The organism is Pseudomonas sp. SZ40, assembly GCF_052958135.1.
Genome location: NZ_JBQWIF010000002.1, coordinates 1 through 57,671, shown reverse-complemented (window position 1 = coordinate 57,671; position 57,671 = coordinate 1). Strand labels below are relative to the sequence as shown.

Here is a 57,671-nt window from a genome sequence, read left to right as displayed (position 1 = left end):
GGTCAGGAACATCTGCCCGTGGGCGTTCCATACGCCGCCGAACAGGGCGGGAATACGGATGAAGTTGACGTCGTCCGGGAGTTTTTCGACCCATGGGTTGAGCGTCGGCTCGAACTGGTAGCAGTGCGGGCAGCCATACCAGAACAGCTCGACGACTTCGATCTTGCCGGGTTTGGAGATCGGTACCGGGTTGCTCAGCTCGACATACTGCTTGCCGGCTTCGATTTCGGCGGCATGGGCAGCGACACCGAACAGGCTTGCACCAGCCAGAACCGCGGAAAGGATCAGATTACGCATGCATGACTCCTTGCTATGAGGGTACTGCGGACAGCTTCGCTTCGACTGGAGAGCCACCCGGCAGGTTCCGTCCATTGTAGCCGCCTCGTCAGCCGAAAAGCGCGGTCAGAACCACCCTTTTTCGTCACGCCCCGATCAACGTCTCAGTGCAGGCCCTGGATGTAACTCGATATCGCCTGGATGTCCTTGTTGCTGAGCTTGGCGGCAATGTCGCGCATGACCATGCTGTCACCGTCGTTGCTGCGCTCGCCCTCACGGAAGGCGGTCAGTTGCTTGGCGACATAGTCAGCGTGCTGGCCACCCAGGTGAGGATAGCCGGCCGTGGCGATGCCGCTACCGTCCGGCGAGTGACAGCCGGTGCAGGCCGGCATGCCCTCCGCCAGCTTGCCGCCACGGAACAGCGCCTGCCCGCGTTCCACCAACGCAGGGTCTGCGGCGCCGACGGAGATTTTCTGGCTGGCGTAATAGGCCGCCACATCGACCATGTCCTGGTCACTGAGCGGCTCGAGCATGCCGGTCATCTCGACCACCGGCCGGGCGCCTGATTTGATGTCCTGCATCTGCTTGAGCAGATAGCGCTCGCCCTGGCCGGCCAGTTTCGGGAAGTTCGCCAGAGGGCTGTTGCCATCCTGCCCATGGCAGGCACCGCAGACGATGGTCTTCGCCTGCCCCGCCACCGGATCGCCTGCAGCCTGAACAGCCCCGACCAGGCCCAGAGCCACCAGCAGACTCACTATCATCTTGTTCATCAGCTAATCCAAAACGGCTAAGAGAGAAGTGTTGTGAACCGGGGCGCTTCGCCCGCCGTGTGATGCACGGCAGTGCGCGGAGACTCGAACCGTACGTTTCTGCACGAACGCTGGGGTGGCGTGCATTCACCGGGAAACGCCTCATTCAGCACGTCGCCCCTGCCCCCGACAGCTTGGTCACCCACCCGGCACCCGCCATGATTGCCCAGGGCCGCACTGCCGATAGTGACCGGCATCAATCCCCCGTGCACATTCATGACGTGGGGGCCGTCGACGCTGAGCGACGGAGCTGTCGGAGCAGTCTATACGAACGCCGCTGCGGGCCAGGGCCTTGGGTCGCCAGGTGCGCTAGCTAGAGACACCCAACATGTTCTGCCTGCCGAGATTTCTCGCCGCAACGCGGCGCGCGCTGAAACGTCCACAGCCCCTGGACGGCAGGCATAAAAAAACCGCGCCAGGCGCGGTTTTCCATACAGCCAGGTGTCAGGCCTTGCAGCTGGCCGGTGCCCAGTCACCCATATCCGGGTTGTTGCACACATCGCTCACCAGCGTGCGGCCTCGGCTGGCAACCTGCTGGCTTTCCTTCTGCTTGGCCTGGGCCTTCTGCAGCGATTGCTCGGTGTTGATGACTTCCTTGGTCACCTTGGTGGTCGCCTTAGGCTGCTTGGCGGTGGCCACCTTGGTCACTTCCTTGCGCTCGACGCCAACGGTCTGCAGGTCCTTCTCGTATGCCTGGGTGTAGGTGCTGACGTTCTCGCCGGTACGGCCGTCCACCTTGGCCAGCAGCGCATTGGTTTCGTTCAGGCCACTGACGATTTCCGCCAGGCGCGTACGACCATCGGCGTCGCTGATCTTGTTCGCCTTGCGATCGGCACGCAATTGAGTGAACGCCTGCTGGTAGCAGCTCTGGGCAGCGCTGGCGTAACGGATGTTGCGGTCGATGTTCTGGTTGTTGGTGTCGATGTCGGCGGCATAGGAAGCCAGACGCGCGTTGTCGTCGGTGATCTGCTGCTGACGCTGGTTGTAGTAGGCCACCGCACCGCCCGCCAGGGCACCACCTGCGGCGCCGATGGCGGCATTGCGACCACGTTTCTCATCGTCGACCAGAGCACCACCAAGGGCGCCCATCAGGCCGCCGGTCACGGCACCGATAGCGACACTGCGACTCATCGCGTCTTCCGAGCTGCGCAATTGCTTCACAGGCTCGTAGCATTGCGGAAAGAACTCCGCTTTGGTGGTCGCGGCAACCTGGGAGCTCGGCGAGCCGGCGCAACCGACCAGCAGTACGCTGGTGCAGGTGACGGCGGAAAGCAGCGCAGTGCGTATCGAGGAAAAAGCGGGGGCCTTGTTGGGATTTTGCATCGTCGTCGATCTCGTACTTGAGTGAGTGTTTATTCCATTCAGGCTGCGTCGCATGACAACCGCCTGCTTGATCACGGCCAAGGCCGCCAGAGTTCCTTTCAAAGCCGGCTCGGTCAACCGCCGATGCCCGGCATCCATCGTTGCAGTGCTGCTGCCGCTATCAGGGCGCCAGCAGCTGTTTCAGAATCACTTCGGCGTCGGCCTTGCGGTTCTTGCGGTATTCACCGACATGTCGCACGAACAGCGTAGCCCGATTCACCAGACTTTTACCCAGTACCGGCTTGCGCGCCAGCTCCTCCTTGGTGCGCTGGAACTGCGCCTGGATGACCGCATTGCTGTAACGCGTGCCGTTGTCCAGGTTGTCGATGTAGATCGCCAGCGCACCGTCCAGCGCACTGCGACCATTGGCCATCGCCGCCTCGAACAGTTTCGCCGAGGCTTCATCCTTGGCACTGCGAGCTTCGTCACGGCTCTTGCGTAAATTGGTCAGGCGAATGTTGTAGTTGTTGATCGTCTCGGCCACCAGCGCCGCCGACTGGATCAGGTTGCCTGCCGCATCCTCGCGCTGCTTGGCGATCAGCGACACGCTGCGCTTGAGCTCCTCGTTGACGATCGCCAGGCGATCACGCAGTTGCGGATCGTCGCTGTTGGCGATCAGGCCATCGAGTAGTTTGGTGGCGTCCTGTTCTTCGTCGATCTCGTCGGTGAGCGTACTCACTCGTCCTTCGTCCTTCCATTGCGCAAACAGTTCCTTGTAACGCGAACGCGGTGCCGACAAGGCACCGATGGAAACACGGAAGCCGGTGGTTTCGTTGCGCTGCTCGGTACCGTCGGCAGCGAATAGCGGGTACTCGCGGCGCATGCCGGTGAACAGGGTCATTTCCCCTTCCAGGTAGTTGCCGCCCTTGACCACGAAGCCGCCGTAGGTGCCATGGCGGCGCCCTGCGTGCACCAGCTGGAACGACTCCTGGACCATCTCCGCAGCGTTGCCGACCACGTCGAACAGGCCGACCGGGTTGGGCTTCTTCAGGCCAATGGGCAATAGCCGCGCGTTCTGCCCGGTACCGCCGGATACCTGATTGAACACCGCCCAGTCGCCAAGCGGCCCGTCGCTGTCGCTGCCCTCCACCGGGCGTGGAAACAGACGCGCCTCGAGTTGCTGGCGGCTGACCGCATGACCGCCTCGGGCCGCGTATTCCCACTCCACTTCGGTCGGCAGACGCACGAAGCCCTGGCCACCGTCTTCGCGATTACCGCTACGACCACTGACCGGTAGCAGGTCACGATGATGCTTGAGCAACCAGGCGCTGTAGACCGCCGCGAAACGCTCGGCGTCGAATCGCGACAGATTGACCTTGGGCAGCCGACCCGCCATTCCGGACGGCGCCTCGCAGGCCGGCGCCTCGCCCTCTCCGGCCAGCGCCGGGGCCTGGGCCATGACCAGATCGTACTGACGCTGGGTCACTTCGTACTTGCCGATGAAGTACAGCATCGGCTTGAGCGGCGTCACCCCGTCGGCCTTGGGCAGCTCACCGCGGACGTGGGCCTGCCAGTCCTTGGAGAGGTCGCCGAGGGTGAACTGACCATTGATGTAGTCGCGTCGGTAGCCCGAGATGAACGACTGCTGATAGCCCGGTTCACCTTCGCTGAAGGGGTAGCCGAGGGTCACCTCACGGTCGTCCAGCGAGCCCTTGGCAAGCACGTAGACATGCCGGAAGACCATCTGCCCCTCGCAGGGCAGCGGCAGACTGACGTCACCCTTCAACGGCTTGGGATTGTAGAGCGGGTCGGCATCCGCCTCGGCCCGGGCGACACCGGTGAAACAGCATAGAACCAGCGCGGCACTCAGCACCTTATACATGACGCAATCCTTCCGAGGCTTCCAGGTAGGCCGCCCGCCAGCCACCGGCGGCCGCCGCGAGCATGCAGCACAGCAGCGTTGCCAGTGCCGCCAGCAGGTAATGAGAGAACAACAGTCGGCAAGCATATTCGCCGGACGCCGACTGGAACAGCAGATTCAGGCCGCTCGCCGCGATGCCGTACAACAGCGCCGACAGCAGCAGGCTGGCAATCCCGGTGTACAGCGCCTGCAGGACCACGAAGGCGACCAGCGCTGCCGCCGGAAAACCCAGCAGACGCAGTACCGCCAATTCATGACGCTTGCGCTCCACTGCGCCCAGGGTACTGGCGGTGAGTGCGGCGAAGGCTCCGGCCAGGGACAGACAGGCCACCGACCAGAAAATCCACGCCAGGTTGCGGCTCAGGGTACGGACCTGAGCCACCGCTTCGGCCTGGGTCACCACGGCCTGCCGCGCCTGCTGGAAATGCAGGCGCAGGCTTTCCACACCATCGAGATCACGGGCATACAGGCGAAAGCCGGGGTAAACCCGCTCCGACCGCGCCATGGCCTGCGCTCCCGGCCAGCCGAAATCGGCGACCGCCAAGCCATCACGATAATCCTCCACCGCTTCCAGCAGCGGCAATGCGGCGAACAGGGCGTCGCGCGAGAATGCTGCCAGCGGCAGTACCGCCTGCACCTGCAGGCGGGCACGCGCGTATTGCGGCGCGCCCTGCACGGTACGCCCGAAGCCTGCCTCGAGGGTGTCCCCCGCAGTGACGCCGAGTTTCTCCGCCGCGCTCTGGCTGAGCAGCACGGCGTCCCTGCTGGCCGGCGCAGGCAAGGCGCCGAGCAGCGGATCGCCGACTGCAGTCGGCAGCATTTCCACGGTGATGGCCTGCCCCGCGCCCTGCAGCTCGGCGGTAGCGGCGATCTGCCGGGTTCGCGGAATCACGAAGGCCACGTCGTCACGCCGGGCCAGCGCCTCGATGGCCTGCAGGCTGTAGCGGGCACCGCCGAGCGGAATGACTTCGCGCACGCCGGGGTCGCGCTCCAGGCGCTCGGTGAGCGTCGTCACCAGGCCGAACTTGAGGCCGAACAGCACCAGCAAGGGTGCGATGACGGCCGCCAGGGCGAGGATCGCGCACCAGGACAGGCGCGCATCGCAGCGATAATCCTGCCAGGCCAGACGCGCGAACAGGGCCAGGCGCATCAGCCCGCCTCCCCCAGCCGTGCAGCCACCAGGCCGTCACTGCGCTGCTCCACCGTCAGGCGCATGGGTGTCAGCCCGTAGCGCACGGCCAGCGCTTCGTCGTGGGTGGAGATCACCAGACACAGGTCACGCACCGCCGCCTGCTCGACCAGCAGGTGCATCACCCGCTCGGCGTTCAGTGGGTCGAGCGATGCGGTCGGTTCGTCGGCCAATACGATGGCGGGACGATGAGCCAGGGCGCGGGCGATACTGACGCGCTGCCGTTGACCGACGGAAAGCCGTCCCGGCTGCCGGTCGAGCAGATCGGCAATGCCCAGTTGCTCGGCCAGTTGCTCGACCGCACCGTCCATTGGCAGCCCCAGCAGTTCGCGGGGTAGCTGAATATTGCCGCGTACATTCAGAAAGCCGAGCAGCCCGCCGGTCTGCAGCACGTAGCCGAAGGCGCGAGCGCGCAGTTTTGCCAGCTCGTCATGCCGACCAAGACGCCACAGCTCGGCGAGGTCGAGAGACTGCACGCTGTCGTCCCAGCGCAGACTGCCGCCCGAGTCAGGCGACAAGGCCAGCGCCAGCAGATCGAGCACCGTGCTCTTGCCACTGCCGCTGGGGCCGATCAGGGCGATCCGCTGTCCGGCGCGCAACCCCAGAGCGGGAATTTCCAGGCAATAGCGCTGCCCTTCGCTCCCACGGGTCTTGCTGATCGCGCCAAGGGTGAGCATCAGGGCAGGGTCGACAGGGGCACGCGATACAGCGCGTCTCCCGGAGCCGCATCGCCGAAACGCACCCAGTTGGCGGTGTCGTTGTGGAAGGTCTCGTAGAGCTGGATCTTCGAATCCAGCTCGTCGATGAAATCCTCCTGCTCGGCCACGCTGAGCGACAACCACAGATCCTGGCTCATGTTCAGCACCTTGCTGCGATAGGGCAAACCATCCAGGTACTCACCCAGCACGCCGCTCTGGGCCAGGTTGCCGCCCTTGACCATGGCCGACGGATCGCGACTCATATGGGCACTGGCGCTGGCGATCTCCTGGAAGAAGTCCTTCGGCGAGCTCTGCGTGCGCCGCGCCGCATCGACCACCATGCGCAGCGACTGCTGCAGGTCGTTGAGCTGCAGCTTGGTCAGCAGCACGCAGACCTGGAAGGCCGGCAAGGCAGGATCGGTGATGTCACGATCGCTGGTCCACGCAGTGACCACCTGGGGCGCCCGCGCCTCGGCCTGGTGACCGAGGAAGTCCATGTGCATGGCGTAGCCGACCGCCGCGGACTTGTCGGCGATGCTGGCACCGCCCTTGGGTTCGGGCAGGCTGTTGTCGGTGCGCACCTGATGCACCAGATCGGCGAAGGCGCTGCCGATTTCCGTCACGCTGTTGCCGAAGGCGTTCACGTCACCGCCGGCCACCGGAACGTACAGGTCGCCGATGCGCGGGTTGGGGTCGGCGGTGAGGCTGCGGTACTGCTGCTCGGCAAAGCCGTGATTGCGCTTGCCGGTGGCGGTCTTCAGGTGCAGGGCATAGATCTTGATCTGCTTGCGCAGTGCCGCCTCGCGCACTTCCGCCTCGTTCATCTTGGTCAGCCCCAGCGGATCGCTCTTGCGCAACGCCCCGGCATCGCTGACCAGCAGGATCAGGCGGCCGCCATAGCCATTCCAGTCCATGTCATCGACGGCCTGCATGACGCCGGCGAAGGCGTCCTCGTTGAAGTCATGACTGGACACGTCGGTGGCCTTGATCTGCTGCGCCAACTGCAGAAAACGCTCGGGATCACGCCCCTGCTCCAGGGATACCAGGGTCTTAGCGGTGTACTCCAGGCCCGGCGTCTTGGCGGTATTGCTGCGGAAACCGACCATGCCGAAGCTGACGCTGTCCAGATCGCCACGGCTGGCGATCTGGCCCTGTAGTTCGTGGACGACGTCGCGTACCCGGTCGATATAGGGCTGCATCGACACCGAGGTGTCGACCACCAGCACGATGGCCGTTCTGAACCCCTCCGGGCCTGCCACTGGCGCGCCTTCACCCTGGTTCTGCGGGGCGTTGCCGGGGTCGATGGAGGCGACGTTGAGCAGTTGCATCGGCTGGCCGTTGGCGTCGAAGGTTTCTTCCGAGTCGAAGATCGGCAGCAGGTAGAACTGGTCCTGCGGTACCGCACTGCCACCCGGCTCCACCGCCACCACATTGTGGCCGGTACCCTTCAGCGCTTCACGCAATGCCTCGCGAGCGCGGGCCGGCTCGGCCAGCAGTTGCTCCAGAGCCGAGGCGTCGCGCACGAACATCACCGGGGCACGACCGGAGCGCTCGGTGAACTTGAGCACCAGGCTCTGCTTCCAGTCGCTCACCGCCGTGGCGGGCAGCCAGCCATCGCGGCGGCCGTCGCTGGAGGCACCGATCTGCAGCCACGGCTGGCCGTCGATGTCCTGCCGGGCATACACATAGAACACCGAAAACGCCGGCATGTCCTTGCCGCTGCTGGCACCCGCCGTCTCGACCAGCTTGGCGCCGGGTTTGCTCAGCACGCGCTGGAACAGGGTTTTCTTGCCTGGCATGAGCAGCGGGCGATCACCACCATCGCTGTCCGCCACCGCCGAGATCGGGCCAGCCTCGCCACTTGGCGGGGCCAGGGGCTGAGCGGGCTCGCCGGCTACCGGCGGCGAGGCTGGCGGCGCGCTGTCGGAGCCGAACAGCCAGTAACCACAACCGGCCAGCAACAGCACGCCAGCCAGGGAAGCGCCGAGAATCAGCGGCGTCCTGCTGGAGCCCGCGTTGCCTTCACGTACCGACGATGCCAACGGCGAGGGCTGCGGGCGCGGTGGCGGCACGGCGGTATCCGCCGCCGGTGCATGGGTCGGTATGTCCACGGAAACCGCTGCCAGCGGCGGCACGCTGGTATCGCCCTTGACCTCGGCGACGGGTGGCAACACCAGCGGCTGGAACAGGGTGGCATCGTCGGTGGCAGCGGCTGGCACCTGCAGGCGATCGAGCGCGGCAATCAACTGCGCCGCATCGGCGAATCGCTCGTTGGGATCCTTGGCCAGCAGGCGTTCGAGAATCGGCTGGTAGCGGCCATGCACCATGGGCAGCGCGGGCAACGGCTCGGTCAGATGCGCCAGGGCCGTGGACAGCGAATCGCTGCCGATGTAAGGCAGCTTGCCGGTGAGTATTTCGTACAGCACCACGCCGAGGGCGTAGAGATCGGCACGGCCATCGATATCCAGACCACGGGCCTGTTCCGGGCTCATGTAGCTGGGCGTACCGACGGCGAAACCGGCCTGGGTGAACTGGGTACGGTCGTCCAGCGCCTTGGCGATCCCGAAGTCGCTGAGCACCGCCGTACCGTCAGCGCGAAACAGGATGTTGGCCGGTTTGACGTCACGGTGAACCATGCCCTGGGCATGAGCGTAACCAAGGGCAGAGGCGATCTGGCGAATCCACACCAGCCCCTGATCGATGCTCAGGCCCGCGCTGATGCGCTCCTTGAGGGTACCGTTGGGCAGGTATTCCATGGCCATGTAGTAGAGGCTACCGACATTGCCGATGTCGTGGATGGTCACGGTATTCGGATGCGACAGCCGCGCCAGGGTCTTGCCCTCGCGCAGGAAGCGCTCGCAGAAGGTCGGGTCCGCGGCCAGCGAGGCCGCCATGATCTTCAGCGCGACCTTGCGGTCGAGGGAACGCTGTGTAGCCAGGTAGACCACGGCCATCGCACCATCGCCCAGCTCGCGTTCGATGTCGTAACCCGGTATTTGCATGTCCATGCTATCGGTCTTCCGAGGCCACCCCGAGAGACTCGGGCGCGGCAGCTATTTGAATGTTTGGCAGATCAGTGTGCAGCGGGCGCCCATCGAGCATTTCGACGGGCTGCCTGGCCAGCCGGTGAAAACCACCTGCTTCGCCAAGGTCTTCACCAGCCCGTCAGGCGGCCTTGATCACCACGGCGGTAATATTATCCGGAGCGCCTCGGGTCAAGCCAAGGTGTACCAGGCTGCGCACCATCTGGTACGGATCCTCGTGCCCCAGCACCTCGCGCAATTCGTAATCCTCGACCGTCTTGTTCAGGCCATCGCTGCAGAGCAGAAAGGTGTCGCCCGGTCGCACGTCCAGGCGTGCGCTTTCCAACTGCAGGTCATCCTGCACGCCCAGGGCACGGGTGACGATATTGCCCATGGGGTGGCTGCGCGCCGCCTCTTCGTCGAGCAGGCCGCTGTCGACCAGTTCCTGAACGTAGCTGTGATCCCGGCTGATCGGTTGCAGGTCACCGTTGCGCAGCCGATACAGGCGGCTGTCCCCGGCCCACAGGCACAGCGCTTCGGCACCCCGCGCGGCAAGCACCACCACGGTGCTGCCCATGGTCGCCCCACCACGCTTCTCGGCCTCGATGCGCACCTGCTGATTGACGTGATCGAGGGTGTCGATCAGCGCCCCTTCATAGGTGCTCAGGACGGCGCTGGGCGGCAACGCACGCAGACTGTCGATGATCAGGCTGCTGACGTAATCACCGCTGGCGTGCCCGCCCATGCCGTCGGCGACAGCCCACAGGCCGTTGTCCGGGGCATCCAGGCAGGCATCTTCGTTGATCGTGCGCACCATGCCGACGTGGGTATGGCTGGACGAGTGGTATTGGGTAACGCTTGACGGACTCATGCCTCGCCTCCTGCGGACTCGCTGAGCAGGCGACAGAACGCCTCGGCCGGGGGCAAGCCGGCGAACCGCACCAGGCCGGGCGCGACACGCTCGGAACCGCGCCCCCACCACAGGCTGGCGCCGCTGCAGGCGTGCTGCATCAGGGCCAGGCCTCGCGCTCGCGGATTATCCACGGCCCAGATCGCCGCCCCGCTGGCATCCTGGCGCTGGGCGCTGCCGATCGCCAGCAGCGGACTGCCAAGGGTGCCTACGCCGCGCTCGAAGGCATCGGCATCGGCATCGGCTTCCAGGGTCGAGAGCAACAGCGCCTCGGCACGCTCGAACCAGTCGTCGCTGTCGCTGAGCAGGTGACCGATATCGGTCTGTGCCGGCAGCGGCAGGGCGATGGTCAGGGGAAAGTAACGACCGACGCGGTCGACGCTGGGCATCATCACCCCGCAAACGGCTTCCTGGCCAAGCAGGCCCGGCGCGATCGCGAAGCGCCAGAGCGGGCTGACCAGATAGGCATCCAGCCAGGCTTCGCCCAGGGTTTGCCGACTGGCGGTGAGGCCAGCCGTCAACCAGTTGTCCCAGGCTTCGATGAAGCCCGGCGCAAGACCGCGATGAATGAAATCGCCACGTACGGCCAGCTTGCCGTAGAAACCCGGGTTACTCACAGACGCTCCGGCAGGGTGAAACCGCTGACGACCTGGCGGCGGAATGGATTGAACGCACTGCTGGCCCGCAGCTCGCTGGAAATGCTGGCGTTGTCGACGCGCATGCGCAGGGTGAATCGATCGGGTGAATTCCCCTGGGCGAGATCCGACTGATCGAGCAGTCGGAACCAGGCCCAGGGCCCCTCCAGGGTGATCCCCGAACGCCCGGTGACCGAGGCCGGCGAAATGTTCAGACGTACCACCCCGGTGCCGTTGCTGCTCGGCCACTGCATGGCGACCGGCCTGGCCGGGCCGTGGTCGTAACTGAACTGCTGGCCATCGAGGTCAAGCTGGAACTGCTCGATGCTGGAGTCCATCGCCACCGGCCTCAGCTCGAAGCGCACCATCGGCTGGGTACCACCGGAACGGAAGAACGCCTCGCGAATGCTCGCTGCACGCTGGAAGGTCTGCAGCACGCCGCTGCCGATGCCGAGCTTCTGCGCAGCGCCGGGCTGCCAGCGCCAGGTGCTTGCCGAGGTATCCACATAAGGTTGCAGGTACTTGCGGAAGTAGCTGTCGAGCACCCCGCCCTGGCCGAAGAAATGACCGAAATCGTCCAGGGTCGCATCACGGCTGCTGCCACGGTCCAGCGGGTAACGCCCGGCCAGGGACTGGCGGTACACCGACACCACCTCGCTCATCCAGGCGGCATTCAACTGGTTGCGGATGCCGCCCATCATGGTGCCGGTGGTCGAGCCGACCACCGACTTGAGGAACCCCTGTACCAGCGGTGGCTGACGCTCGGCACTCAGGCGCACCTGATCGGCAGCGGCCGTGGTCTGGTTGCGCGACTCGCCCAGCAGTGCCTCGCCACTGGCGCCACTCATGGCGCTGACCTGCACATAGAGTGCGTTGAGGTCCTGCAGCAGGGCATCGATGGCTGGCGTCTGGCCGTCCGTGTCTTCGACCAGACCGTTGAGTTCGGCGAAGTGCGCGGTGATCGGATCCATTTCGCTGGCCAGGGCATTGACCACACCCTCCTCCGACTGGCCTACCAGGGAACCGAGCTGCTGCTTGAGGCGGTCGACGGTATCGTCACCACGCGCCTTGAGCTTCTCGGCGACCAGACGTTCCTCCTTCTGCAGATCGGTCTCCTTGGCGACCGCCTGAAGCAGCTTCTTCAGCGGCGACGCCGGCCCCGACAGCACGCGCAGCACGTCCGCCGCCTGGGCCACGCTGGTCACCGGCACGAAGTCGATATCGGCGAGCAGCGCATCCCATTGAGCCATGTAGTCCTGCACGTAAAGACGCCGGACCTCCAGCGCCAGAGCGGCGGCATCCTGTCCATCGTCCAGGCTGCGACCGAGGACCCACTGCTCCTCGGCCAGGGTACCGGCCTGGCTGACGCTGCCGACCAGAAAGGCCTCACGGTAGCCACGCTGGGTATAGAAACCGCTGAGCGGCTCGTTGAGCGGCTTGCCACTCTTGCGGGTGAACACCAGCGCGGCATCACGGCCGGCGGCATCGCTGAGACGGAAGTCCGCGATGCCCTCGGGCAGCTTCTGGCGCTTGACCCGGTCATAGGCGCGCTGCGCCACGGACAGCCGCTGCAGACGCCGACGCACGTCCTCGACCAGATTCTCGTCGAGGCGCACCACCGGTGGCTGACGGTCATACAATGCGGCCAGATGCTGATTCAGTGCCTCGCGCTGCTCCGGCAGCAGATCCCGCGGCAGGCTGCGATCCCAGTCGAGGGCGATCCAGGCCTTGATGAAGTCGGCATCGTAATGCTCGGACTCGCCGAGCATCAGGTAAGCCTTGAGGCCTTCGTAAAGGAAGTCCGAGTTGCCCCCGGTGCGCAATTGCTCTTCCAGCCGCGCCAGCACCCGCGGCGCCATGACCGCGATCAGCAGCTTGCGGTAGACGCTGGACGCTTCGCTGTCGAGCATGTCGCCCTGGTAGAGGCCAAAGCCCTCGGCCCAGCCCGGCGCATCGCCACTGACATTGCGGATGGCATTGAGCAGCGGTTGCACCGCCAGAACGTCGCGCTGTGCCGGGCTGAGCGCCTGCAGCTCGCCACGCAGCGGCTGCACGCGGGCATCCACGGCGGCGATGTAGGCCTGGTTGGCACGGAAGCTGGCGAACCATACCGCCGCAGTGCCGAGCACCAGAATCACGCTCGCTGCAATGACGCCTCGTGCCAGCCAGCGCTTCTGCCGCTCCACCTTGGGGTTGGCACCGACCAGGCCGCGTTCGCCGAACACCACGTCACGCAGCAGGCGTTCGATGAAGTAGCTGCGCCCGGTACCGGTCTGACGGGCCAGGTGCTGACGGTCGAGGCTCATGCTCTGCGCCATGGCACCGATCAGACGGTCGATCGGGCTGCCTTCCTGGGTACCGCTGGTCAGATAGACGCCGCGCAGCAGCACGCGCTCTTCATAAGGGTTGGGCTTGAACACGCCGTCGAGGAAGCCGGCCAGCGCTTCACGCAGCGCGGCGAACTGCTGCGGGAAACCATAGATCAGGTCGCGCCGCGCAGGGTCGCGCTCCTGTTGCAGGCGCTCGACCAGGCGCTCGTTGAGGCGCAGTTCCAGCGCATCGAACTCGCTGCGAAATACCTGCAGCGGGCCCTCGGCACTCTTGCCATCGTCGAGGTTGAAGGTCATGCCCCAGACCTGAGCACGCTCTTCCTTGCTCAGGCCGTCGAAGAACTCCATGAAGCCGGGCACCAGGTCCAGCTTGGTCAGCATCACGTACACCGGAAAGCGCACGCCGAGCTGGGTATACAACTCCTGCACACGGGCGCGGATGGCCACGGCGTGCGCCGCCCGCTCGCTTTCGCTGCCGAGCAGCAGATCGGACAGGCTGATGGCGACGAAGGCACCATCGATGGGCCGACGCGAACGCTGCTTTTTCAGCAGGTCGAGGAAGCCCAGCCAGGCGGCCTTGTCGACTGCGGCATGGCTGTCCTGAGTGGTGTAACGCCCGGCGGTGTCGAGCAGCACGGCCTCGTCGGCGAACCACCAGTCGCAGTTGCGCGTGCCGCCGACGCCGCGTACCGCGCCGCCGCCCATCTGCTCGGCCAGCGGGAATCGCAGCCCGGAGTTGGCCAGCGCGGTGGTCTTGCCGGAACCGGGCGGGCCGATGATCACGTACCACGGCAACTCGTACAGGTTGCGCCGCTCACCGCCGCCCAGCTTGGCGCGCTTGAGCAGGCCCAGGGCTTCGTCCATGCGCTGACGCAGGGTGGCCAGCTCTTCCGCGGTGGCCACGCTGGTCGGGTCCGGTGCAACGTCCACCAGGCCCTGCATGACCCTGGCCGCATTGCGACGCGCCTGGATAATGCGCAGCACCCGCCAGGCCGCCCACAGGGCGAACAGCAAAATGATCAGGGTCCAGCGCGCGGTGCTGCTGGCCAGCGGTTCGAAACCGCCGATGGCGATCAGCGGACCGACGAACCAGATCACCAGGCTCAACGCCAGCAAACCCAAAACCGGCATGACCCAGCGGGCCATGAAACCGAAAAACGCCTTCACTCGACGCCCTCCGCAAAGACTGTGATTTCGACCCGGCGGTTACGCGCGCGGCCCTCCGCCGTAGCGTTCGAAGCTTTGGCTTCGGTGTCGCTGCGTCCCTCGGCACGGAAGCGCTCAGGCTGGCCGGTCTTGGCCGCCAGCACGTCCATCACCTGCTGAGCGCGATCCTGAGAGAGTTTCCAGTTGGACGGATATCGCAGCGTCGCGATGGGCTGGTTGTCGCTGTGCCCGGTCACCAGCACCTGGCCGTTGACCTTGCGAACGGCTTCGGCGATGCGCAGCAGCAGCGGCTGGAAGTCATCGGCGATCGAGGCACTCCCGGAGGCGAACAGCTGATCTCCGCGGATGGTCACCACGGAACGGTCGACGGCGTCCTCCACCGCGACCTTCTGCGCGCGAATCTCTTCGGCCAGGAAGCCAGCCAGGCGTGGACGCTCGACGACGCGCGGCTGCTGGGCCGGACGGTCGATGGTCTGCACCGGCACGTCGCCAAGGGCGTGCAGATTGCGAAACACCGGCTCGGCTTCGGCAGCCAGTTTCATGCGCAAGCCGAACAGCAGCAACAGCAGGATCGCCAGGCCAATGGCGACCGCCACCCACGGCGGCAGGAACTGGCGCAGGCGGTCACGGGCGACCACCAGACCGCGCCAGTGCGGCGACAACTCGCGTTCGATCTCGCCCCGCGTGCTGCGAATGGTCGCGCTGACCCGCTCGCGCAGCGCGTCGAGCTGGCTGCGGCCATCCTGCATGACCCGGTAACGACCTTCCATGCCGAGGCTGATGCACAGGTACAGCAGCTCCATCAGGTTCAGGCGCTGGCGGGGGTTCTGCAGGCAATGGTCGAGCAGTTGGAAAACCTTCTCGCCCCCCCAGGCCTCGTTATGCAGGGTGATCAGCAGGCTCTGCTTGCTCCAGTCACTGGCGCTGCCCCAAGGCGTGCTGAGCACCGCCTCGTCCAGCGCGGTGCAGAGCACGTAGCGCGCCAGCATCACCTCATCCTGAGCGACTCCGGCGGCTCGCGCCTTGTCTTCGAACTGGCGCAGGTAGCCGAGCAGTTGCGCTCGCAGGCTGGCCGGCGCGGGATGGGAGATGGTGCTGCGCAAGCGGGTAAGCAGCGCCAGCATCGGCCCGGCGGCGGCCTCGATGGGATTCAGGCCAAGCCCCCGTGCGGCCAGTGGCGGTGCACTGGGCATGGCGGGCGGCGGCGAACCGGCGGAGGTCGGCCGCGAGGGCTCGGCGCCGCGGCCACCTGGCCGCGGCATGATCATGGTGCGGTCGTTGCCCGCCTGGTCGTGTCCTTTGCCGGGCTGGCCGGGCAAGGCGCCAAATGGATCGTCGATGGTCATCGCGCGTCAGCCTCGGATGGCCCAGAAGGCCAGGTTCAGGCCAGGGAACTGGCCAGCGATATGGAAAGCGAAACCGCCGGAATGGATCAGCTGCTTCCAGTGGTCGCTGCCCCGATCCAGTTCGAAATAATTGGAGCCGGCGTGATACGGCAACTGCCGTGGTGCGACCGGCAGGGGCAACAGGCCGATGCCCGGCAACTGCAGGTTGACCAGGTCGCGGATGTGCTCCACGGAGCCGATCTTCGCCTGCTGCGGGAAGTGCCCACGCAGGCTCTCGCCCGGAACGTCCGCACGGACCACCAGGATGAAGCTGGCGGAATCGAGCAACGACTTGTCCGCCAGCATCGCCACGTGTACGCCGTAGGATTTCTCGATGATGGGGATGGGGATCGCGCGGCTGTCGATGACCATCGACAGCGCCTGACGCAAAGCCAGCATCACCGGCGCGAACGTGGTGGTCAGGTCGTCGTGCTCATAGACCGGGTATTCGCCCGGTCGCCGTTCGCTGGCCGTGAAAGTGGCGAACTCACCGGCCAGCGCCACCAGCTCGCGGTACAGCACTTCCGGATGCAGCGGCGTGATGCGTGCCAGGTGCGCCACCAGCGGCTGTGCGCGGTTGACCAGTTGCAACAGCAGGAAATCGGCGATTTCCGACGCACCACCGGCACCAGAGGCGACCACCCGACCAGCCAGGGCCTCGCCACGCTGATGCAGCAGGCCGAGCAGTTCGTTGCGAAACGCCGAGAGTGCCCGCGAGGCGCTGACGTCGAGCAGCGGCGGGATGTAACCATCGTCCAGCAGCAGGCTGCGGTCTTCGCGCTTTTCCACCACGCGCACGACACCGATGGCCGCGTGCTCGTCGAGGCCGTCACGCTCGGTGATCAGGCGCAGGGCCAGGGAGCCGATGGCCACCGGCGCACGGCTCTCGAGGGAGGCGTTGTCGTCACGGACCTCGTGCACGCTGCTCTGATAGCGGGCCGAGCCCAGGCTCTCGCCGCTTTCCACGGTGTCGCGCACGCCGGCGCGGCGCAGCGGCAGGGCCAGGTAGATCACCCCGTCACGCAGGCTGTCATCGATATTGAGCGGAGCCGGCGCCGCATCGTTCTCGGGAATGTTGAACGGCGTGCCATCGGGCAGCAGGCCCCGCGCGGACAGAATCGCCAGCTTGCCCTGGGTCAGCAGCGCGCTGTCGATGAGCAATTGCGAAAAGCCCCAGGCACCGGGTTGCGAGGCATGGTTGCGGCCCTCGACCAGGGTTTCGATATAGCGATCCTGCTGCTGGAAGTGCTGCGGACGCAGGAACATCCCCTCCGACCAAACCACACGATTGTTCCAGGACATGAACGGGTCTCCAGTCACTCAAGAGGGGTCAGCGGCGTGGCGCTGATGGCATAGGCGTCCAGCTGCAGGCGCAGGGCGCTTGCCTGATGGGCCGGAATTTCGATGACCTGGCGCCAGATCGAACGGTCGAGGGCGCGATAGGCCACGACCACGCCAAGGTGGCGAGTGGCCTCGTCCAGGGTCAGCGACTTGCGCTGGTTTTCGCCGGGACGCACCACGAAACGATCATGCTCGATCAGCTCGCCGGCCAGGGTGGCGTCGGCACGATCGACCAGCGAGAAGAAGTCGGCACGGGAAAAGGTCGAGGCGTTGCGCAACTGGTAGACGTGCACCCATACCGGCGCGGCGGCGCCTTCGAGCGCCGGGTTGAGATCGCGGCTGGCCTGCAGCTGCAGCTCGACGGTGGTGGGTACCGGCTTTTCCGGCCCGGACGCGCAGGCGCCGAGCAACAGGAAAACCAGCAGTGTCAGAATCCTTGGCATAACGCTTCCTCAATGATTGCAGCAGGCCCGCGAGTGCGCGGGCCGAATGATCTCAACGGCCCCGCAAGCGTGCGATGTGCTCCTCGTAGGCGCGGCTGAACTCACGACCGAACAACTCCTGAAAACCATCTTCGGCCTCCTGGGAAATGGTCGCGTAGAGCTCGGTGAACAGTTCCCAGTAATGGGCACGACGGCCATTTGGCAACAGTGCCGAGAGCCCGCTCGGCTTGTTCAGACGCCCTTCCAGCTCGCGCGGTTCAAACCGTGCCAGCAAATATTTGATGGCAGCCTGAACGCCAGCCATCAGCGCCAACTGGTGGGCGCGCAGATCGTCGAAACTCTCGCCGACCGCCTGATCGGGCGCCATGAAAGCCTGATTGTCGTGACGCAGCAACATCAACAGCGCTTCATCGACGTTGGGCGCGAACTTCAGCGGGTTGTTCTGTACGGGCTGGATCATGGTCTGCGCCATGCGGAACTCGCCCTTGAGGCTGGCCCGCGCACGCAGCACGTCGATCAGCCCTTCGACCATCAACCGGTAACTGCGCCCGATGGCCTCCATCTGCGCGGCAGCCGCGGCACGATCCAGGCGCAGATGCTGCAGGCCGGCACCACGCAGGAACGCCTCCATCAACTCGCCATCATCAATGGCAGCCGGCGTGGCAGGTGCAGGTGCAGGTGCAGGTGCAGGTGCAGGTGCAGGCTGGGGCACCGCGACCGGCTCGCCAAGCGGTAACGGCTGGACCTGCTGCACCGGCGACTCATCCACGACGAAGGGAGGGATTTCCACTGCCGGCATCGGTGGCAATTCGGCGAACGGGTCCGGCACCTCCATGGCGTCGACACTGGGCGGTTCGGCGAAAGGATCGGGCATCGGCTGCGCTGCCGATGCGGCGCGAAGGTCGGCAAAAGGGTCCCAATCGTCCGGAATCACCGAAGCCGGTGCGGTGACGGGCGCAGCAGGAGCCGCGACCACGGCAGGTGGCGGCTGTGACGGTCGCGGCGGGCGAAAATCGTGCTGCTGGGCCGGCACATGGTCGGATACCGATGGCGCCACGGCTGCCGGAGGGCTGAGGAAGTCGAACAGATCCGGCTTGGTATCGAATGGCGAATCACGCCGTGGTGTCGGGCTCACGGGCGCTGCCGGGGCGTTCACCGGTGGCATCTCGAGAGGCTGAGCACTGCGGCTCAGCAACGCCTCGAAGCTGTTGAACGGATCGTCCGGGGCGTTACCGCTCGCTACCGGCGCCGCGGCCAGGGCAATGCCGCTGATCTGCACACGGATCTCGTATTCGCCGATCTTCAGCACTTCGCCATCTTCCAGAGGCTCACTGCTGCCGCGACGCAAACGCGTACCAGCGGTCTGCAGGATCACCCCGTTGGTACTGGTATCGGTGATGTAGTAGATGCCGTCGCGGTACTGGATCACGCAGTGCTGGCTGGACACCAGCCGCTCGGGATCGGGCAGCACCCAATCGTTACCGGCGCTGCGCCCTATTTTCAGCTCACCCCGATCGAGCTCGACCTCGGCCCGCTGTCCGGGCGTCAGTTTGTGATAGGTGGTGATGACCAGACGCAGCGGCATTGCGGCTCCTTGCAGTGCGGTAAAAAAACCATGTTCTTCGAGGGGTGTCGATATGCCAAACGCACTATTTTTTGCCCTTGGCCAATACTGTTCAATGCCCAAGCGGGCATATATTTCGAAGCGGTTGTGAGTCACTGCACAGAAGAAGGAAATACTGTGCCTCATGACAGTTTCTACCGCCTTGCCCTCGCTTGACAATGATCTGAGAGCACTCGGAGAATGATCCGGATTAGCATCGAACCCTGCCTGAATAGTGGCATTTTGCCGCTTTATGTGATGAATCCAGTCTGACGGGCAGCTCGCCGTCACTGCTTCATTTCGACTTCCAGGCCTGACATGGAGAGCACCTGACGTGGTGGATGTGTCGCACTTGCTCAACGCAGTATCCGACGAAAACCCATGCGGGGAAGACCTCGAATACGATGCCGATTTCCTCGAACTGGAGCGCCTGGCGCTGGGCCAGCCGGAACGCCAGATGGGCCAGTCGGTCATCGCCGCCGAACCGCCGGACTGGCGTCAGGTACGCGAACGCGCCAGCGAACTGTTCGCCCGCAGCAAGGATCTGCGCCTCGCCAACCTGTACCTGCAGAGCGCCATCGCCCTCGAGGGCCTGAGCGGCCTGGCACAGAGCCTGACGCTGGTTCGTGAGCTGCTGACCCAGTATTGGGACGGTGTCTATCCGCAGCTGGACGCCGACGACGACAACGACCCGACCATCCGTATCAACGCCCTCAACGCCCTGAGCGCCGAGCCGGTGATCGTCCTGCTGCGCGAAGCCAGCATCACCCGCTCGCGCGCCTTCGGCTCGGTGAGCATCCGTGCTGCCCTGAACGCCGCGGACCTGCAGCGTTTCTCCAGCGAGACGCTCTCCGCCGACCAGTTGCGCGGCGCCTTCCTCGACACCGATGCCGAGCTGCTCGACAGCACCCGCACCGCCCTCGACGAAGCCAGCGCGGCGCTGGCCGATATCGAGGGCCTGCTCAGCGAGCGGGTCGGCTCGGCACAAAGTGCCAACCTCGAAGTGCTCAAGCAGGTACTGCGCCACACTCGGCAGATCTTCAACGACCAGGCACCCGCCGCAGGCAACGACTCATCATTTGCCGATGACGCTTACCAGCAGGCCGACGAACAGCCTTCGCAGGGTGCAGCAGAACACACAGCGCGCCAGGCGCCGGCAGCACCGGGACGCATAGCCAGCCGCGACGACGTGCTGCGCACGCTCGATCGTCTGCTGGAATATTACGCCCAGCACGAACCTTCCAGCCCGGTGCCGGTCTTACTGACGCGCGCGCAGAAGCTGGTCACCGCAGACTTCGCGGAAATCGTGCGCAATCTGATTCCCGACGGTATGTCGCAGTTCGAAAACCTGCGTGGCCCCGAATACGACTAACGTGCGGCGGATCTTCAGGGAAGCCCCACGCACATCGCTACCGGCCTATGGCCGACGAAGCCAGTGCACATGCACAGGAGGAGCAACATGAGCAGCAATACCAGCAGCCAGAAATTCATCGCGCGCAACCGCGCCCCGCGGGTACAGATCGAATATGACGTAGAGCTGTACGGTGCCGAGAAAAAGGTGCAGCTGCCCTTCGTCATGGGCGTGATGGCCGATCTGGCCGGCAAACCCGCCGAGCCCCAAGCCGCCGTGGCCGACCGCAAGTTCCTGGAAATCGACGCCGACAACTTCGACTCGCGCCTCAAGGCCATGAAGCCGCGCGCGGCCTTCCACGTGCCCAACGCACTGACCGGTGAAGGCAACCTGAGCCTCGACATCACGTTCGAGAGCATGGACGACTTCAGCCCGGCCGCCATCGCCCGCAAGGTCGACTCGCTGAACCAGTTGCTCGAAGCCCGCACTCAACTGGCCAACCTGCTGACCTACATGGACGGCAAGACTGGCGCAGAAGAGCTGATCATCAAGGCGATCAAGGATCCGGCGCTGCTGCAGGCACTGGCTAGCGCGCCCAAGCCCCAAGACAACGAGCCGCAAGCTTAAGAGGACGTCCCGATGGCCCAGTTGATTCAGGATTCCGCGCAAGCGGCCACCACCGAACAGACCAGCGAGTTCGCTTCGCTGCTGCTGCAAGAATTCAAACCCAAGACCGAGCGCGCCCGCGAAGCGGTGGAAACCGCCGTACGCACCCTGGCCGAACACGCACTGGGCAAGACCGACCTGATCTCCGATGACGCGATCAAGTCCATCGAGTCGATCATCGCGGCGATCGATGCCAAGCTGACCGCTCAGGTCAACCTGATCATGCACCACCCGGACTTCCAGCAGCTGGAAAGCGCCTGGCGTGGCCTGCACTACCTGGTCAACAACACCGAGACCGATGAGCAGCTGAAGATTCGCGTGCTCAACATCTCCAAGCCCGAACTGCACAAGACCCTGAAGAAATTCAAGGGCACCGCCTGGGATCAGAGCCCGATCTTCAAGAAGCTCTACGAAGAGGAATACGGTCAGTTCGGCGGCGAGCCTTACGGCTGCCTGGTGGGCGACTACTATTTCGACCAGTCGCCACCCGACGTCGAACTGCTCGGCGAAATCGCCAAGATCTCCGCGGCCATGCACTCGCCGTTCATCTCCGCCGCCTCGCCGACAGTCATGGGCATGGGTTCCTGGCAGGAGCTGTCCAACCCGCGCGACCTGACCAAGATCTTCACCACCCCCGAGTACGCCGGCTGGCGCTCGCTGCGTGACTCCGAGGACTCGCGCTACATCGGCCTGACCATGCCGCGTTTCCTGGCTCGCCAGCCGTACGGTGCGAAGACCGATCCCGTCGAAGAGTTCGCCTTCGAGGAAGAAACCGACGGCGCCGACAGCAGCAAGTACACCTGGGCCAACTCGGCGTACGCCATGGCGGTCAACATCAACCGTTCGTTCAAGCTGTACGGCTGGTGCTCGCGCATCCGTGGCGTGGAGTCGGGCGGTGAAGTGCCGAACCTGCCGGCGCACACCTTCCCCACCGACGACGGTGGCGTGGACATGAAGTGCCCGACCGAAATCGCCATCTCCGACCGCCGCGAAGCGGAACTGGCGAAGAACGGTTTCATGCCGCTGCTGCACAAGAAGAACACCGACCTGGCGGCCTTCATCGGCGCCCAGTCGCTGCACAAGCCGGCCGAGTACGACGATCCGGACGCCACCGCCAACGCCAACCTGGCGGCGCGCCTGCCGTACCTGTTCGCCACCTGCCGCTTCGCTCACTACCTCAAGTGCATCGTGCGCGACAAGATCGGCTCGTTCAAGGAACGCGACGAGATGCAGCGCTGGCTGCAGGACTGGATCCTCAACTACGTCGACGGTGATCCGGCGCACTCCACCGAAACCACCAAGGCCCAGCACCCGCTGGCCGAAGCCGAGGTGGTGGTCGAGGAAATCGAGGGCAACCCCGGTTACTACAGCTCCAAGTTCTATCTGCGCCCGCACTACCAGCTCGAAGGGCTGACCGTGTCGCTGCGCCTGGTATCCAAACTGCCTTCGGCCAAGGGGGCCTGAGGTTCGTCACTGTGGCGTCCGCTCTCGCGGACGCAGTTGAAACAGAGTGGCAAAAGCCACGAAAGGAGGAATGATGGCTGTTGATATGTTCATCAAGATTGGCGACGTCAAGGGCGAGTCCAAGGACAAGACCCATGCCGACGAAGTCGATGTACTGGCCTGGAGCTGGGGCATGAGCCAATCCGGCTCGATGCATGTTGGTGGTGGCGGCGGTGCCGGCAAGGTCAACATTCAGGATCTGTCGCTGACCAAGTACGTCGACAAGTCCAGCCCCAACCTGATGATGGCCTGCTCCAGCGGCAAGCATTATCCGGAAGCCAAGCTGACCATCCGCAAGGCCGGTGGCGATTCTCAGGTCGAGTACCTGATCATCACCCTGAAGGAAGTCCTGGTGTCTTCCATCAGCACTGGCGGTAGCGGTGGCGAAGACCGCCTCACCGAAAACGTCACCCTGAACTTCGCCCAGGTTCTGGTCGACTATCAGCCGCAGAAAGCCGACGGCGCCAAAGACGGCGGCCCGGTCAAGTACGGCTGGAACATCCGCCAGAACGTCAAGGTGTAACACCCGCCCGAGCTTCGGGCGTACATCGATGCCCGGCACCACGCCGGGCATCGATGGTTTTGACCATAGCGAATTTCAATGGTCCGTAGCTCGCCTGCCCACAGGGCGAGGGCCGCGGGCCTCATGGCCATCGCCCTGCAGCGATGGCCGCGCCAGTACAGGGAACGACGATGACTGCCGAAGAACACCTGCGTAACGCAAGGCTCGACGAGGCACTGAAGGCGCTGCAGGATCAGGTGCGGGCGCAACCCGCCAAGGCGGAGCTGCGGGTCTTCCTGTTCCAGCTGCTGGCCGTGATGGGCCAGTGGAGTCGCGCCCAGAACCAGCTTAAGGTTGCCGGCGACCTCGATGCCGCCTGCCTGCCCATGGTGCAGACCTACAGCACCGCGCTGAACTGCGAAGCACTGCGTGAGAACGTGTTCGCCGGGCGTACCTCGCCGGTAGTCCTCGGCCAACCCGCCGAGTGGGTGGCACCGCTGATCCTGGCACTGGAGCAGGATGCCCAGGGCAACGCCGATGCCGCCCAGAGCCTGCGCGACCAGGCCTTCGAAGCCGCGTCAGCGGTACCGGGCCAGCTCGATGATGCCCCCTTCGCCTGGCTGGCCGATGCCGACCCGCGCCTGGGCCCGGTACTCGAGCTGATCGTCAATGGCCGCTACGTCTGGCTGCCCATGGAAAACATCGCCAGCCTGAGCCTGGAAGCGCCCAGCGACCTGCGTGACCTGGTCTGGTTGCCGGCTCAGGTGACCCTGACCAATGGCGGCAGCACCGTGGCGCTGATTCCCAGCCGTTATCCCGGTAGCCACACCAGTACCGACGGCGCGGTGCGTATGGCGCGCAAGACCGAATGGCAGGACAACGGCCTGCCACTGGGCCAGCGGCTGTTCGCCTTCGATCAGGGTGAACAGGCGCTGTTCGATGTCCGCACACTGAGTTTCGAGCACGGGAATGCAGCGGCATGGCCGACCTGAAACGTCAGGAGCGCCTGCAACCTGCGCTGCTCGATCGCCTGCTCGACGACGATCCGGGCAACCCGGTGGAAAGCGTCGACAAGCGCGTGCTGACGCTCAACCAGTTGCGCGCTTCGGTGCTGCGCGACCTTGCCTGGTTGTTCAACACCGTCGCACCGCTGACCAGCGATGACGAGGCGCTGACCCGGGCTGGCAGCTCGGTGGTCAATTTCGGCCTGCCGCCGCTGGCGGGGCACAGCGCCTCGAGTATCGATATCCAGGCGGTGGAACGCCTGCTGACCAAGGCCATCGCCGACTTCGAACCACGCATCGTGCGCGCCTCGCTGCGCGTGCGCGCCCGCCAGGAGGCCGAGGAGATGAGCCACAACTCCCTGAGTTTCGAGATCGAAGGCGACCTCTGGGCACATCCCATGCCGCTACGCCTGCTGCTGACCACCGAGCTGGACCTGGAAACCGGCCACGTTCAGGTATTACCCGCCGACGCATCACGGAGACGACGATGAACCCGCGCCTGCTCGGCTACTACAACCAGGAACTGCAACATATCCGCGAGAGCGCCGAAGAGTTCGCCGGCGAATTCCCGAAGATCGCCAGCCGCCTGACGCTGTCCGGCGTGGAGTGCGCCGATCCTTACGTGGAGCGACTGCTCGAGGGCTTCGCCTACCTGACCGCACGAGTCCAGCTCAAGCTCGATGCCGAGTACCCGACCTTCACCCACAACCTGCTGGAGATCGCCTACCCGCACTACCTGGCGCCGACCCCGTCGATGACCGTGGTGCAACTGTGCGCCGATCCCAACGAAGGCTCTCTGAGTAGCGGCTTCACCCTCGAACGCGGCGCATCGCTACGTGGCCTGCTCGGCAGCGAAGCCCAGACCGCCTGCGAATACCGCACCTGCCAGCCAGTCACGCTATGGCCGCTGGAAGTGACCCAGGCCAGCTATTTCGGCAACCCGACGACGCAGCTCGGCCGCCTCGCCGCCAGCGAGCCCGGTGCCAAGGCCGGTTTGAAACTGCGCCTGCGCACTGGCGCCGGCCTGCCCTTCAATGCCCTGGATCTGGATACCCTGACGTTCTTCCTGCACGGCGCCGACGAGCAACCCTTCCGTCTTTACGAACAATTGCTCGGCAATGCCTGTGCCCTGTTCGTGCGGGCGGTGGATGGTTCGTGGGTCGAGCGTCTGCCCCCCGACAGCCTGCGTCCACGGGGTTTCGACGACCAGGACGCGGCACTGCCGGTGGTGCCCCGAGCGTTCCAGGGCTATCGCCTGCTGCAGGAATACTTCGCCCTGCCGAACCGTTTCCTGTTCGTCGAACTGACCGGGCTCAAACGCGCCGTGCAGCGCAACGCCAGCCAGGAGCTGGAGATCGTGGTGCTGTTCAATCGCCTCGACAACAGCCTGGAAAACAGCATCGGCGCCGAGCAGTTCCGCCTGTTCTGCACTCCGGCGATCAACCTGTTCGCCCGGCGCGCCGACCGCATTCACCTCAGCGACCGTGTCCACGAACATCAGATCATCGCCGACCGCACGCGCCCACAAGACTTCGAGATCCATTCGATCACCGAAGTCAGCGGCCATGGCAGCGGCCCGGAGCAACCGTTCCAGCCGTTCTATGCCGTGCGCGACCCTTCGCGCTATGGTCGCGAACAGGCCTGGTACAGCCTGCGCCGCGAGCCTCGCGTGCTGTCGAGCAAACAGCGTCGCAACGGCCCGCGCTCCACCTACATCGGCAGTGAGACCTTCATCTCCCTGGTCGACGCCAACCAGGCACCCTATCGTCACGATCTGCGCCAACTGGGCATCGCCGCACTGTGCACCAATCGCGACCTGCCGCTGTCGATGCCGATCGGCGGGACGCGCAGCGATTTCACCCTGGAGGACAGTGCGCCGGTGGTCGCGGTGCGCTGCCTGGCCGGCCCCAGCCGACCGCGCGCCAGTCGCGCCCATGATGCCAGCGCCTGGCGCCTGATCAGCCAGCTGTCGCTCAACTACCTGTCGCTCAGCGAACAGGGCCAGGGCGCCGCCGCCCTGCGCGAGCTGATGCGCCTGTACGGCGACGCTGGCGACAACGCCCTGCAGTTGCAGATCGACGGCCTGCGTCAGGTCAGCAGCAAGGCCTGCACGCGACGCCTGCCGATGCCCGGGCCGATCGTCTTCGGCCGCGGCCTGGAGATCGGCCTGGAGTTCGACGAGAACGCCTTCCGCGGTACCGGGGTGTTCCTGCTCGGCTCGGTGCTGGAGCGCTTCCTGACACGTTACGTATCGATCAACAGCTTCACCGAAACGGTGCTGCGCACCACCGAGCGGGGCGAAGTGATGCGATGGAGGGCCAAGCCCGGATGTCGGCCGACCCTGTAAACACGCTGGCGGCGATGGCCGATGCGCCCTGGAACTATGACTTCTTCCAGGCCATGCGGCGCATCGAGTGCGAATACCCCGAACGCCCGCGCCTCGGCCATTCCGTGCGCCTGGTCGACGACCCGCTGCGTCTCGGCCAGAAGCCGGACTGCGGTTTCGCGCCCTCGACCCTGGCCAGCGTCATCCACGACAGCACCGGCACACCGCGCATCGAGCAGTTCTTCTTCGGTCTCACCGGGCCCAACGGCCCGCTGCCGCTGCACCTGACCGAACACGCCCGCGAGCGCCAGCGGCACCACGGCGACGCCACGTTCAAGCGCTTTCTCGACGTGTTCAATCATCGCCTGCTGACCCTGTTCTACCGCGCCTGGGCCGAGGCACGGCCCACCGTCAGTCAGGATCGTGCAGGCGATGACTACTGGTCACCACGTCTCGGCGCGCTGTCGGGCCGAGGCATGCACAGCCTCATGGGCCAGGGCCCGATCGACGACGCCGCACGCTATTACTTCACCGGCCACCTGGCCGCGCAGACCCGCTATCCGGACGGCCTGCAGGCGATCCTCAGCGAGTACTTCGGCGTGCCGGTGGCTCTCGAGGAATATGTCGGCCAATGGTTGCAACTCCCCGAATACAGCCGCCTGGGCGCCTCGACCTGCACCCTCGGCGTGGACCTCTGCCTGGGTACCCACGTGTGGGATCGGCAACACAAGTTTCGCTTGCGCATGGGCCCGTTGAGCCTGGCGCAGTACCGACGTTTCCTGCCGGATCAGCCCCTGCTCGCCGAGCTGGCGGCCTGGGTGGCCGAATACGTCGGTGAAGAACTGGACTGGGACACCAATCTGGTGCTCAAACAGGAGGAAGTACCGCAGGCCAACCTGGCCGGCGATTACCGACTCGGCTTCGATACCTGGCTCGGCACGCCCGACCAGGATGCAAAGGATCTGCTGCTGGCACGACAGCATGTCGTCAGCCAGCCGCTCCATACCCCGAATTAGAGGACAGAAAAATGGGTGAAATCAGTCGCGCCGCGCTATTCGGCAAGTTGAACAGCGTCGCCTACAAGGCCATCGAAGCCGCCACCGTATTTTGCAAGCTGCGTGGCAATCCCTACGTCGAGCTGACCCACTGGCTGCATCAGATCCTGCAGTTGCAGGACTCCGACCTGCACCAGATCGTGCGTCAGTTCAGCATCGAGCCGGGCCGCCTGGCCAAGGACATCACCGAAGCCCTGGATCGCTTGCCGCGCGGCTCCACATCGATCACCGACCTGTCCTCCCACGTCGAGGAAGCGGTCGAGCGCGGCTGGGTCTACGGCAGCCTGATGTTCGGTGAAAACCAGGTACGCACCGGCTATCTGGTGGTCGGCATTCTCAAGACACCGAGCCTGCGCAATGCCTTGCTGGCCATCTCTCGCGAGTTCGACAAGGTCAAGATCGAGACCCTCACCGAACGCTTCGACGAGATCGTCGGTGCCTCGCCGGAGAATGCCCTGAGCGCCACCGACGGTTTCGATGCCGGTGCGGTGCCGGGTGAAGCCAGTGGTGCCATCGCGCCAAGCGCAATGGGCAAGCAGGAGGCGCTCAAGCGCTTCACCGTCGACCTCACCGAACAGGCGCGCAGCGGCAAGCTCGACCCCATCGTCGGGCGCGACGACGAGATTCGCCAGCTGGTCGACATCCTCATGCGTCGCCGTCAGAACAACCCGATCCTCACTGGCGAGGCCGGGGTCGGCAAGACCGCGGTGGTCGAAGGTTTCGCCTTGCGTATCGTCGCCGGCGACGTACCGCCAAGCCTCAAGGACGTCGAGCTGCGTAGCCTGGACGTCGGCCTGCTGCAGGCGGGCGCAAGCATGAAGGGCGAGTTCGAACAGCGCCTGCGGCAGGTCATCGAGGACGTTCAGAGCTCACCCAAGCCGATCATCCTGTTCATCGACGAAGCCCACACCCTGGTCGGCGCCGGTGGCGCCGCCGGTACCGGCGATGCCGCCAACCTGCTCAAGCCCGCGCTGGCCCGCGGCACCCTGCGTACCGTGGCCGCCACCACCTGGGCGGAATACAAGAAACACATCGAGAAGGACCCTGCGCTGACCCGCCGCTTCCAGGTCGTGCAGGTGGACGAACCTTCCGAGCACCGTGCGATCCTGATGATGCGCGGCGTTGCCTCGACCATGGAAAAACACCATCAGGTGCAGATCCTCGACGAAGCCCTGGAGGCTGCCGTCAAGCTGTCGCACCGCTACATTCCGGCCCGTCAGTTGCCGGACAAGTCGGTCAGCCTGCTCGACACCGCCTGCGCCCGCGTAGCCATCAGCCTGCACGCCGTGCCCGCCGAAGTGGACGACAGCCGTCGGCGCATCGAGTCCCTGGAGACCGAGCGCGCGATCATCGGCCGTGAACAGGCCATTGGCGTCACCATCGGCAGCCGCCTGCTGGACGTCGACACGGCGCTGGCCGAAGAACGCCTGCGCCTGGTCACCCTGGAAACCCGTTGGGCCGACGAGAAGGCCCTGGTGGACGAATTGCTGGCCACCCGTGCCCGCTTGCGCGCCGCCGCCGAGCCGGTGGACGACACCAGCCGTGAAGCAGGCGCCGAACAACCGGCTCTGAGCGACGAGGAACGCAGCGCGCTGCGCGACACTCTCACTGACCTGCAGCAACGTCTCAGTACCCTGCAGGGTGAAACGCCGCTGATTCTGCCGACCGTGGATTACCAGGCGGTCGCCTCGGTGGTCGCCGACTGGACGGGCATTCCGGTCGGGCGCATGGCACGCAACGAGCTGGAAACCATCCTCAAGCTCGACCAGCACCTGAAGAAGCGCATCATCGGCCAGGACCACGCCCTGGAGATGATCGCCAAGCGTATCCAGACCTCCCGTGCCGGCCTGGACAACCCCAACAAGCCGATCGGCGTGTTCATGCTCGCGGGCACCTCCGGCGTGGGCAAGACCGAAACCGCCCTGGCCCTGGCCGAAGCCCTCTACGGCGGCGAGCAGAACGTCATCACCATCAACATGAGCGAGTTCCAGGAAGCGCACACGGTTTCCACCCTCAAGGGGGCGCCACCGGGCTACATCGGCTACGGCGAGGGCGGCGTGCTGACCGAAGCGGTGCGTCGCAAGCCCTATAGCGTGGTGCTGCTCGACGAGGTGGAGAAAGCTCACCCGGACGTGCACGAGATCTTCTTCCAGGTGTTCGACAAGGGCGTGATGGAAGATGGCGAAGGCCGTCAGATCGACTTCAAGAACACCCTGATCCTGCTCACCACCAACGCCGGTACCGAGATGATCGCCGGGCTGTGCAGCGACCCGGAGCTGATGCCCGACCCCGAAGGCATCGCCAAGGCACTGCGCGCCCCCCTGTTGCAGATCTTCCCGCCAGCGCTGCTCGGCCGCCTGGTGACCATCCCCTACTACCCGCTCTCCGATGACATGCTCAAGGCGATCACTCGCCTGCAACTCGAGCGCATCAAGAAGCGCATCGAAAGCACCCACAAGGTGCCGTTCGATTACGACGACAGCGTGATCGATCTGGTGGTCTCGCGCTGCACCGAGAACGAGAGTGGCGGCCGGCAGATCGACGCCATCCTGACCAACAGCATGCTGCCGGACATGAGCCGCGAGTTCCTGACCCGCCTGCTCGAGGGCAAACCGCTGAGTGGGGTGCAGGTAACGCAGCAGAACAACGAGCTGCATTACAACTTCGAACGAACGCAGTGAGCATCAGCGGCGCTCGCCGCGCTAGAGGACGCTAGATGGCAATCACTCAGGATGCACGCATGGCAATCGTCACCACCCCGTTGGGTGGTGACGTGCTGGTGCTGCGACGAATGGAGGGCCGGGACGAACTCAGCCGCCCCTTCGCCTATGAGCTGGCGCTGATCTCCGAAGATCATGCGCTGCCACTCGATGCCCTGCTGGGCAAGCCGATGGGGCTGACCCTGCAACTGGCAGACGGTAGCGACCGCTACTTCCACGGCATCGCTGCGCGCTGCAGCCAGGCGGCTGGCAGCGGTCAGTTCGCCAGCTACCGGGTCAGCCTCAAGCCCTGGTTATGGCTGCTGTCGCGAACCTCCGACTGCCGGATATTCCAGAACAAGACGGTGCCCGATATCGTCAAGCAGGTATTTCGCGACCTGGGTTTCTCCGATTTCGAAGACGCCCTCACCCGCTCCTACCGGGAGTGGGAATACTGCGTGCAATACCGCGAAACCAGCCTCGATTTCGTCAGCCGGCTGCTCGAGCAGGAAGGCATCTACTACTACTTCCGCCACGAGCAGGCCCGCCACGTGCTGGTGCTGTGCGACGCCTATGGCGCACACCGAGCCGCTCCCGGCTACGCCAGCGTGCCCTACTTCCCGCTGGAAGATCAGATGCGCGAGCGCGACCACATCTACGACTGGCACCTCAACCATGAAGTGCAGCCAGGTTCGCTGGAACTCAACGACTACGACTTTCAACGCCCCAGCGCGCGTCTGGAAGTGCGCTCGATCGTCTCGCGCCCGCACAGCAACGCCGGGCACCCGCTGTTCGACTATCCCGGTGAATACGTACAGAGCAAGGACGGCGAGCAATACGCGCGCAATCGTATCGAGGCCATCCATACCCAGTACGAGCGCGTGCAGTTGCGCAGCAACGCGCGCGGGATCGGAGCCGGTCATCTGTTCAGCATGACCGGCTACCCACGCGCCGATCAGAACCGCGAATACCTGACGGTCAGTGCCGACTACCAGATCGTTCAGGAAGCCTTCGAGAACAATACCAGCGACGAACCGCTGCAGTTCGACAGCCGCCTCGACTGCATCGATGCCAGCCAGGTTTTTCGCCCGCTGCCACTGACCGTCCAGCCGATCGTGCAGGGGCCGCAGACGGCCATGGTGGTAGGCCCACAAGGGGAGGAAATCTGGACCGATCAGTTCGGCCGGGTGAAGGTGCACTTCTACTGGGATCGTCACGACCAGTCCAACGAGAACAGCTCCTGCTGGATCCGCGTATCGCAGAACTGGGCCGGCAAGAACTGGGGTTCGATCCAGATTCCGCGTATCGGTCAGGAAGTCATCGTCAGCTTCCTCGAGGGCGACCCCGATCGGCCCATCATCACCGGCCGCGTCTACAACGCCGAACAGACCGTGCCTTACGACCTGCCTGCCAACGCCACGCAGAGCGGTGTCAAGAGCCGCTCCAGCAAGGGTGGCACGCCTGCTCAGTTCAATGAAATCCGCATGGAGGACAAGAAGGGCGAAGAGCAACTGTACATCCATGCCGAACGCAATCAGGACATCGTCGTCGAGCTGGATGAGACCCACGCCATCGGCCGCGACCGCAGCAAGTCCATCGGCCGCAACGAGACCGTCGATGTCGGCGCCAACCGCACCAAGAAGATCGCCCGCAACGAGCGCTACAGCATTGGCCACAACAAGACAGTCAACATCGGCCGCTTCAAGGTCGAGAGCATCGGCATGGCCAAGATGACCAACGTCGGTCTGGGCTACAACCGCAACATCGGCATGGCGATGTTCTCGGCAGTAGGCATGAACCGCACCGATTTCGTCGGCAAGACCTGGGCCGTCTCGGCCGGCGACAAGATCGAGTTCAAGGTCGGCAGCTCGCAACTGACCCTGACGCCGGATGCCATCTACCTCAGTGCCAAGGACATCCACTTCAAGGCGCAGGAGTATCTGCACGCCGATGCCCCCTCCGATATCCTGCTCAACTCGGGTACCGCACAGCCAGCGCCAGAACACAGCGGCAAGGCGGAGCCCGGCTCGCAGGTCGGTGCACTCGCAGCGGTCACTGGCGTTCTGCGCGACCTCGGTTCGCAGGCCGCATCGAGCGCCCTGGGTAATGACAAGCGCCCGGGCGCCGACGCACAGGGCAGCCTCTCTTTGAGGAGCAATGCACCCGCGGCGGCCGATACGCCTGCCGCCGTTACCACCGGCCTCGGCAGCGCAGTGGATCGCATTGCCGCCCAGTCACCCGGGCTGCAGGAGGATCTGCGCTCGCTGCAGGAGCAAGGCTGGGATATCGAATACGGCCCTGCAGGCGCAGGCACGTACGTGAGTCAGGAAGGTGACGTGAGCCGGATCGTCATCGACGGCGACATGCGTGGCTCGCCCGCCACGGTGACCCAACTGTTGGCTCACGAGGTGGGCCATGCCACCCACCCCTACGAGGAAAACCTTTCTTCCAAGGCTACCTACGTCAGCGGTGCCCTGCAAGACGAGGGCGCTGCGGTGCTGAACAACATCAAGGTACAGCGAGAGATCATCGCCAACGGCGGCCCGGACATCAGCATCAATGGTTCGGCAGCCAACCATGCGGCCTACAACGCAGCCTACGACCAGCTCGTCAGCAGCGGCGATAACGCTGCAGCCCGCAAGGCCGTCGGGCAGGTGTGGGGCAGCGAAACCTCATCGGTCAAGGTCGACGGCAAGTTCGTCACGTACAACGATTACTACGGCAGCTGGTATGACGATAACGTCGACGATTAAGCGGCCCTTTTTCAGGCTCTTTGCCTACCTGCTCGTGGCGAGCACGGCAGCCTGTTCAACAGCGAACGAGAACCAACGGATGAACCAAGCCTCTTTCACGCTCTGGCAAACCATCGAGCAACTGGCGCAGCAAGGGCCGCTGACCAAGGCCAAGATCGAGCAGACGCTGGGCAGCACCTTGCAGCTGGACAAGCAGGATGAGCACCGCACCCGCTGGATTGGCGGAGAGGTTGTCCTGCAAGGCAACGTGCGCATCGCGCAGACGGGGTTCACGGTGCTCAACAAGGAGCATGCGGCGCGCCAGAGCACCATCGGCCTGTTTCTGGCCGGTGCCTGCATAGGCCGCCATGACATAGAAGCGCAGTACGGTGAACTGCTTCTGGTCTCGGCTCCGCGTGGCCGCTCACCGCACGAAACGAGTGTCTGGGAAAGCGCACGCCCCTGGGGCCAACTGCGCTTCGCATTCAAGCAGAACAACCCCGAGTGCCTGCACAGCGTATCGATCATTCCATCCGTGCAATCGACACCCGGCGAATCTTGATTCATAGCGAACGGAAACAGCGTGCAGATCGATAATCGCAGTGGCTTCCCCCATGCCTGGTTCGAGAAGACCGGCCCTGGCGGCGTCGTTTACGACGTACTGGTGCTGCGCGGCACCTTCGCGCTGACCGGTAGCTATCTTCCACTGCCGCGGGCCGATGTGCAGGCACCCATCGTCTATGCCGATGAGTACGATGGTCATCCCGAAGCCAACCCTCTGCAAAGCGTGCTGCGCCGCGAAGGCGACCTGACGCTGCTCAAACCGGCCAGTGATGTCTACGTCACGGGTACCGCGTGTAGCGAGGGCGGCGTCGCCCAACCGGGCTGGCTCGCCGGTATTCGCGTCGGCACCCGGCGCAAGCTGCTGCAACTGCACGGCCCGCGGCGCTTCGAACGCCACGGGCAGGAGTGGCGTCTGAGCAGCGCTGAACCCGTCAACCAGGTGCCCCTCGACTACCGCTATGCCTTCGGCGGGTGCTACAGCGTGATGGCTGGCGAAGAGAACCAGGTGGAGCGGGTGTACAACCCGGATAATCCGGCAGGCTGCGGCTGGCTTCCCGGCGAGGCTGACCTGAGGACCGTGTCGCCCGAGGCACAGGCGCAGATACGCCAATGGCTGGAGGGCGTAAGCGAGCTGCCGGCGCCACAGATCGAGGATGTCGATGCGCCCATCACCAGCCCCCATGACGCGCTGCCGCCACAAGGCTTCGCCCCCCTCGCCCGCTGGAGCCAGGCACGCCTGCAATACGCCGGCACCTACGACGAGCACTGGCAGCGCGATCGCTATCCCCTGCTGCCCGACGACTTCGACGAACGCTTCTACCAGGCTGCGCCGCCGGGGCTGATCCAGCCCGGCTACCTGACCGGCGACGAATTCATCTCCCTGCTCGGCATGCTGCCTGAGGGCCTGACGCATTTCCGTCTGCCCGGAATCCTGGCGCTGGTGTCGCTGACCCCGTTCCACGGCCGTACCCGACAAGGGCCGCTGGTGCTCGACACCGTGGCCATCGACCTGGATGCCCGGCACGTCTCGCTGATCTGGCGCGGCACCTTCGAGCGCGGCGAGCCCTGGCGGCGGCTGGCGATCGGCACGCTGGACGTCTCATCAGGACGAGATGACCGGACATGAGCGACTTTACCGTCCTGGATCCGATAGTCGTCAACTCCACCGACCTGTTCCGGTCGGACTATGGCATCGACAGCCTGGCTCAAGCGAACCAGGTAATAGACAACGCGGACGCGTTGTTCGCCCGGGACAGCCACGAGTGGGACGGTAACCGCCAGGCCTTCGACGAGACCGCGCAACGCGTCAAGCAGCGTTTCGAGGATGGTACCTACAAGGAAGGGGAACTGGCGCAGTCGCGAGCGGCCGAGGAAGGCGATGACCTGTGGGGCAACGCCCGCCACGCCGCCAACGACAGCCATGAATGGAAAGCCGTCTGCTCGGTACCGGACTTCTGCAAGGTCGGCAATGCCGTGGTGCCCTTCGACAGCTTCGCCACCATCGGCAACCAGACCCAGTCCTCACCGGACGTGAAAGCCCAGGGCGTGCCGGTGTATCGCGTCGGCGACCTGCACAAGGGTGTTCAGGGCGATGCCGGTTCCCACGTGGTCGCCGGTACTTCGCTCGGCGGCGGCTACGTCAAGTTTCTCAGCGGCCAGAACGACGTCAAGGTCAACGGTATCCCGCTGGTGCGCCAGGACAGCACCTGCCTGGTCAATTGCAATGGCGCAGGTATCGGCGGTGCGCTGGGCAAGGTCGTCACTACACAGCGCGGCGCAGATACCCAGGCCGAAAAAACCGCTGAGGAGGCCAATCCGGAACTGCAAGCACTGCTCAAAGCAGAAGCCGACGAGCGCTCGCTGTGGGAGAAAACCAAAGACTTCGGTTCCGGCGCCTGGAGCAGCACCAAACGTATCGCCGGGGCGAGCGTTGATGACCCGCTGGATACCGGCGTTGGTGTACTCAAGGGCATTGGTAACCTGCCTACCGATCTCTGGAACCTCGGCGTTATGGCCAGCAAATACAGCTCGGCGGCGGGCATCCCCCCTATCGCACTGCGCGCACATGCTATGGAAAAAGCCGCCCTTGCCGCCCACCAGGCCGGCGACCTGACCAAGGCCAACGAACTGGCCAGCCAGGCCAGCAAGATGATGAACGCGGGCTACGCCGGGGATTTGTTCGAGCTGACCAGCGATGCCCAAAAAGGCGGCTCTGTACTGTCGATGTTCATACCCGGCAGCGTGGTGGTGAAGGGGGCGAGTAGAGCGGGCAAGGCAGCACGTGTACTGGATACTGCAGCGGATGCAACAAGGGGGGCCGACGTAGCATCGGATGCGGGTGGTTTGGGGCGGCGCCTGCCGGAGTCCGCCAAGGAAGCAGAAAAAGCCGCGGATGCAGCCGTGACCGGTGTGCATGTAGCCAAATTGTCAAACGCTCAACAATACGCAAAGCTAGTGAACTCAAACAAACGCTGGTCATGGGAAAAAGATTTCCCTGGTGGTGAGAACCTCACCCGAGGACAAAAGGAAGCGATAAAGCGGCAAGCAATAGCGGAGGGTTTGATACCAGATGTGCCTTTCAAACCTGGCACCAAGTTTCCAGATTTCGAGAAAGCAGGATTGGTCAGCCGGGTCGAACACCTCCCTGAGCATTTGTGGAAAACGGGCGACAAAGCGCAGTTCAAATGGCTGGATAGCCAGATACCCGGAGGTCGCCCTAGCGGGTTCACATGGCACCACTCAGAGCTGCCGGGTAGAATGGAACTTGTTCCGTTTGGGCCGCATAACATCATTACTCACTCTGGCGGTCGGTCTACAGGCATGTGGGCGGCAGGCAAGAGATGAACCAGGAGTTTGTTATGGAATTAAAAATAGTAGGCCAGATTTCAGCGCCCCCTATTGAAGCGACCACTTCACTCGAGCGTTACTGCAGAGTAAAACTGCCTCAGGATTTTATTGAGTTCCTCCAATACGGCAATGGTGGAATCCCCGAAAAAAATCTATTTATGCATGAGGGTACGGACAGACTGATTGAACGCTTTCTACCCGTTATGCTAGACCCTAACTCAGAGGATATAGGTGAGTACGACATATCGGTAGTGATGACAGCGTTGGACTCCCGACTCGGCGATGATCCTGACGAGATCGGCTGCAAGCTCATTCCTTTCGCAGCGCTTTTTTCTGGTGACTTTCTCTGCTTAGATTTTCGGAAAAACGCTGAATGCCCTGAGGTAGTACTTTGGGATCACAACCAATCCGATGATTTCGCTCCGCATACGGAGCCAGTTGCACCCTCCTTCGCCGACTTTAAGACCCAGCTATTCACTTGAAAACCGAAAAAGACTCGGGCATATACAACTACTATCAGTAGACTAAATAGCGTCTACAAGAACTCAAACCCGCCCCCCGAATACCTCATCACTGAGGCGAAGTACAACTCATCGCAGCTCAGCAAGAGATTGGCCGATGGCACCAATCAGATGGATGATGCCTGGGTCATGAAGCGCCTCGATAGGCCAAGACTTATCGACAGTTCTGGCAATGTGGTCAGGGGTAACGCCGAAAAGGTTCCGGGATTTTGAGACAGAGGGGCAGATCAATGCCGCGCGATACGCTAAAGAGCAAAGAGTTCTTCGACAAATGGATTTCGTATGACCTGGAGAGAATGCAACAGAAGCAGAACCGTCTCGACTCTGGAGGCATACCGCTGCCCTACGGCAAGGTGACCGCCGCTGCGGATCTCTGCAATAAGGCGCTTGAAGTCATCGTCATGAGCTATTCGCGTGGCGACCGGGTTGCCGATTTTAGCGGCCATGTAGTCAGACTGCTCGCTGAGCGTGAGCAACTCAAAGCGCTGTGCGACGCCCTGCCTAAGGACGAGCAAAAAAAACGCATCCAATATGAGCGACTGAGTTTCGACAACTACCTGGATTTCTTCTGGTGGCTCTCTCTGGCCGTCTGTCTCGGTATGGACGAAGCACACCTTGAGCGCGTAATCGCGCTGATCAACAACGCAGGCCAGGACGCGCTACTGGATCGTATCGCCGTGAAACTCGGCGCTCATCAGCGTGCCGTATCCAACGAATTGGTGTTCCCCAAGCAATATGCGCTGTTGCTGCAAGCACTGGATGCGCCTTCGCAAGAGCAATCCAATCTGGTCAAGAAATTCCTCGACGGCTGGTACAAAGGCAACAAGAACCTTGCCGCGTGGTACGACAACCATAAGGGTGAAGACACCGGCTACGTTGGTTATTGGTGCTTTGAAGCCGCACTGGTAGTGAAGCTATTTGGAATAGACGATTCGTCTTTCAGAACGCATGCGCACTATCCGGCTGACTTAGTTCACAACACCTGATTTCTATAGCATCGCTTCACCCGCAATCGCCTGCACCGATATGGGATGTGAATCAGTGATTCGTATCGGTCAGGCTCCTAATCAGGCACAGGTCTGCTTCGCCACCATCGGCAATCAGACCTAGTCTTCGCTCGACGTCAAACGTCGGCTACCTGCACAAGGGCGTCTAGGGCGATGCCGGTTCCCACGGGGTCGCCGGTACTTCGCTCGGCGGCGGTTACGTCAAGCACCACAGCGGCCACAACGACGTCAAGGTCAACGGTATCCCGCTGGTGCGCCAGGACAGCACCTGCCTGGTCAACTGCAATGGCGCAGGTGTCGGTGGTGCGCTGGGCAAAGTCGTCACCACCCAGCGCGGCGCAGATACCCAGGCCGAAAAAACCGCCGAGGAGACCAACCCGGAACTGCAGGCGCTGCTCGACGCAGAAGCCGACGAACGCTCGCTGTGGGAGAAGACCAAGGACTTCGGTTCCGGCGCCTGGAGCAGCACCAAGCGAATCGCAGGAGCGAGTGCAGACGACCCGCTGGATACTGGCGTCGGCGTGCTTAAGGGCATCGGCAACCTGCCCACCGACCTATGGAACCTGGGCGTGATGGCCAGCAAGTACACAGCGGTGGCTGGTATCCCCCCCGTAGCCGTACGCGCCAACGCCATGGAAAAGGCAGCCGTTGCCGCCCATCAGGCCGGCGATCTGGCCAAGGCCAATGAGCTCGCCCGTCAGGCAAGCCAGCTAATGAGCGCAGGTACCACAGGTGATCTGTTCGAGCTGACCAGCGATGCCCAAAAAGGCGGCTCTGTACTGTCGATGTTCATACCCGGCAGCGTGGTGGTGAAGGGGGCGAGTAGAGCCGGCAAGGCGGTGCGTGGGGTACATGCGCTGGATTCAGCGGTCGATGCGGGAGCCGCAGGAAAAAAAGCCCAACAAGGTGTGCATATTGCGCCTCGAAGCACAGCCTGGACGGAGCTTGCGAAAAAAATCAGAGCCTACATGAAAGATGTCGAAGCTCGCACCGGTCGGAAGATCCCTGAAAACCAAAGAAAATTGCTTGAGCAAGACCTACGAGCCAATAAGTACCAGCGCTTAGATGCGGAGGCCGCAGCGGCGCACCGGACTGACTTCAATCGAGTGAAAAACGATTTGATTTCAGAGTGGGAAAAAAATACAAATCAGAAATGGCCAAGGTATAGCGAGAATGTACTCTCGAAAAACGGTTCCGTTATTCGACGTGTCGGACAACCCTACGATGCACATCACTTGATTGAATCCAGCTACGGCGGACCCAATAAATGGTGGAATATGCATCCAGCCAGATTTCCAGATCAACATCAGGGCGGAATACATAGATCGGGCAGCCCGGCCCGAGACCTATTCGAAAAGTGAGAGCAGATCATGAGCATGTACCTGGATTATCAAAATGCGAAGGGCAAAGGTTCCTTAATCGACAGGATGATTCCAATTTCGCCAAATGATGAGGCCGCTATCCGTGCCATTTACCCAGCCATTCCCAATGACTACATTGACTTCCTGCTGGCTGTTGGAGCAGGAGAGATTGGTGATGCCGCATTCGAGCTCTACAGCGGGCCAGTTGAACCTGAAGAAATCTATGGGGATAGCGATGGCGTCGAAAACGTTCTGCTCATAGGCGATGACCTTCAGGGCTACAACGTGGGTTACGACATAGATACATGGAATGTGGTCGAGATCGACCCGACGAATCGCAGCACTCGGAAAGTGGCATCAAATTTTGAGAGTTTCATACGAACACTTGTCATTACTTACTCATAATCTTGATAATTTGCATCGAGAAAAAACAATAGATACAAAGTTTTGCTTAGACTAGAAACAGGCAGTGTCATCTTGGTTAAGTAGCCAGGTGATTACCACTGCGGAATGGATTGATTTCGTCATATACCGGCACTAAGACAGGACGAGCTACAACGATGATCACTTGAAAGCTGTTCAGCAATACGCACTCTCATTAGCATGTAAGAGCTCCCGACATGTCGTCATGCGTTTGATTCGGCTCACCGCACCTATGTCGCAACGTTAATCACAGTACGGGGCTGTTCTAGAATCGCCGCCATGAACAAACCACGCTCCAGCCTCCTGACTGTTCTCTCCATCTTCGCCATCACGGCCTATGTCGGCATGTTCCTCGATGCCCGTGGTAACCCGGCCTAAAACAAACCGCTGGAGTAGCTGCTCGCCCCGACGAGCGCTCGCTGTGGGAGAAGACCAAGGACTTCGGTTCCGGCGCCTGGAGCAGCACCAAGCGTATCGCCGGGGCCAGCGTTGACGACCCGCTGGATAGCGGCGGCGTACTCAAAGGCATCGGCAACCTGCCCCCCATGCACAAGGACATCAACAACTATCACGCAGGTGAGTGGGGGCAGATGGAGAAGCGCTGGGCCAGCGATCTGGCGGCCGGCAAAGATGTGCATGTTAAAATCAAGCCCATATATACCGACGGAAGTTTGCGGGCCAGTGAATTCAGAATTACCGAGACCATCGGCGGCACTACGTCCAAGCACACGATCATAAACCCTACAGGTCAATGAAATGACACCCGAAATTCAACAGCTGCAGCAAACCATCGCACAAGGTGTGTACGAAGTGCTGCCAGAGGACGGTTGGACAAATGCTACCTATTCGTTCCAGGCCATTACCCGTTTTTTTTCGGAGACCGGGCACTATCTGCTCAATGGCGTAAAAACAGTGTCGTTCGTTGCGGAAGATGAAGTAAGCGATGCGTTTCGCGAGCTACGTACCAAAATGGCAGCCCTCCATGAAAACGGGCATGCCTGGTACACCGCTACGTTCACACTTACCCCTGACGGCAACTTCAAATTCGATTTCGTCTACGATGAACTACCTGCGTTCGAGATAATTCCATCTCCGGACAAATGGGCTGACGAATTCCGCACCTACCCACGGGCGGAGCTGCAGGATCTTGTTCCACAGCAGCCGAAGCTCTAGGGTTGCAACGACCGAAAATGGTCACAAACCAAAACGGACTTCATGACGTGACTCGCTTCCAGCGTATCCAGGCCAGCGCTCCCGCAGGCGTCGTGCTCCCCGATGCGCTGCGCCGGCTCTGCGACTATCTGGATGAAACCGATTACCCCATCAGCGGCTGCATGCGCCTCAGGCCCGACGACTACGGTGGCCTGCTCGCCTGGTTCGATGGCGACGCGACCATGGCGGCCCAGTTCGCCTGCTTCGGCGCCGGCCCGGACGGTTCACTGATCGCCTTCTGGCTGCTCGGCGACACCGACGCGCGGCAGGCACCGGTGGTTCATCTGGATTCGGAAGCGAGTAACAACCGGGTGCTGGCGAAGAACTTCGAGGACTTTCTGCTCCTGTTCGGCATCGGCTACGACGAGCTGGGCTTCGCCGACCTGAACCAGCCACCCGATGATCCAGGCTCGGCAGAAAATCTGCGCGCCTGGCTGCACGTCGAATTCGGCCTGACCTGTCCGGCAACGGGTGCCAGCATCGTCGAAGAGGCCAACCGGGCATGCCCCGACATTCAGCATGCCATCGATGCGTGGCTCAGGAATCGCTACGGCGAAGAGACTTGAGCGTTCATCGGCCAATACCGCTTGGGAAACGAGGGTCCATGCCGTCTATGAATCTGTACGCCCATTTACAAGCGGTCCATGACCAGGCCAGTTTTCTGGTGTTTGTCAGGGCTCTGCTGGCAGACCGACGCGCCGCCATTGAACTGGAGCAAGCAGGCCGAGAAAGTGACTGGGCCAACAGCAGTCTTGCAGACTTTCTAGAGAGCGCACTGGCATGGGCCGAAGATAGCGAGTTCGGTGATCGCCAGGACTTGGCTGGAGCGAACCCGTGGAAGCGTTTTGCCGTCTTTCTGTATTGCGGCAAGATTTACGAATGATGGACCGGGCGTAGCCGTGCTCTTGCTGCAGCCACCAGAAGCTTCGCGCTCGCAATCATCGAACACGGCGACCAGCTCGGCGAACGAGGCCTGCTCCAGCAACTGTGCGAAATCCCTCGGCAGTGTCTTGCCTTTACGCTTACCCAAGGTGGCGATCACCAGATCGAAATGTCCCTCATTGCCCACCATCGTGGCTTGGCGCAGCCCCTGACGATTCGGCTGGCTCCTCACGCCAGCCGCCGCCCAGCGCCCGTGCCAGATTGACGCTCGCCTGCAGCTGCAGCATGCGCAGTCGCGCCGCTTCGTCTTGCGCGCTGTAGAGGCTGCGTTGCGTATCGAGCAGTGTAAGCAGGGTTTCAGCGCCTGCACGGTAGCGGGACTCGGCGAGGCGGAAGGCACGCTCGGCCTGCCGCAGCACTTCATCCTGAGCCTGCTGCTGCGCAGCGCTGCCGCTCAGGCCATTGAGGGCCACCTCGACCTCGGCGAAGGCGTTGATCAGCGCACCGCGATAGGCGGCCAGCAGCTCCTCACGTTGCGCCATGGCCAGATCACGGTCGGCGCGCAGGCTGCCCGCGTCGAAGATCGGTGCGCTCAGTGCTGCGCCGAGGGAGTACAGCGGATTGGCGAACAGCCTCGATGCGCTGTCGGCACTGCCACCAAGCGTGGCCCTCAGGCTGAGGCGCGGCAGGAGTGCGGCACGCGCGGCCTGCAGATTGGCATCGGCAGCCGCCAGGTTGGCTTCGGCACGAGCCAGATCCGGACGGGCCAGCAGCAGTTCGCTGGGAATGCCGGCGCCGATATCGGGCGCGGGCAGTTCGAACAGGCGTGCCTGGCTGGCCGGAAGCTGATCCACTCGCCCGCCAAGCAGGACGGCCAAGGTTGCCAGGCCGTCTTCACGTTGCTGGGTGACGGCTGCCAGCTCGCGCCGCTGCAGCGCCACCACGCCACGCTGCTGAGCCAGCTCCAGCGACGTCGCCGCACCGGCGCTCTGCCGCGCCTCGACGGTACCCAGCACGCGCTCGGCGTTCTCCAGGTTGAGGCGAGCGATACGCTGGCGCTCCTGCAGGCCAACCGTGTCCAGCCAGGCCGAGGCCACTGCGGCGCTCAGGGAGACCTGCAGGGCATCGCGGTCGAACTGGCTGGCATCGCGGGCAAAAGCAGCACGGTCGCGGCTGGCGCGCAGGCGCCCCCAGAGGTCGACTTCATAACTGGCGGCAAGATTGCCGCTGTAGGCATTGCCATCGACATGCGCATTGCCGCCGAGCCGCGCCTGGCGGTCGGCGGCAAGATTGCCGTCGAGGCGCGGCGACAGTTCGGCACCTGCACGCCGCGCGCTTGCAGCGGCCTGGCGCAGACGCGCCATGGCGGCGGCCAGATTCTGGTTGTCGCGCAGGGCCCGCACCATCAAGTCGTCGAGCTCGCTGCTGGCGAAAGCTCGCCACCATTGGTTACTGGGCGCCGGCGTACTTCCGGCAGCGGCGTTGCGCCAATGTTCGGGGGCTGCGGGCAGGTCTGCCGGCGCATCGGCTGTCTGGGTGCAACCGCCCAGCAGCAGCGCGGCCAGCAGGCCGGAGATCAGATAAGGCGTCATCGATAATCCTGTCATTGCACGGCCAACGCGACGACCGGGTCGAGCTGCGCCGCGGTCTTCGCCGGCAGGTAGCCGAACACCAGGCCGGTGCCTACCGAGCAGGCGAATGCCAGCAGCATGGCCGACAGCGAGAACACCAGCGGCACGTTCCAGGCGATCAGCAGCGCACCGAACAGCAACCCGGTGACCACCCCGACGCTGCCACCGACCAGCGTCACCAGCACCGATTCGGTGAGAAACTGGCGCAGGATGTCGCGCTGCCGGGCGCCGGTGGCCATGCGAATGCCGATCTCGCGGGTGCGCTCGCGTACCGTCATGAGCATCACGTTCATCACGCCGATACCGCCGACCAGCAGCGACACCGCGGCGATCAGGCCGAGCATCAGGGTCATGCTCTGCCGCGTCTTGGCCTCGGCCTGCAACTTGGCGGCCGAGTTGTAGATGCGAAAATCCTGACGACCATGGCGCTGCAGCATCAGTGCTTCGAGCGCGGCCTGAGCCTGGGCAACCAGGTCGCTGCGCTTCACTTCGATGGCCGCGTAGCTCTCGTCACGCAGCTTGGGGAACACCCGCACCACACCGGTGCTGTGCGGCACCAGCACCTGCTCGTCGGGGTAGTTGCCACCCGCTTCGCTGCCCTTCTCGCTCATCACCCCGATGACCTCGAACGGTGAGCTGTTGATCAGGATGATCGTGCCGAGCGGATCGCTGCCATCCGCAAACACGCTGGTGTAGACCTCGTGCCCGAGCACGGCCACGGGGGCGATCTCGCGGTTCTCCGCGGCGCTGAAGAAGCGCCCGCGCGCCACCGGCCAGCGGTGAATGTGCGGCAGGTTCTCGCCAACGCCGAGCACTTCGGTCTGCAGCGCCTGCTGGCCGTGACGGATCAGAGCCGGATCACGCAGCACCGGCATTACCCGGGCGACCTCGCGCAGTTTGCCAATGGCCTCGAAATCACCCTCGGTGAGCACCCCGATGGGGCCGCCGGTACGTGGCACGTCGCTGGACACGTACATCATGTTGGCGCCCATCACGCCCATTTCGGCGACCACTTTCTGCCGGGCCCCTTCACCGACTGCGAGCATGACGATCACCGAGGCCACGCCAATGACGATGCCCAGCAGGGTCAGCGCGGTACGGAACCGGTGGATCAGCAGCACGCGCCAGGCACCGCGCATCATCTCCCCCAGTTCGCTGAAGAAGGAGGCGCCGCTGTCACGCCCGGCCTGACGCATGTCCGGTGCCGGCAGCGCGTTGCTCGGTAGGGTGGCACCGCTATCGCTGATGATTGCTCCATCACGGATCTCGATCACCCGCCGCGCCTGAGCAGCGACGTCGCGGTCGTGGGTGATCAGGATGATGGTGTGCCCGGCGTCTGCCAGCTCGTGCAGCAGCGCCATCACCTCCTCGCCGCTGCGGCTGTCCAGCGCGCCAGTGGGTTCGTCGGCGAGGATGATGCGTCCACCATTCATCAGTGCCCGGGCAATCGATACGCGTTGCTGCTGGCCACCGGACAACTGCCCCGGTCGATGTTCCAGGCGCTCGTCCAGCCCCAGCCTGCGCAATAATGCAGACGCCCGCTCGCGGCGCTGCTCGGCCGGCATGCCGGCGTAGATGGCCGGCACCTCGACGTTCTCCCGCGCGGACTCGGTGGCGATCAGGTGATAGCCCTGGAACACGAAACCGAACGCCTCGCGCCGCAGCCAGGCCAGCTGATCGCCATCGAAAGCCGCCACATCCTCACCGGCGAAGCGGTAACTACCGGCACTGGGGCGGTCCAGGCAGCCGAGCATGTTCATTAGCGTCGACTTGCCGGAGCCGGACGTGCCAACGATGGCGACGAACTCACCCGCCTGGATCGACAGGCTGATACCGCGCAGCACATCGACGGCTGGCGCACCGTTCTCCCCGCCGTAGGTGCGTCTGATGCCTTGCAGCTCGATCAGTGGAACTACCACTGGAACCTCGACATACCCGACTCGGCCGGGGCATCGCCCGTGACCAGGCGCTCGCCCTCCTGCAGACCCTCGAGGATTTCCGCTACCTGACGATCCCGTGCGCCGACCTTCACCGTGCGCAGCTCGGCCTGGCCCTTGGCAAGAATGCGCACCTGATAATGACCCGGCTTGCCCTGCAAGGCGTCCAGCGGAGCGGTGAGCACACCCTTGGCCGAGGCCGTGACGAATACCACCTGCGCGGTCATCTGTGGCATCAGCTCGCCGTCGTTGTTATCGATCTCGAACAGCACGGTGTACTGCACCACCTTTTCCGGTTCGGCGGCGGCACTGCTCGCCTCGCCCTGCCCGGTAGGGGTGACCGGGGGCGCGGGCAGTACCTGGCGCACCGTGCTGTGCCAGCGCCGCTCGTCACCGCCGAGGGTGGTGAAGTACAGCGGCAGGCCCGCCTTGACCCGACGGATATCGGCCTCGGAGACACGTGTCCAGCCGGTCATGCTGCGCAGGTCGGCGATGCGCATCACCGTCGGCGTCTGGTAGGTGGCGTTGAGGGTCTGCCCCGCCTTCACATCGACGCCCAGCACCGAGCCGGCAATGGGCGCGTAGATGCGTGTGTAGCTCAGTTGCGCCTCGTTGCGCTTGAGCAGTGCCTGGCTTTCGGCGATCTTCGCACGCAGGTTGTCGAGGCGCGCCCTGGCCGATTTGTAGCCTGCAGCGGCGGCCTGCACATCCTCTTCGCGGGTGGCGTCGAGCCTGGCCAGCTGGGTTTGCCGCTCATGCTGCTGACGAGCCAGCAGCAACTGCGCCTGCTGTTCCTCCAGCTGCGCGCGCAATCCCTGCAGAGCCGCGCGGTCGGCTTCGACCGTGGCCTCGTGCAGGCTGGCATCGATCTCGGCGAGCAACTGGCCCTTTTCCACCTGATCACCCGGTTCCACATGCAAACGCATGATCTGCCCGGACACCTGGGCGCCGACATCCACCGAGTGGCGCGGCTGCAGGGTGCCGATGGCGACCACCGTGGCTTCCACGTCGCCTCGGCCAACCACAGCGGTTTCATAGGCAGGCGTCGGCTCGCCGTTGAACCAGGCCACAGCGATGACCGGCACGAGCGCGACCGCGCCGAGCAGCCAACGCCGGCGAATGGAAAAAGGGAAAAACGTCATGACGGGCCCGACCTCTGCCTGAGCATCCAATAACCATCCCCGCCGTCGACCGGACCTGCGCTCGCACTCAGGCGAACGAAGGCAGCGCGACGCGCCACGGTGAGGTGCAAGGTGAAAGACGCAATGCGCCCGTGCAGGCGCCGTGCAACTCGTGGAGAGCGAGAAATATCCGGCTCTTACCACCCAAGACGGATGAGCCCGGGAAAACCCGGCGCCCCCAAGCGAAACAAATGAAACAAAATGTTTCACAACTGAAAATCCAGCTGCAGTAACAGGTTTCGCATCGGGAAAATGCAGCCCACGCCCCGTGCGACTACCTCATGGCCGCTCTTGTCTGGCGAACGGTAGAACCATCACAGCAACGCACGCTGCGCCGGTATATCCTGCCCGCATTGAAAGATCTGCCCGGAAAGGAATCGCCCCATGCACAGCAACCCTTACGCCATCGCTCAGGTCGACCCCAGCCCCGCGAGCGAGGCTCGACAGCCATCCGGGCTGCCCATACGCCTGTTGATCACGGCGATGCTCTGCTGTGCAGCGGGCCAGGTGATTTCCTGGGTCATCATGTGGCTGACTCTGGAGCCCGAATACCTGCAAGCCTATCTGGACGATCTGTGGCAGCTGGCGACCTACTGGCTCGGCGCGCTGGCAATCGACGGCTGCAGTGCGCTGCTGCTGACCCGCTATTACCTGCAGCGCCACGACCTGGTCAACGTCACCCGCCCGGGTCGTCTCATCGCGCTCTTCGCTGGCTTCTACTTCGTGGCCTTCGTCCTGGTCGGCCTGTTCTTCAGGCTGCTGGTGACTCCGTGGATTGCATGGATCTACGAAGGCGACCACGGGGTATCCCCCACTCTGCTGCTGCAACCGTTGAACCTCGTTTCCTTCGTACTGGCGACGTTGTTGCCACTCTGGCTGAGCCTGCACCTGATGCGCCGTACGGGCCAGGTCGAAAGCGGGCTCGGCCTGGTCAGCCGCGGCGAGACTGCGCTGGCCTTCGGCCTGCTGTTCTGCGTGATCTACATGAAACTGCTCGCGCTGCTGCCGATCGGCGTCATCAACCCCTACGGCATGGAGTGGCTGCAGGCGGTCAGCAGTGCTTCCGGACTCTTGTACGGGCTGATCGCCCTGCTCGCCGCCCGCGGCGCGCTACCGCCACAGTTGCCGCGCCTGGCCGTCGGTCGTCTGCTGGCAAGCGTGCTGCTGTGCATGGGGATCTGGTTGGTCGTGGCGACCGTGCTGTGCGTCGTGCTGCTGGTGGCTCTGTATGCCGGCTCGGAGTTCGTGGCCGTGGCGCTGGTGCTGCTGTTCGGGCTTGTGCTGCTGGCGCTGCTCTGGCCACTGACGCGCCTGAGCCTGCGCTGGGTCTATCGGCCGACGTCGGCCTGAGTTGCTTGAGCGGCTTGCGGTGCGGGACAATCCGCGCCGATTCAGGCCAGCGGATATCCATACCATGCAGCAGCGCACCGTTCTCTTCGACCTCGACGGCACCCTCACCGACCCGCGTGAAGGCATCACCCGCTCGGTACAATATGCGCTGTCGAAACTGGACATCCATGAGCCCGATCTGGTCGCGCTGGAACACTTCATCGGCCCACCGCTGCTGCAATGTTTCATGCACACCTACAGCCTCAGCGAGGCCCGCGCCAGGGAGGCGGTGAACCATTACCGGGTGCGCTTTCGCGAAGTCGGGCTCTACGAGAACGAGCTGTTCGAGGGTGTCATCGAGCTACTGCAGCTGCTGCGCGAGCAGGGGCGCACGCTGTACATCGCCACCAGCAAACCCACGGTGTTCGCCACGGAGATCGCCCGCCACTTCGATTTCGCCCGCTACTTCAAGACCATCTATGGCAGCGAGCTGGATGGCACGCGCACCCACAAGGTGGAACTGATCGCCTACCTGCTCGAGCAGGAAGGCCTCGACCCAGCCGATACGCTGATGATTGGCGACCGCAAGCATGACCTGATCGGTGCCCACAGCAACGGCTTGAACGCCGTGGCGGTCGGTTACGGCTTCGGCAGCCTGGAAGAGTTGAGCGGCGAACGGCCTGCCCATCACTTCCAGACGCTGGCGCAGTTGCACCAGGCCTTCGCCGACTGAGCGCTACATCATTCTCGAACCGCTCAGGTCATTGCGCTGGTAGATCACCTTGCGAGTACCGTTGTCGCACGTGCCGATCACCATGCTGTCGTCCTCGACTTCCTCGTTCGAGACGATCTCCAGCGTGTAGCTGGCCACGCCCGCAGCCTGGATCTTCACTTCGATCTCCTGCCTGAGCTCCTCGCACGACTTGGGCGCGGCCCAGGCATTGCTGCCCACCAGGCCAAGCACCAGCATCACTGCCGTCCATCCTTTCATCACGACCTTCCTCTGCGTGTAATCGATTAGGGGGTGTCTATCCGTGGCGTAGAGGGCACGGGAATGCCGCGAACCCTCCGGCGAGCGCAGCCATGCCTCGTGACGAAGCAGGCTGCGCTGAAACGTCAACAGACCCTAGTCTCGGACAGCGTCCAGCGCTTGCAGTTGTATAAGCCGTTGCGCATCGGGCAAAGCACCCAGTTCGGCCACCCGACGATAGAAAGTTGGCCAGTCGCCCTGCGCCTCGCGGAACAGTCTGTCGAAGGCCGTCACCCAGCGGTCGTAGAGCCCGAAGGGCAGCAGCTTGGCATTGTTCAGCGGCCCGTTGATCCAGCCATCGTAATAGCCGACCCCCTTCCATTGCGTGGCCCGCAACTGCCGATACTCGCCGCGCAGACGGTCGAACTCGGCCTGCTTGCCGGCACGCATCGCCTCGCTATCGAGGTCGCTGGCGTAGAGGGTTTCCAGGCGCGCGCGGCTGGCCAGTACCAGCTCGCTGAACTGCTCGCGCGGCCGGATCGGCAACGCCTTCAGCGCCGGCAGCCCCCTTGCGGCACGCCATTGGCGCAAGCCTTCCTGCTCGACGAAGGTGGCGTAGGACTCATTGAAGGCGGTGTCGCCAGCCAGGTAGTACTGCTGGTGCGCCAGCTCGTGGAAGATCACCGCGACCAGACGCTCATCGCTCCAGCGCAACATGGTGTTGAGGATCGGATCGTCGAACCAGCCCAGGGTCGAGTAGGCCTCCACCCCGCCCAGGTAGGTGTCCAATCCCTGCCCATCGAGCAGCGCAGCCGCACCGCGAGCACGGCTTTGCTCATAAAAGCCGCGGTAGGCCACGCAGCCCGCGATCGGAAAACAGTGCAGTTGCGGCTGCAGGGAAAACTCTGGGGTGGCGAACAGGTTCCACACCACGAACGGTCGCTGCAGGTCGGCATACAGGCGATAGCTGCGATTGTCCGGCAGCCCCAGGTGCCCGCTGGCGAAGCTGCGCGCCTCCTGGGACAAGGCCAGGCGCTGGCGCAGTTGCGGCTCGGTCGAGGGATCGTCGATCAGCGCCTGCACCGGTTGCCGTGCATGCAGCAACTGCAGTTGCCCACGGGCCAGCTGGCCGTAGTAGTCGACCGTACTGCAGCCCGTGAGCAGCAGCGCGAACAGGGGAACCGCCATACGGCGCGGCAGGTCGACAAGGAAGGAGGTGCAGTGCTCGAGCATGGCCGTCGTCATGTGAAGGTAAGCGCTTCATCCTACCGCGAAGTCGCGGCGGCTTTTGCGCGATACTGCAGCATACTCAGTCCGCGCCCCATCGGAGACACCACCATGCGCCAGCCTCTCTTGCTCGCCAGCCTGCTGTTGCTGGGTGCCTGCGCCTCGCCGTTGCCTGCCGCCGATCCGAACATGGCCTGGGTCGATCTGGAGGGTGAAGGTATCGACCTGCTGATGGCCGAGCGCCTGGATCGCCAACGCGTCGATGACGGACGCTATTTTCAGGTCACGCCGGGTGCTCACGAGCTGGAGATGCGCTTTCGCTTCGAAGTCAGTGGTGGGGGCGGCACGAACATGATGTCTGAGCCCCAGCAACTGACCTGCGATATCCGCATTCGCTATGACGACTTCAAAGCCGGTCAGCGCTACCGTGTCGAAGCGCGCTCGATAGTCATGCGTGGCCAGGCGATTCTCTATGATGCCGAGCGCAACGTGCTGGCACGCGGCAAGAATCTGCGTTGCGGGAGTTTCTGATCGCAAGCGGCTTCAGCCGCGACGGGCGTCGCAGCTGAAGTGCAGAGGAGCGTGGAAGCCGATCAGGCCTCCAGCACCACTTCCAGGGTGATTTCCGCGTTGAGCACCTTGGAGACCGGGCAGCCGGTCTTGGCGGTTTCGACCGCTTTCTCGAATGCCGCACGGTCGGCACCCGGCACCTTGGCCTTCAGCGACAGGTGCACAGCGGTGATGGCGAAGCCGCCATCCTGCTTGTCGAGGGTCACTTCGGCCTTGGTATCGATGCTCTCGGCAGTCATGCCCGCTTCACCCAGCTCCTTGGACAGCGCCATGGAGAAGCAGCCGGCATGTGCAGCGCCGATCAGCTCTTCCGGGTTGGTGCCGGGCTTGTCTTCGAAACGGGTATTGAAACCGTAGGGCTGCTCGGAAAGCACACCGCTCTGGGTGGAAATGGTGCCCTTGCCGTCTTTGATGCCGCCCTGCCAATGGGCCGATGCTGTCTTCTTCATCTCTATGCTCCTGTTGATGAGGGGTACAGAGTTCAGAGAGGCGGCAGCCTGGCAAGTTCGAGTTTTTTGCCCCCGCGATCGATCAAGCGATCAGCGCAGCCCGGCGAGAATATCGAAGGCGTGCAGACGATCGGCGAAGTCGTAGTGGTCGCAGGTGAAGATCAGCTCGTCGGCCTGGGTCTGCTCCAGCAACACCTCCAGCCGCGCACGGATCTTCTGCGGGCCGCCAATTACCGCCATGCCCAGGAAGCTGCCGACCGCATCGCGCTCGTGGGGCAGCCACAGACCCTCCATCGATTCCACCGGCGGCCGCTGCACCAGGCTCTGCCCGCGAATCAACGAGAGAATGCGCTGATAGGCGGACGTGGCCAGGTGCTGAGCCTGTTCGTCGGTATCGGCCGCCATCAACGGCACGCCGAGCATCACGTAGGGTTTATCGAGGGTTTCGGATGGTTTGAAGGCATTGCGGTAAACGCGAATGGCCTCGTGCACGTAACGGGGCGCGAAGTGCGAGGCGAAGGCGTAAGGCAAACCGCGCTCACCGGCCAGCTGCGCACTGAACAGGCTGGAGCCGAGCAGCCAGATCGGTACGTTGGTGCCGGTACCCGGTACGGCGAGGACGCGTTGATCCGGCGTACGTGGGCCCAGGTAACGCTGCAGCTCGGCAACGTCCTGAGGAAAATCGTCGGCACTTCCGGAGCGCTCGCGGCGCAGGGCCTGAGCGGTGAACTGGTCGGCGCCCGGCGCACGCCCAAGGCCCAGTTCGATGCGCCCCGGATACAGGGTCGCCAGAGTACCGAACTGTTCGGCGATCACCAGCGGCGCGTGGTTGGGCAGCATCACCCCACCGGAGCCCAGGCGGATACGCGAGGTTCCGGCAGCCAGATAGCCGAGCAGTACAGCAGTCGCGGAGCTGGCGATACCGTCCATGTTGTGGTGTTCAGCGACCCAGAAACGCTTGAAATCCAGCGATTCGACGTGCCTGGCCAGCCCCAGAGAGTTGTGCAGCGCCTGCTCTGGGCTGCCGGTATCGCGGATCGGCGCCAGGTCGAGAACGGAGAAGGGAAGTTTCGCGAGTGCAGTCATGAGAAAAAACCTTGGCTGTGGATAAAGCCAGGGCTTTATCCGAGTAAAAAAGTAGGTCTTATCCTACGCCTACAGCTGGGCGGAGACCACCTCATGGCAAATTGCAGGCAGTAAAAAGCCGGCGTCGCAGAGGCTGCGAGCCGGCTTTCGACCATCGCCATCAGTTGCGCTGGTAGACGATATCCTTGGTGCCGCCACCGCAGCTGCCGACCACTTGACGGTCAGTCACGCTGCCTTTGTCGACGACTTCCAGCGTGTAGGACGCTACACCGTTGGCCTGGATCTTCGCATCGATCTCGCCCTTCAGCTCTTCGCAATCCTTGGCCGCGAAAGCCGAACCGGCAAGGGCCATCAAACCTGCTGCAAACAACACTTTTCTCATCACAAACGCTCCCTCGTTACCAATGAACTAGTCCGGGCGCCCAAAAGTGGCCCGCTTCAATAAAGCCGCAAATTTACCGTCATGACAAGTAAACGCAGCTACGGATGCCCGTGGTCAGCTGTTGGCGACGCGGAAGCCGACCTTCAGGGTGACCTGATAATGGGCCACCGCGCCATCGGCGATGTGACCACGGGTTTCAGTGATTTCGAACCACTCCAGGTGACGAATGCTCTTGCTGGCTTCGGCCAGTGCATTGCTGATCGCATCTTCGATGCTGGTCGAGGACGAGCCAACCAGCTCGACCTTCTTGTAGGTGTGATGATCCGACATATCCGCCTCCAGGGCTGGTAGATGAAAGTGGGCTGAGTGCCCTTAATCAATCAGTCCTCGGAGTACGCAGCTAAGTTCAGGTTTTCGATTGTCATGCCGCGAGCGATCGGCTTCCTGCTTGGTTTCTGTCAAACACAATGAAAAAGATGGTCGCGCCCAAGCCGCAGTAGAATTCATGGTCAGCCATTTATGTTCAACCCTGTTCCCAAAGACGAGAAGCCCTCCTACAATCGCGATCAATTCTTATCCGCACTGGCGCACGCCAAGGGAGTTTCGGTGTCCAGCGCTCCGCCCCCATCAACGCTGCAAAGCGTCGATACGCTCTACCGCGATCATCACGGCTGGCTGCATGGCTGGCTGCGCAAGCGCCTGGGCGACCGCGAACAGGCGGCGGATATCGCTCAGGACACCTTCCTGCGCCTGCTGCTCAGCGGCCGTTTGCCGAGCATCGACGAAGGCCGCAGCTACCTGACCCAGATCGCACGCAATCTGATCATCGACCAGTGGCGCCGGCAGCGAATCGAGCGGGCCTACCTCGAGAGCATCGCTCACCTTGCAGAACCCGAGTCGCCGTCACTGGAGACCCGCGCCATGGTCATCGAAACCCTGCTGCAGATCGATGCGATGCTCGACGCCATGCCCACCAAGGTACGCGAAGCCTTCCTGCTGTCGCAGTTCGAAGGCCTGACTTATCCACAGATCGCGGAACGCCTGCAGGTCAGCGTCAGCTCGGTGCAGAAGTACATGCTGCGCGCCATCTCGGCCTGCTATCAGGTACTGTACGCAGAATGAAGCGCGCCAGCGATGAACCCATCCCGCCGGCCATCGTCGAACAGGCCAGCCACTGGCTGATGCTGCACTGGGGCGGCGCACTGGATGCCGAGCAACGCCAGCGTTTCGCAGACTGGCAGGCCCGCGACCCCGAACACCAGCGCGCCTGGCAACGCCTGGAGCGCTTGCAGGGTACCCTGGCTGGCGTTCCCGCCCACACCGCCAGCGCCGTGCTGCGCGAGCAGCCTGACGCACGTCGTCGGCAGACCCTCAAGATGCTCGGCCTGGCGCTGCTGGCGGGCGGCAGCGGATACCTGGCCCAGTCGCAGCTACCTTGGCGCGAAGCCATGGCAGACCTGCGCAGCGGCACCGGCGAACGCTTGCAGCGCACCCTCGCCGATGGCAGCCGGCTGGCGCTGAACAGCGACAGCGCGGTGAATGTTCGCTTTAGCGAAACGGAACGACGCATCCGGCTGCTCAAGGGCGAACTGCTGCTGGAGAGTGGCCATGATGCCGCTCGCCGCCCGCTGATCGTCGAGACCGCCGCCGGTGAAATCCAGGCCCTCGGCACGCGCTTCTCGGTGTATGAGATCGACGGCGGCAGCCGCGTCGAACTCTACGAAGGCGAGCTGGAGCTGCGGCCGCGCAATGCCCCGCCCTCACGCCTGCGGGCTGGCCAGCAACGCTGGTTCAGCGCCGAGCGGACCACGGCCATCGGCCAGGCAGACCGCAATGCCATCGCCTGGAACGAGGGCCGGCTGATCGCCGAACGCATGCCGCTGGGCCAGTTCCTCAATGAACTGGCACGTCACCGCCCCGGCGTACTGCGCTGCGACCCGGCCATCGCCGAGCTGCCGCTGACCGGCGTATTTCCGCTGGCCGACACTGACCGCGTACTCGCCGCCTTGCAGCAATCGCTGCCGGTGGACGTGCAACGCGTCACCCGCTACTGGGTCACCGTGCGGCCGAGAGGCTGACCGCTGATCGTTCCTCACGCTCCGCGTGGGAATGCCACGTGTGGCGCTCCGCGCCTCGAACTATTGGCGACTGCTGAACCTGACGGACGCGGAGCGTCCTGACATGCGTTCCCACGCAGAGCGTGGGAACGATCAAACTGACTGACGTGCATTTCAGAGCAATCAGCAAATAATTTGCAAAACCCATTGTCGGTTTCACACGCTCGCTCGGGATACCTCTTGAACCCAATGAAGACGCATTCTCAGAGGATATCCAGAATGCCGTACCTGCCTGCATCCCACCGCTCGACACTGAGCCTGTCGATCACCCGAGTCCTGCTCACCGGCCTGCTGGCCACCAGCCCCTTGCTGATCGCGACCAGCGCACAGGCGCAATCGGCCGCCACCGAACAGACCCGCGCCTATGCCATCCCCGCGGGGGATCTAGACCAGGCGCTGAATCGCTTCGCCAGCGAAGCCGACATTCTGCTTTCGGTGGATTCGCGGCTTACCACGGGCAAACGCAGTCCCGGGCTCGACGGCAGCTATTCGGTGGACGCAGGCCTGGCCCGCTTGCTGGCCGGTACCGGTTTGCGGCCGCTCAAGGCCGGAGACGACTATGCACTGGAAGCGTCGCAGGAAGGCGATGGTTCACTGCAGTTGGGCGCAACCAGCATCAACGCCAGCGGTCTGGGCGAAACAACCGAGGGCAGCGGCTCCTACACCACGGGTGCGGTAACCATCGGCAAGGGGCAGCACTCGCTGCGGGAAACGCCGCAATCGGTCACGGTGATAACCCGCAAGATGCTCGACGACCAGAACCTCAACACCATCGAACAGGTCATGGAAAAGACTCCGGGCATCACCGTGTACGACTCGCCCATGGGCGGCAAGTACTTCTACTCCCGCGGCTTCCGCATGACCGGACAGTACCAGTACGACGGCGTGCCGCTGGATATTGGCAGCAGCTACGCACAGGCCGACAGTTTTGCCAGCGACATGGCCATTTATGACCGGGTCGAAGTACTTCGCGGTGCGGCAGGCATGATGAAAGGCGCTGGCGGTACAGCGGGAGGCGTCAATTTCGTGCGCAAGCGCGGCCAGTACACGCCACATACCCAACTGTCTCTCGCTGCGGGCACCTGGGACAACTACCGCGCCCAGGTCGACACCGGAGGCCCGCTCAATGAAACCGGCACCATCCGCGGGCGGGCCGTGGCAACCCAGCAAAGCCGCCATTACTTCTATGACGTTGCCGAGCGCCGGGATCAGATCTACTACGGTGCCGTGGATTTCGACCTGAGTGCCGATACCACGTTCGGCCTGGGCCTCGCCTATGAAGACCTCGATGCGACACCCTGCTGGGCCGGCGTGCCGCGCTACGCCGATGGCAAAGACCTGAAGCTAAGCCGCTCCACCTGCCAGAATCCTTCCTGGAACAACCAGCGCAGCAAACGCACCACGCTGTTCGGTGATCTGAAGCACCCGCTCAATGACAACTGGGCGCTGAAGGTGGCGGGCGTCTGGTCGCGAAACACCCAGGAGATGGAGTACGCCTTTCCTAGCGGCTCGGTTCCGGTTGGCGCCAGCAGTTCCAGCACCTTGGTACTTGGCAGCATCTATGACTACGACCAGGTGGACTACGGCCTCGACGCCTACGTGGATGGCAAGTTCGACGCCTTTGGCCAGCAGCACGAGCTGATCGTTGGCGCCAACACCAGTCGCTCCCACAAGGACGACTTCTTCGCAGTGGCGGCACTGCCGCAGCGTCAGAACGTGCTCGATCCTGACCATCATCTACCGCAACCGGACGAGAGCTACTACCTGGCCAATGCCTCGCGCGGCGGCCCGCTGGACATCCGCATCAAGCAGTACGGCGTCTACTCCACCGCGCGCCTGAAACTGGCCGAGCCGCTGACATTCGTAGTCGGCAGCCGCGTCAGCTGGTACAAATCCGAAACCGACTCCGTCGCCTACTTTCGCGGCGTCGGCACCCCGCGCAATTCCGAGACCACCGAAACCGGACAGGTCACGCCCTTCGCCGGCCTGCTGCTCGACCTCAACGACAACCTGACGGCCTACGCCAGCTATACCGACATCTTCACGCCCCAGGGCAACCTCAGGACCATCGATGGCAGTACCCTGAAACCACTGATCGGCACTAGCTATGAGCTGGGCATCAAGGGCGAGTGGTTCGAGGGCCGTTTGAACAGCTCCTTCAACCTGTTCCGCACCCTTCAGGAGGATGCGGCCCAGACCGATCCGAACTGCGCCGACGGCAGCTGTTCGCAGAACTCCGGCAAGGTGCGCGCCCAGGGCTTCGAGGCGGAGCTGAGCGGTGAAGTCATCGACCGCCTGCAACTGCTGGCCGGTTATACCTACACCCAGACCAAGGTGCTGGAGGATGCCAACCCCAACCAGAACGGTGTGTCGTACAACTCGTACGTGCCGCGGCACCTGCTGCGCGTCTGGGGTGATTACAGCCTCAGCGGCCCTCTGGAGCGCTTCACGGTCGGCGCCGGTTTCAACGCCCAGAGCGACAACTACCGCACCTCGCCGATCAGCGGCAACAACATCTCCCAGGCGGGCTACACCGTGTGGAACGGCCGCATCGGCTACCGCGTCGATGACACCTGGTCACTGGCCCTCAACGGCAACAACCTTTTCGACAAGCGCTACTACGCCACCGTGGGCACCGAAGGTTTCGGCAACTTCTACGGCGAACCGCGCAACTTCATGCTGTCGGTAAAAGCGGACTTCTAGGTCGGTTGATTGATCGTTGCCACGCTCCGCGTGGGGAACGCATCTCCGGGCGCTCTGCGGCCATTCGGCTCGGCCAAGTGCATAACGCAGAGCGTGGGTATCATCAGGTGTCGGCCAAGTACAGCTTCTAAGCAGGGTCGCCCCTGCACCCTTATCTGTGGGAGTGCGCCATGCGCACGAATCGCGGGCATGGCCCGCTCCCACGACGCGAGCTGCCGCTCAGTTTCGGCCACAGTACGATTTATAAACCTGGGTCGCCCCTGCACCGATACCTGTGGGAGTGCGCCATGCGCACGAATCGCGGGCATGGCCCGCTCCTACGGTTCGAGCTGCCGCTCAGTTTCGGCCACAGTACGATTTATAAACCTGGGTCGCCCCTGCACCGATACCTGTGGGAGTGCG

Annotated in this window: 49 protein-coding genes and 1 pseudogene (1 of these 50 running past the window's edge); 27 read left to right on the top strand and 23 right to left on the bottom strand. The window is 63.6% G+C overall.

Going from position 1 to position 57,671, the window contains the following annotated elements; all coding sequences use genetic code 11:
• From ACT9T4_RS02200 to tagH, 14 genes are all read right to left on the bottom strand, one after another.
• A protein-coding gene (locus tag ACT9T4_RS02200; RefSeq protein WP_465911425.1) for a thiol:disulfide interchange protein DsbA/DsbL crosses the window boundary here: on the bottom strand, window positions 1-297 show its start. Its footprint begins 333 nt before the window's first position; the window shows 297 of its 630 coding nt (coding positions 1-297); the start codon lies at window positions 295-297; its stop codon lies beyond the left edge, outside the window.
• Window positions 298-440: 143 nt separating this feature from the next.
• Window positions 441-1,046 (bottom strand): c-type cytochrome, encoded by a 606-nt coding sequence (locus tag ACT9T4_RS02195; protein WP_499115309.1) that lies wholly within the window; start codon window positions 1,044-1,046, stop codon window positions 441-443.
• Between the two features lie 483 nt (window positions 1,047-1,529).
• The gene (gene tagQ / locus ACT9T4_RS02190) at window positions 1,530-2,408 is read right to left on the bottom strand and encodes a type VI secretion system-associated lipoprotein TagQ (RefSeq protein WP_179539627.1); all 879 of its coding nucleotides are present in this window, start codon (window positions 2,406-2,408) and stop codon (window positions 1,530-1,532) included.
• A 160-nt stretch (window positions 2,409-2,568) separates the two neighbouring features.
• The gene (locus tag ACT9T4_RS02185; protein WP_499115307.1) at window positions 2,569-4,269 is read right to left on the bottom strand and encodes a formylglycine-generating enzyme family protein; all 1,701 of its coding nucleotides are present in this window, start codon (window positions 4,267-4,269) and stop codon (window positions 2,569-2,571) included.
• Complete coding sequence (locus ACT9T4_RS02180) at window positions 4,262-5,458, bottom strand: ABC transporter permease (protein WP_499115305.1); 1,197 nt, start codon at window positions 5,456-5,458, stop codon at window positions 4,262-4,264. The genes ACT9T4_RS02185 and ACT9T4_RS02180 overlap by 8 nt, the downstream gene beginning before the upstream one ends.
• Window positions 5,458-6,174, bottom strand: a complete 717-nt coding sequence (locus ACT9T4_RS02175) for an ABC transporter ATP-binding protein (protein WP_179539624.1) — start codon at window positions 6,172-6,174, stop codon at window positions 5,458-5,460. Before ACT9T4_RS02175 ends, ACT9T4_RS02180 begins: the two co-directional genes overlap by 1 nt.
• Window positions 6,174-9,203 (bottom strand): serine/threonine-protein kinase, encoded by a 3,030-nt coding sequence (locus ACT9T4_RS02170; RefSeq protein ID WP_499115303.1) that lies wholly within the window; start codon window positions 9,201-9,203, stop codon window positions 6,174-6,176. Before ACT9T4_RS02170 ends, ACT9T4_RS02175 begins: the two co-directional genes overlap by 1 nt.
• A gap of 157 nt (window positions 9,204-9,360) precedes the next feature.
• Window positions 9,361-10,089: a PP2C family protein-serine/threonine phosphatase gene (locus ACT9T4_RS02165; RefSeq protein WP_179539622.1), complete on the bottom strand. Its 729-nt coding sequence runs from the start codon at window positions 10,087-10,089 to the stop codon at window positions 9,361-9,363.
• Window positions 10,086-10,745, bottom strand: coding sequence for a type VI secretion system-associated protein TagF (tagF, locus tag ACT9T4_RS02160; protein WP_042552516.1), 660 nt, complete (start codon window positions 10,743-10,745; stop codon window positions 10,086-10,088). The genes ACT9T4_RS02165 and tagF overlap by 4 nt, the downstream gene beginning before the upstream one ends.
• Complete coding sequence (gene tssM, locus ACT9T4_RS02155; protein WP_179539621.1) at window positions 10,742-14,260, bottom strand: type VI secretion system membrane subunit TssM; 3,519 nt, start codon at window positions 14,258-14,260, stop codon at window positions 10,742-10,744. The genes tagF and tssM overlap by 4 nt, the downstream gene beginning before the upstream one ends.
• Window positions 14,257-15,606, bottom strand: coding sequence for a DotU family type VI secretion system protein (locus tag ACT9T4_RS02150; protein ID WP_042553507.1), 1,350 nt, complete (start codon window positions 15,604-15,606; stop codon window positions 14,257-14,259). The genes tssM and ACT9T4_RS02150 overlap by 4 nt, the downstream gene beginning before the upstream one ends.
• 6 nt (window positions 15,607-15,612) lie before the next feature.
• Window positions 15,613-16,947 (bottom strand): type VI secretion system baseplate subunit TssK, encoded by a 1,335-nt coding sequence (gene tssK, locus ACT9T4_RS02145; RefSeq protein ID WP_179539620.1) that lies wholly within the window; start codon window positions 16,945-16,947, stop codon window positions 15,613-15,615.
• A gap of 14 nt (window positions 16,948-16,961) precedes the next feature.
• A complete protein-coding gene (gene tssJ / locus ACT9T4_RS02140) occupies window positions 16,962-17,429 on the bottom strand; it encodes a type VI secretion system lipoprotein TssJ (RefSeq protein ID WP_042553509.1) in 468 nt (155 codons plus the stop codon).
• Between the two features lie 52 nt (window positions 17,430-17,481).
• Window positions 17,482-19,014, bottom strand: coding sequence for a type VI secretion system-associated FHA domain protein TagH (gene tagH, locus ACT9T4_RS02135; RefSeq protein WP_499115299.1), 1,533 nt, complete (start codon window positions 19,012-19,014; stop codon window positions 17,482-17,484).
• 352 nt (window positions 19,015-19,366) lie between these two features.
• Here tagH and tssA point away from each other — a divergent pair, with 352 nt between their 5' ends.
• The 21 genes and pseudogenes from tssA (at window position 19,367) to ACT9T4_RS02030 (ending at window position 41,688) form a co-directional block, all read left to right on the top strand.
• On the top strand, window positions 19,367-20,404 hold the full coding sequence (tssA, locus tag ACT9T4_RS02130) for a type VI secretion system protein TssA (RefSeq protein WP_042553511.1): 1,038 nt from the start codon (window positions 19,367-19,369) through the stop codon (window positions 20,402-20,404).
• Between the two features lie 87 nt (window positions 20,405-20,491).
• Window positions 20,492-21,010 (top strand): type VI secretion system contractile sheath small subunit, encoded by a 519-nt coding sequence (tssB, locus tag ACT9T4_RS02125; RefSeq protein ID WP_042553512.1) that lies wholly within the window; start codon window positions 20,492-20,494, stop codon window positions 21,008-21,010.
• A gap of 12 nt (window positions 21,011-21,022) precedes the next feature.
• The gene (gene tssC / locus ACT9T4_RS02120) at window positions 21,023-22,513 is read left to right on the top strand and encodes a type VI secretion system contractile sheath large subunit (protein WP_499115297.1); all 1,491 of its coding nucleotides are present in this window, start codon (window positions 21,023-21,025) and stop codon (window positions 22,511-22,513) included.
• A gap of 73 nt (window positions 22,514-22,586) precedes the next feature.
• On the top strand, window positions 22,587-23,075 hold the full coding sequence (locus ACT9T4_RS02115) for an Hcp family type VI secretion system effector (protein ID WP_042553514.1): 489 nt from the start codon (window positions 22,587-22,589) through the stop codon (window positions 23,073-23,075).
• Between the two features lie 170 nt (window positions 23,076-23,245).
• Window positions 23,246-24,046: a type VI secretion system accessory protein TagJ gene (locus ACT9T4_RS02110; protein ID WP_042553515.1), complete on the top strand. Its 801-nt coding sequence runs from the start codon at window positions 23,246-23,248 to the stop codon at window positions 24,044-24,046.
• A complete protein-coding gene (gene tssE / locus ACT9T4_RS02105) occupies window positions 24,034-24,549 on the top strand; it encodes a type VI secretion system baseplate subunit TssE (RefSeq protein WP_042553516.1) in 516 nt (171 codons plus the stop codon). The genes ACT9T4_RS02110 and tssE overlap by 13 nt, the downstream gene beginning before the upstream one ends.
• Entirely contained in the window at window positions 24,546-26,405 is a 1,860-nt protein-coding gene (gene tssF / locus ACT9T4_RS02100) for a type VI secretion system baseplate subunit TssF (protein ID WP_042553517.1), read from the top strand. The genes tssE and tssF overlap by 4 nt, the downstream gene beginning before the upstream one ends.
• Window positions 26,369-27,400: a type VI secretion system baseplate subunit TssG gene (gene tssG, locus ACT9T4_RS02095; protein WP_499115294.1), complete on the top strand. Its 1,032-nt coding sequence runs from the start codon at window positions 26,369-26,371 to the stop codon at window positions 27,398-27,400. The genes tssF and tssG overlap by 37 nt, the downstream gene beginning before the upstream one ends.
• Window positions 27,401-27,411: 11 nt before the next feature.
• A complete protein-coding gene (gene tssH, locus ACT9T4_RS02090) occupies window positions 27,412-30,120 on the top strand; it encodes a type VI secretion system ATPase TssH (protein WP_499115292.1) in 2,709 nt (902 codons plus the stop codon).
• 35 nt (window positions 30,121-30,155) lie between these two features.
• Window positions 30,156-31,835: pseudogene (locus ACT9T4_RS02085) on the top strand (type VI secretion system Vgr family protein); the annotation flags it as partial.
• A 1,135-nt stretch (window positions 31,836-32,970) separates the two neighbouring features.
• Window positions 32,971-33,432, top strand: a complete 462-nt coding sequence (locus ACT9T4_RS02080) for a hypothetical protein (protein WP_179539614.1) — start codon at window positions 32,971-32,973, stop codon at window positions 33,430-33,432.
• Window positions 33,433-33,453: 21 nt separating this feature from the next.
• Window positions 33,454-34,560, top strand: a complete 1,107-nt coding sequence (locus ACT9T4_RS02075) for a DUF2169 family type VI secretion system accessory protein (protein WP_499115291.1) — start codon at window positions 33,454-33,456, stop codon at window positions 34,558-34,560.
• A complete protein-coding gene (locus ACT9T4_RS02070; RefSeq protein ID WP_499115289.1) occupies window positions 34,557-36,278 on the top strand; it encodes an HNH endonuclease in 1,722 nt (573 codons plus the stop codon). Before ACT9T4_RS02075 ends, ACT9T4_RS02070 begins: the two co-directional genes overlap by 4 nt.
• 14 nt (window positions 36,279-36,292) lie before the next feature.
• Window positions 36,293-36,763 carry an SMI1/KNR4 family protein gene (locus tag ACT9T4_RS02065; protein WP_179539611.1) on the top strand — a complete coding sequence of 157 codons (471 nt, stop codon included), beginning with the start codon at window positions 36,293-36,295 and terminating at the stop codon, window positions 36,761-36,763.
• A 269-nt stretch (window positions 36,764-37,032) separates the two neighbouring features.
• Entirely contained in the window at window positions 37,033-37,788 is a 756-nt protein-coding gene (locus ACT9T4_RS02060) for a PoNi-like cognate immunity protein (protein ID WP_179539610.1), read from the top strand.
• A 272-nt stretch (window positions 37,789-38,060) separates the two neighbouring features.
• Window positions 38,061-39,170: a hypothetical protein gene (locus tag ACT9T4_RS02055; RefSeq protein WP_499115287.1), complete on the top strand. Its 1,110-nt coding sequence runs from the start codon at window positions 38,061-38,063 to the stop codon at window positions 39,168-39,170.
• A 9-nt stretch (window positions 39,171-39,179) separates the two neighbouring features.
• Window positions 39,180-39,575, top strand: coding sequence for an SMI1/KNR4 family protein (locus ACT9T4_RS02050; RefSeq protein WP_179539608.1), 396 nt, complete (start codon window positions 39,180-39,182; stop codon window positions 39,573-39,575).
• Window positions 39,576-40,012: 437 nt separating this feature from the next.
• Window positions 40,013-40,348: a DNA/RNA non-specific endonuclease gene (locus ACT9T4_RS02045; RefSeq protein ID WP_306456127.1), complete on the top strand. Its 336-nt coding sequence runs from the start codon at window positions 40,013-40,015 to the stop codon at window positions 40,346-40,348.
• Between the two features lies 1 nt (window position 40,349).
• Window positions 40,350-40,766, top strand: a complete 417-nt coding sequence (locus ACT9T4_RS02040) for an immunity protein YezG family protein (RefSeq protein WP_179539606.1) — start codon at window positions 40,350-40,352, stop codon at window positions 40,764-40,766.
• 47 nt (window positions 40,767-40,813) lie between these two features.
• Window positions 40,814-41,371, top strand: coding sequence for a hypothetical protein (locus ACT9T4_RS02035; RefSeq protein ID WP_499115286.1), 558 nt, complete (start codon window positions 40,814-40,816; stop codon window positions 41,369-41,371).
• Window positions 41,372-41,409: 38 nt separating this feature from the next.
• Window positions 41,410-41,688, top strand: coding sequence for a DUF7660 family protein (locus ACT9T4_RS02030; RefSeq protein WP_231570145.1), 279 nt, complete (start codon window positions 41,410-41,412; stop codon window positions 41,686-41,688).
• A gap of 175 nt (window positions 41,689-41,863) precedes the next feature.
• Here ACT9T4_RS02030 and ACT9T4_RS02025 read toward each other — a convergent pair whose 3' ends face one another.
• Genes ACT9T4_RS02025 through ACT9T4_RS02015 form a run of 3 tightly spaced genes read right to left on the bottom strand, consistent with a single transcriptional unit; the run spans window position 41,864 to window position 46,397 of the window.
• Entirely contained in the window at window positions 41,864-43,279 is a 1,416-nt protein-coding gene (locus ACT9T4_RS02025) for an efflux transporter outer membrane subunit (RefSeq protein ID WP_042553525.1), read from the bottom strand.
• An 11-nt stretch (window positions 43,280-43,290) separates the two neighbouring features.
• Window positions 43,291-45,237, bottom strand: a complete 1,947-nt coding sequence (locus tag ACT9T4_RS02020) for an ABC transporter permease (RefSeq protein ID WP_499115283.1) — start codon at window positions 45,235-45,237, stop codon at window positions 43,291-43,293.
• The gene (locus tag ACT9T4_RS02015; RefSeq protein ID WP_042553527.1) at window positions 45,231-46,397 is read right to left on the bottom strand and encodes an efflux RND transporter periplasmic adaptor subunit; all 1,167 of its coding nucleotides are present in this window, start codon (window positions 46,395-46,397) and stop codon (window positions 45,231-45,233) included. Before ACT9T4_RS02015 ends, ACT9T4_RS02020 begins: the two co-directional genes overlap by 7 nt.
• Before the next feature lie 423 nt (window positions 46,398-46,820).
• On the opposite strand from ACT9T4_RS02015, the gene ACT9T4_RS02010 reads away from it, so the two are divergent.
• Window positions 46,821-47,786 (top strand): hypothetical protein, encoded by a 966-nt coding sequence (locus ACT9T4_RS02010; protein WP_499115281.1) that lies wholly within the window; start codon window positions 46,821-46,823, stop codon window positions 47,784-47,786.
• Window positions 47,787-47,850: 64 nt separating this feature from the next.
• Window positions 47,851-48,498, top strand: a complete 648-nt coding sequence (locus tag ACT9T4_RS02005; RefSeq protein ID WP_179539601.1) for an HAD family hydrolase — start codon at window positions 47,851-47,853, stop codon at window positions 48,496-48,498.
• Between the two features lie 3 nt (window positions 48,499-48,501).
• Here ACT9T4_RS02005 and ACT9T4_RS02000 read toward each other — a convergent pair whose 3' ends face one another.
• Both ACT9T4_RS02000 and ACT9T4_RS01995 read right to left on the bottom strand, forming a co-directional pair.
• Entirely contained in the window at window positions 48,502-48,756 is a 255-nt protein-coding gene (locus ACT9T4_RS02000; RefSeq protein WP_042553530.1) for a DUF1161 domain-containing protein, read from the bottom strand.
• Between the two features lie 135 nt (window positions 48,757-48,891).
• Window positions 48,892-49,968 carry an aminopeptidase gene (locus ACT9T4_RS01995; protein WP_042553531.1) on the bottom strand — a complete coding sequence of 359 codons (1,077 nt, stop codon included), beginning with the start codon at window positions 49,966-49,968 and terminating at the stop codon, window positions 48,892-48,894.
• Window positions 49,969-50,073: 105 nt separating this feature from the next.
• Here ACT9T4_RS01995 and ACT9T4_RS01990 point away from each other — a divergent pair, with 105 nt between their 5' ends.
• Window positions 50,074-50,493, top strand: coding sequence for a PA0061/PA0062 family lipoprotein (locus ACT9T4_RS01990; protein ID WP_042553532.1), 420 nt, complete (start codon window positions 50,074-50,076; stop codon window positions 50,491-50,493).
• 62 nt (window positions 50,494-50,555) lie between these two features.
• Here the strand turns inward: ACT9T4_RS01990 and ACT9T4_RS01985 are convergent, their stop codons facing one another.
• From ACT9T4_RS01985 to ACT9T4_RS01970, 4 genes are all read right to left on the bottom strand, one after another.
• Window positions 50,556-50,981: an OsmC family protein gene (locus ACT9T4_RS01985; RefSeq protein WP_042553533.1), complete on the bottom strand. Its 426-nt coding sequence runs from the start codon at window positions 50,979-50,981 to the stop codon at window positions 50,556-50,558.
• Window positions 50,982-51,071: 90 nt separating this feature from the next.
• On the bottom strand, window positions 51,072-52,067 hold the full coding sequence (locus ACT9T4_RS01980; RefSeq protein WP_042553534.1) for an LLM class flavin-dependent oxidoreductase: 996 nt from the start codon (window positions 52,065-52,067) through the stop codon (window positions 51,072-51,074).
• A gap of 160 nt (window positions 52,068-52,227) precedes the next feature.
• The gene (locus ACT9T4_RS01975) at window positions 52,228-52,449 is read right to left on the bottom strand and encodes a DUF1161 domain-containing protein (RefSeq protein WP_042553535.1); all 222 of its coding nucleotides are present in this window, start codon (window positions 52,447-52,449) and stop codon (window positions 52,228-52,230) included.
• Window positions 52,450-52,563: 114 nt separating this feature from the next.
• Entirely contained in the window at window positions 52,564-52,779 is a 216-nt protein-coding gene (locus ACT9T4_RS01970) for a dodecin (RefSeq protein ID WP_042553536.1), read from the bottom strand.
• A 276-nt stretch (window positions 52,780-53,055) separates the two neighbouring features.
• Here ACT9T4_RS01970 and ACT9T4_RS01965 point away from each other — a divergent pair, with 276 nt between their 5' ends.
• The 3 genes from ACT9T4_RS01965 (at window position 53,056) to ACT9T4_RS01955 (ending at window position 57,269) form a co-directional block, all read left to right on the top strand.
• A complete protein-coding gene (locus tag ACT9T4_RS01965) occupies window positions 53,056-53,571 on the top strand; it encodes a sigma-70 family RNA polymerase sigma factor (protein ID WP_042553647.1) in 516 nt (171 codons plus the stop codon).
• Window positions 53,568-54,527: a FecR domain-containing protein gene (locus ACT9T4_RS01960; protein WP_499115276.1), complete on the top strand. Its 960-nt coding sequence runs from the start codon at window positions 53,568-53,570 to the stop codon at window positions 54,525-54,527. The genes ACT9T4_RS01965 and ACT9T4_RS01960 overlap by 4 nt, the downstream gene beginning before the upstream one ends.
• A 258-nt stretch (window positions 54,528-54,785) precedes the next feature.
• On the top strand, window positions 54,786-57,269 hold the full coding sequence (locus tag ACT9T4_RS01955; protein WP_499115274.1) for a TonB-dependent siderophore receptor: 2,484 nt from the start codon (window positions 54,786-54,788) through the stop codon (window positions 57,267-57,269).
• Window positions 57,270-57,671: the final 402 nt, after the last annotated feature.

Excerpts from the sequence above, each read along its gene's own strand:
- ACT9T4_RS02110 (WP_042553515.1), top strand. The coding sequence starts at position 23,246 with ATGACTGCCGAAGAACACCTGCGTAACGCAAGGCTCGACGAGGCACTG.
- ACT9T4_RS02010 (WP_499115281.1), top strand. The coding sequence starts at position 46,821 with ATGCACAGCAACCCTTACGCCATCGCTCAGGTCGACCCCAGCCCCGCG.
- ACT9T4_RS01960 (WP_499115276.1), top strand. The coding sequence starts at position 53,568 with ATGAAGCGCGCCAGCGATGAACCCATCCCGCCGGCCATCGTCGAACAG.
- ACT9T4_RS01995 (WP_042553531.1), bottom strand. The coding sequence starts at position 49,968 with ATGCTCGAGCACTGCACCTCCTTCCTTGTCGACCTGCCGCGCCGTATG.
- ACT9T4_RS02025 (WP_042553525.1), bottom strand. The coding sequence starts at position 43,279 with ATGACGCCTTATCTGATCTCCGGCCTGCTGGCCGCGCTGCTGCTGGGC.
- tssB (WP_042553512.1), top strand. The coding sequence starts at position 20,492 with ATGAGCAGCAATACCAGCAGCCAGAAATTCATCGCGCGCAACCGCGCC.
- ACT9T4_RS01980 (WP_042553534.1), bottom strand. The coding sequence starts at position 52,067 with ATGACTGCACTCGCGAAACTTCCCTTCTCCGTTCTCGACCTGGCGCCG.
- ACT9T4_RS02065 (WP_179539611.1), top strand. The coding sequence starts at position 36,293 with ATGGAATTAAAAATAGTAGGCCAGATTTCAGCGCCCCCTATTGAAGCG.
- ACT9T4_RS02180 (WP_499115305.1), bottom strand. The coding sequence starts at position 5,458 with ATGCGCCTGGCCCTGTTCGCGCGTCTGGCCTGGCAGGATTATCGCTGC.
- tssK (WP_179539620.1), bottom strand. The coding sequence starts at position 16,947 with ATGTCCTGGAACAATCGTGTGGTTTGGTCGGAGGGGATGTTCCTGCGT.
- tagQ (WP_179539627.1), bottom strand. The coding sequence starts at position 2,408 with ATGCAAAATCCCAACAAGGCCCCCGCTTTTTCCTCGATACGCACTGCG.
- ACT9T4_RS02185 (WP_499115307.1), bottom strand. The coding sequence starts at position 4,269 with ATGTATAAGGTGCTGAGTGCCGCGCTGGTTCTATGCTGTTTCACCGGT.
- ACT9T4_RS02150 (WP_042553507.1), bottom strand. The coding sequence starts at position 15,606 with ATGACCATCGACGATCCATTTGGCGCCTTGCCCGGCCAGCCCGGCAAA.
- tssC (WP_499115297.1), top strand. The coding sequence starts at position 21,023 with ATGGCCCAGTTGATTCAGGATTCCGCGCAAGCGGCCACCACCGAACAG.
- ACT9T4_RS02040 (WP_179539606.1), top strand. The coding sequence starts at position 40,350 with ATGACACCCGAAATTCAACAGCTGCAGCAAACCATCGCACAAGGTGTG.
- ACT9T4_RS01975 (WP_042553535.1), bottom strand. The coding sequence starts at position 52,449 with ATGAGAAAAGTGTTGTTTGCAGCAGGTTTGATGGCCCTTGCCGGTTCG.
- ACT9T4_RS01990 (WP_042553532.1), top strand. The coding sequence starts at position 50,074 with ATGCGCCAGCCTCTCTTGCTCGCCAGCCTGCTGTTGCTGGGTGCCTGC.
- ACT9T4_RS02175 (WP_179539624.1), bottom strand. The coding sequence starts at position 6,174 with ATGCTCACCCTTGGCGCGATCAGCAAGACCCGTGGGAGCGAAGGGCAG.
- ACT9T4_RS02165 (WP_179539622.1), bottom strand. The coding sequence starts at position 10,089 with ATGAGTCCGTCAAGCGTTACCCAATACCACTCGTCCAGCCATACCCAC.
- ACT9T4_RS01985 (WP_042553533.1), bottom strand. The coding sequence starts at position 50,981 with ATGAAGAAGACAGCATCGGCCCATTGGCAGGGCGGCATCAAAGACGGC.
- tssF (WP_042553517.1), top strand. The coding sequence starts at position 24,546 with ATGAACCCGCGCCTGCTCGGCTACTACAACCAGGAACTGCAACATATC.
- ACT9T4_RS02005 (WP_179539601.1), top strand. The coding sequence starts at position 47,851 with ATGCAGCAGCGCACCGTTCTCTTCGACCTCGACGGCACCCTCACCGAC.
- ACT9T4_RS02000 (WP_042553530.1), bottom strand. The coding sequence starts at position 48,756 with ATGAAAGGATGGACGGCAGTGATGCTGGTGCTTGGCCTGGTGGGCAGC.
- ACT9T4_RS02070 (WP_499115289.1), top strand. The coding sequence starts at position 34,557 with ATGAGCGACTTTACCGTCCTGGATCCGATAGTCGTCAACTCCACCGAC.
- ACT9T4_RS02080 (WP_179539614.1), top strand. The coding sequence starts at position 32,971 with ATGAACCAAGCCTCTTTCACGCTCTGGCAAACCATCGAGCAACTGGCG.
- tagH (WP_499115299.1), bottom strand. The coding sequence starts at position 19,014 with ATGCCGCTGCGTCTGGTCATCACCACCTATCACAAACTGACGCCCGGA.
- ACT9T4_RS02170 (WP_499115303.1), bottom strand. The coding sequence starts at position 9,203 with ATGGACATGCAAATACCGGGTTACGACATCGAACGCGAGCTGGGCGAT.
- ACT9T4_RS02115 (WP_042553514.1), top strand. The coding sequence starts at position 22,587 with ATGGCTGTTGATATGTTCATCAAGATTGGCGACGTCAAGGGCGAGTCC.
- ACT9T4_RS01955 (WP_499115274.1), top strand. The coding sequence starts at position 54,786 with ATGCCGTACCTGCCTGCATCCCACCGCTCGACACTGAGCCTGTCGATC.
- tssJ (WP_042553509.1), bottom strand. The coding sequence starts at position 17,429 with ATGCCAAGGATTCTGACACTGCTGGTTTTCCTGTTGCTCGGCGCCTGC.
- ACT9T4_RS02050 (WP_179539608.1), top strand. The coding sequence starts at position 39,180 with ATGAGCATGTACCTGGATTATCAAAATGCGAAGGGCAAAGGTTCCTTA.
- ACT9T4_RS02030 (WP_231570145.1), top strand. The coding sequence starts at position 41,410 with ATGCCGTCTATGAATCTGTACGCCCATTTACAAGCGGTCCATGACCAG.
- tssG (WP_499115294.1), top strand. The coding sequence starts at position 26,369 with ATGGAGGGCCAAGCCCGGATGTCGGCCGACCCTGTAAACACGCTGGCG.
- tssE (WP_042553516.1), top strand. The coding sequence starts at position 24,034 with ATGGCCGACCTGAAACGTCAGGAGCGCCTGCAACCTGCGCTGCTCGAT.
- tssH (WP_499115292.1), top strand. The coding sequence starts at position 27,412 with ATGGGTGAAATCAGTCGCGCCGCGCTATTCGGCAAGTTGAACAGCGTC.
- ACT9T4_RS02060 (WP_179539610.1), top strand. The coding sequence starts at position 37,033 with ATGCCGCGCGATACGCTAAAGAGCAAAGAGTTCTTCGACAAATGGATT.
- ACT9T4_RS02015 (WP_042553527.1), bottom strand. The coding sequence starts at position 46,397 with ATGACGTTTTTCCCTTTTTCCATTCGCCGGCGTTGGCTGCTCGGCGCG.
- ACT9T4_RS02195 (WP_499115309.1), bottom strand. The coding sequence starts at position 1,046 with ATGAACAAGATGATAGTGAGTCTGCTGGTGGCTCTGGGCCTGGTCGGG.
- ACT9T4_RS01970 (WP_042553536.1), bottom strand. The coding sequence starts at position 52,779 with ATGTCGGATCATCACACCTACAAGAAGGTCGAGCTGGTTGGCTCGTCC.